The 55,974-nt window shown below is 67.9% G+C and carries 55 protein-coding genes and 1 tRNA gene (1 of these 56 only partly in view); 36 read left to right on the plus strand and 20 right to left on the minus strand.

Annotation, left to right across the window (positions count from 1 at the left end; translation table 11 throughout):
* The first annotated feature begins 361 nt into the window (after positions 1–361).
* Positions 362–1,840, plus strand: a complete 1,479-nt coding sequence (locus GGR46_RS21505) for a lipopolysaccharide biosynthesis protein (RefSeq protein WP_184000141.1) — start codon at positions 362–364, stop codon at positions 1,838–1,840.
* A 220-nt stretch (positions 1,841–2,060) separates the two neighbouring features.
* Complete coding sequence (locus GGR46_RS21510) at positions 2,061–3,764, plus strand: peroxidase family protein (protein WP_221262954.1); 1,704 nt, start codon at positions 2,061–2,063, stop codon at positions 3,762–3,764.
* Positions 3,765–3,820: 56 nt separating this feature from the next.
* Here the strand turns inward: GGR46_RS21510 and GGR46_RS21515 are convergent, their stop codons facing one another.
* Positions 3,821–4,249, minus strand: coding sequence for a CBS domain-containing protein (locus tag GGR46_RS21515; protein WP_184000143.1), 429 nt, complete (start codon positions 4,247–4,249; stop codon positions 3,821–3,823).
* Between the two features lie 65 nt (positions 4,250–4,314).
* Between GGR46_RS21515 and GGR46_RS21520 the strand changes: the two genes are divergently transcribed.
* A complete protein-coding gene (locus tag GGR46_RS21520) occupies positions 4,315–4,614 on the plus strand; it encodes a hypothetical protein (protein WP_184000144.1) in 300 nt (99 codons plus the stop codon).
* Between the two features lie 44 nt (positions 4,615–4,658).
* On the opposite strand, the gene GGR46_RS21525 is transcribed toward GGR46_RS21520, so the two are convergent.
* The 5 genes from GGR46_RS21525 to hisS form a co-directional block, all read right to left on the minus strand.
* A complete protein-coding gene (locus GGR46_RS21525) occupies positions 4,659–5,465 on the minus strand; it encodes a DUF4167 domain-containing protein (RefSeq protein ID WP_425506596.1) in 807 nt (268 codons plus the stop codon).
* 268 nt (positions 5,466–5,733) lie between these two features.
* Complete coding sequence (gene prmC, locus GGR46_RS21530) at positions 5,734–6,567, minus strand: peptide chain release factor N(5)-glutamine methyltransferase (protein WP_184000398.1); 834 nt, start codon at positions 6,565–6,567, stop codon at positions 5,734–5,736.
* A gap of 16 nt (positions 6,568–6,583) precedes the next feature.
* A complete protein-coding gene (locus tag GGR46_RS21535; protein WP_184000146.1) occupies positions 6,584–6,778 on the minus strand; it encodes a hypothetical protein in 195 nt (64 codons plus the stop codon).
* A gap of 34 nt (positions 6,779–6,812) precedes the next feature.
* Entirely contained in the window at positions 6,813–7,883 is a 1,071-nt protein-coding gene (prfA, locus tag GGR46_RS21540) for a peptide chain release factor 1 (RefSeq protein ID WP_184000147.1), read from the minus strand.
* The gene (hisS, locus tag GGR46_RS21545) at positions 7,880–9,121 is read right to left on the minus strand and encodes a histidine--tRNA ligase (protein ID WP_184000148.1); all 1,242 of its coding nucleotides are present in this window, start codon (positions 9,119–9,121) and stop codon (positions 7,880–7,882) included. The genes prfA and hisS overlap by 4 nt, the downstream gene beginning before the upstream one ends.
* Before the next feature lie 429 nt (positions 9,122–9,550).
* Between hisS and GGR46_RS21550 the strand changes: the two genes are divergently transcribed.
* The 10 genes from GGR46_RS21550 to hemW all read left to right on the plus strand — a co-directional run bounded on the left by GGR46_RS21550 (position 9,551) and on the right by hemW (position 21,506).
* Positions 9,551–10,753 carry an efflux RND transporter periplasmic adaptor subunit gene (locus GGR46_RS21550; RefSeq protein WP_425506601.1) on the plus strand — a complete coding sequence of 401 codons (1,203 nt, stop codon included), beginning with the start codon at positions 9,551–9,553 and terminating at the stop codon, positions 10,751–10,753.
* A 6-nt stretch (positions 10,754–10,759) separates the two neighbouring features.
* Positions 10,760–13,957: an efflux RND transporter permease subunit gene (locus GGR46_RS21555; protein ID WP_184000149.1), complete on the plus strand. Its 3,198-nt coding sequence runs from the start codon at positions 10,760–10,762 to the stop codon at positions 13,955–13,957.
* Positions 13,954–15,375 carry an efflux transporter outer membrane subunit gene (locus GGR46_RS21560; protein ID WP_184000150.1) on the plus strand — a complete coding sequence of 474 codons (1,422 nt, stop codon included), beginning with the start codon at positions 13,954–13,956 and terminating at the stop codon, positions 15,373–15,375. The genes GGR46_RS21555 and GGR46_RS21560 overlap by 4 nt, the downstream gene beginning before the upstream one ends.
* Positions 15,376–15,707: 332 nt before the next feature.
* Positions 15,708–16,490, plus strand: coding sequence for an enoyl-CoA hydratase-related protein (locus tag GGR46_RS21565; protein WP_184000151.1), 783 nt, complete (start codon positions 15,708–15,710; stop codon positions 16,488–16,490).
* 131 nt (positions 16,491–16,621) lie between these two features.
* Entirely contained in the window at positions 16,622–17,029 is a 408-nt protein-coding gene (locus tag GGR46_RS21570; protein ID WP_184000152.1) for a hypothetical protein, read from the plus strand.
* Positions 17,030–17,122: 93 nt separating this feature from the next.
* Entirely contained in the window at positions 17,123–19,318 is a 2,196-nt protein-coding gene (locus GGR46_RS21575; protein WP_184000153.1) for a TonB-dependent receptor, read from the plus strand.
* Positions 19,319–19,396: 78 nt separating this feature from the next.
* A complete protein-coding gene (locus GGR46_RS21580; RefSeq protein ID WP_246426299.1) occupies positions 19,397–19,804 on the plus strand; it encodes a MerC domain-containing protein in 408 nt (135 codons plus the stop codon).
* Positions 19,758–20,270, plus strand: coding sequence for a Fur family transcriptional regulator (locus tag GGR46_RS21585; RefSeq protein WP_184000154.1), 513 nt, complete (start codon positions 19,758–19,760; stop codon positions 20,268–20,270). The genes GGR46_RS21580 and GGR46_RS21585 overlap by 47 nt, the downstream gene beginning before the upstream one ends.
* A 17-nt stretch (positions 20,271–20,287) precedes the next feature.
* Positions 20,288–20,361, plus strand: a tRNA-Gly gene (locus tag GGR46_RS21590).
* A gap of 14 nt (positions 20,362–20,375) precedes the next feature.
* Positions 20,376–21,506 (plus strand): radical SAM family heme chaperone HemW, encoded by a 1,131-nt coding sequence (hemW, locus tag GGR46_RS21595; protein ID WP_184000155.1) that lies wholly within the window; start codon positions 20,376–20,378, stop codon positions 21,504–21,506.
* Between the two features lie 256 nt (positions 21,507–21,762).
* Here the strand turns inward: hemW and GGR46_RS21600 are convergent, their stop codons facing one another.
* Complete coding sequence (locus tag GGR46_RS21600) at positions 21,763–22,959, minus strand: penicillin-binding protein activator (protein ID WP_184000156.1); 1,197 nt, start codon at positions 22,957–22,959, stop codon at positions 21,763–21,765.
* A gap of 12 nt (positions 22,960–22,971) precedes the next feature.
* Here GGR46_RS21600 and rsmI point away from each other — a divergent pair, with 12 nt between their 5' ends.
* Positions 22,972–23,805 (plus strand): 16S rRNA (cytidine(1402)-2'-O)-methyltransferase, encoded by an 834-nt coding sequence (gene rsmI / locus GGR46_RS21605; protein WP_184000157.1) that lies wholly within the window; start codon positions 22,972–22,974, stop codon positions 23,803–23,805.
* Between the two features lie 113 nt (positions 23,806–23,918).
* On the opposite strand, the gene GGR46_RS21610 is transcribed toward rsmI, so the two are convergent.
* Positions 23,919–24,488, minus strand: coding sequence for an alpha/beta hydrolase family protein (locus GGR46_RS21610; RefSeq protein ID WP_184000158.1), 570 nt, complete (start codon positions 24,486–24,488; stop codon positions 23,919–23,921).
* On the opposite strand from GGR46_RS21610, the gene GGR46_RS21615 reads away from it, so the two are divergent.
* The 3 genes from GGR46_RS21615 to GGR46_RS21625 all read left to right on the plus strand — a co-directional run bounded on the left by GGR46_RS21615 (position 24,487) and on the right by GGR46_RS21625 (position 26,617).
* Positions 24,487–24,867, plus strand: coding sequence for a YraN family protein (locus tag GGR46_RS21615; RefSeq protein ID WP_184000159.1), 381 nt, complete (start codon positions 24,487–24,489; stop codon positions 24,865–24,867). The two genes, GGR46_RS21610 and GGR46_RS21615, sit on opposite strands and share 2 nt — an antisense overlap.
* A 45-nt stretch (positions 24,868–24,912) precedes the next feature.
* Complete coding sequence (gshB, locus tag GGR46_RS21620) at positions 24,913–25,869, plus strand: glutathione synthase (protein ID WP_184000160.1); 957 nt, start codon at positions 24,913–24,915, stop codon at positions 25,867–25,869.
* Positions 25,870–26,032: 163 nt separating this feature from the next.
* On the plus strand, positions 26,033–26,617 hold the full coding sequence (locus GGR46_RS21625) for a DedA family protein (protein WP_184000161.1): 585 nt from the start codon (positions 26,033–26,035) through the stop codon (positions 26,615–26,617).
* Here the strand turns inward: GGR46_RS21625 and GGR46_RS21630 are convergent.
* The 4 genes from GGR46_RS21630 to GGR46_RS21645 all read right to left on the minus strand — a co-directional run bounded on the left by GGR46_RS21630 (position 26,595) and on the right by GGR46_RS21645 (position 29,244).
* Positions 26,595–27,074, minus strand: a complete 480-nt coding sequence (locus GGR46_RS21630) for a GAF domain-containing protein (RefSeq protein ID WP_184000162.1) — start codon at positions 27,072–27,074, stop codon at positions 26,595–26,597. The genes GGR46_RS21625 and GGR46_RS21630 overlap by 23 nt on opposite strands.
* 44 nt (positions 27,075–27,118) lie before the next feature.
* Complete coding sequence (locus tag GGR46_RS21635; RefSeq protein ID WP_184000163.1) at positions 27,119–28,012, minus strand: tyrosine recombinase XerC; 894 nt, start codon at positions 28,010–28,012, stop codon at positions 27,119–27,121.
* Between the two features lie 167 nt (positions 28,013–28,179).
* Positions 28,180–28,836, minus strand: a complete 657-nt coding sequence (gene fsa / locus GGR46_RS21640) for a fructose-6-phosphate aldolase (RefSeq protein ID WP_184000164.1) — start codon at positions 28,834–28,836, stop codon at positions 28,180–28,182.
* Positions 28,837–28,848: 12 nt separating this feature from the next.
* Positions 28,849–29,244: a hypothetical protein gene (locus GGR46_RS21645; RefSeq protein WP_246426300.1), complete on the minus strand. Its 396-nt coding sequence runs from the start codon at positions 29,242–29,244 to the stop codon at positions 28,849–28,851.
* A gap of 95 nt (positions 29,245–29,339) precedes the next feature.
* On the opposite strand from GGR46_RS21645, the gene GGR46_RS21650 reads away from it, so the two are divergent.
* Positions 29,340–29,993, plus strand: a complete 654-nt coding sequence (locus GGR46_RS21650) for a DUF2490 domain-containing protein (RefSeq protein ID WP_184000165.1) — start codon at positions 29,340–29,342, stop codon at positions 29,991–29,993.
* A gap of 7 nt (positions 29,994–30,000) precedes the next feature.
* Here the strand turns inward: GGR46_RS21650 and GGR46_RS21655 are convergent, their stop codons facing one another.
* Positions 30,001–30,459: a hypothetical protein gene (locus tag GGR46_RS21655; RefSeq protein ID WP_184000166.1), complete on the minus strand. Its 459-nt coding sequence runs from the start codon at positions 30,457–30,459 to the stop codon at positions 30,001–30,003.
* 98 nt (positions 30,460–30,557) lie between these two features.
* Here GGR46_RS21655 and GGR46_RS21660 point away from each other — a divergent pair, with 98 nt between their 5' ends.
* From GGR46_RS21660 to GGR46_RS21670, 3 genes are all read left to right on the plus strand, one after another.
* Positions 30,558–32,726, plus strand: coding sequence for a primosomal protein N' (locus tag GGR46_RS21660; protein WP_184000167.1), 2,169 nt, complete (start codon positions 30,558–30,560; stop codon positions 32,724–32,726).
* A gap of 72 nt (positions 32,727–32,798) precedes the next feature.
* Positions 32,799–34,322: a hypothetical protein gene (locus GGR46_RS21665; RefSeq protein WP_184000168.1), complete on the plus strand. Its 1,524-nt coding sequence runs from the start codon at positions 32,799–32,801 to the stop codon at positions 34,320–34,322.
* 74 nt (positions 34,323–34,396) lie between these two features.
* Positions 34,397–35,929 carry a S1C family serine protease gene (locus GGR46_RS21670; RefSeq protein WP_184000169.1) on the plus strand — a complete coding sequence of 511 codons (1,533 nt, stop codon included), beginning with the start codon at positions 34,397–34,399 and terminating at the stop codon, positions 35,927–35,929.
* A 27-nt stretch (positions 35,930–35,956) separates the two neighbouring features.
* Here the strand turns inward: GGR46_RS21670 and GGR46_RS21675 are convergent, their stop codons facing one another.
* From GGR46_RS21675 to GGR46_RS21685, 3 genes are all read right to left on the minus strand, one after another.
* Positions 35,957–36,424, minus strand: coding sequence for a DUF1203 domain-containing protein (locus GGR46_RS21675; RefSeq protein ID WP_184000170.1), 468 nt, complete (start codon positions 36,422–36,424; stop codon positions 35,957–35,959).
* A complete protein-coding gene (ada, locus tag GGR46_RS21680; protein WP_184000171.1) occupies positions 36,421–37,458 on the minus strand; it encodes a bifunctional DNA-binding transcriptional regulator/O6-methylguanine-DNA methyltransferase Ada in 1,038 nt (345 codons plus the stop codon). The genes GGR46_RS21675 and ada overlap by 4 nt, the downstream gene beginning before the upstream one ends.
* A gap of 69 nt (positions 37,459–37,527) precedes the next feature.
* Positions 37,528–37,968, minus strand: coding sequence for a PilZ domain-containing protein (locus GGR46_RS21685; RefSeq protein ID WP_184000172.1), 441 nt, complete (start codon positions 37,966–37,968; stop codon positions 37,528–37,530).
* Positions 37,969–38,111: 143 nt separating this feature from the next.
* Between GGR46_RS21685 and GGR46_RS21690 the strand changes: the two genes are divergently transcribed.
* Both GGR46_RS21690 and GGR46_RS21695 read left to right on the plus strand, forming a co-directional pair.
* The gene (locus GGR46_RS21690) at positions 38,112–38,627 is read left to right on the plus strand and encodes a hypothetical protein (protein WP_184000173.1); all 516 of its coding nucleotides are present in this window, start codon (positions 38,112–38,114) and stop codon (positions 38,625–38,627) included.
* A 519-nt stretch (positions 38,628–39,146) separates the two neighbouring features.
* The gene (locus GGR46_RS21695) at positions 39,147–40,679 is read left to right on the plus strand and encodes a DEAD/DEAH box helicase (RefSeq protein ID WP_184000174.1); all 1,533 of its coding nucleotides are present in this window, start codon (positions 39,147–39,149) and stop codon (positions 40,677–40,679) included.
* 71 nt (positions 40,680–40,750) lie between these two features.
* Here GGR46_RS21695 and GGR46_RS21700 read toward each other — a convergent pair whose 3' ends face one another.
* On the minus strand, positions 40,751–41,665 hold the full coding sequence (locus GGR46_RS21700) for a tetratricopeptide repeat protein (protein ID WP_184000175.1): 915 nt from the start codon (positions 41,663–41,665) through the stop codon (positions 40,751–40,753).
* Between the two features lie 269 nt (positions 41,666–41,934).
* On the opposite strand from GGR46_RS21700, the gene GGR46_RS21705 reads away from it, so the two are divergent.
* The 7 genes from GGR46_RS21705 to GGR46_RS21735 are packed head-to-tail and all read left to right on the plus strand — an operon-like array spanning position 41,935 to position 48,041.
* A complete protein-coding gene (locus GGR46_RS21705; RefSeq protein WP_184000176.1) occupies positions 41,935–42,489 on the plus strand; it encodes a F0F1 ATP synthase subunit delta in 555 nt (184 codons plus the stop codon).
* Positions 42,490–42,500: 11 nt separating this feature from the next.
* Positions 42,501–44,030 (plus strand): F0F1 ATP synthase subunit alpha, encoded by a 1,530-nt coding sequence (gene atpA / locus GGR46_RS21710; protein WP_184000177.1) that lies wholly within the window; start codon positions 42,501–42,503, stop codon positions 44,028–44,030.
* A gap of 9 nt (positions 44,031–44,039) precedes the next feature.
* Positions 44,040–44,657 (plus strand): LysE family translocator, encoded by a 618-nt coding sequence (locus tag GGR46_RS21715; protein WP_343058290.1) that lies wholly within the window; start codon positions 44,040–44,042, stop codon positions 44,655–44,657.
* Complete coding sequence (locus GGR46_RS21720; RefSeq protein ID WP_184000178.1) at positions 44,658–45,539, plus strand: F0F1 ATP synthase subunit gamma; 882 nt, start codon at positions 44,658–44,660, stop codon at positions 45,537–45,539.
* A gap of 24 nt (positions 45,540–45,563) precedes the next feature.
* Positions 45,564–47,090, plus strand: coding sequence for a F0F1 ATP synthase subunit beta (atpD, locus tag GGR46_RS21725; RefSeq protein ID WP_246426301.1), 1,527 nt, complete (start codon positions 45,564–45,566; stop codon positions 47,088–47,090).
* Positions 47,090–47,776 (plus strand): hypothetical protein, encoded by a 687-nt coding sequence (locus GGR46_RS21730; protein WP_184000179.1) that lies wholly within the window; start codon positions 47,090–47,092, stop codon positions 47,774–47,776. Before atpD ends, GGR46_RS21730 begins: the two co-directional genes overlap by 1 nt.
* 10 nt (positions 47,777–47,786) lie before the next feature.
* Positions 47,787–48,041 carry an ATP synthase F1 subunit epsilon gene (locus GGR46_RS21735; RefSeq protein WP_116840035.1) on the plus strand — a complete coding sequence of 85 codons (255 nt, stop codon included), beginning with the start codon at positions 47,787–47,789 and terminating at the stop codon, positions 48,039–48,041.
* A gap of 121 nt (positions 48,042–48,162) precedes the next feature.
* Here GGR46_RS21735 and GGR46_RS21740 read toward each other — a convergent pair whose 3' ends face one another.
* On the minus strand, positions 48,163–48,591 hold the full coding sequence (locus GGR46_RS21740; protein WP_184000180.1) for a DUF6265 family protein: 429 nt from the start codon (positions 48,589–48,591) through the stop codon (positions 48,163–48,165).
* Positions 48,592–48,673: 82 nt separating this feature from the next.
* On the opposite strand from GGR46_RS21740, the gene GGR46_RS21745 reads away from it, so the two are divergent.
* The 3 genes from GGR46_RS21745 to GGR46_RS21755 all read left to right on the plus strand — a co-directional run bounded on the left by GGR46_RS21745 (position 48,674) and on the right by GGR46_RS21755 (position 52,248).
* A complete protein-coding gene (locus tag GGR46_RS21745; protein ID WP_184000181.1) occupies positions 48,674–49,381 on the plus strand; it encodes a helix-turn-helix domain-containing protein in 708 nt (235 codons plus the stop codon).
* 124 nt (positions 49,382–49,505) lie between these two features.
* Positions 49,506–51,068 (plus strand): TadA family conjugal transfer-associated ATPase, encoded by a 1,563-nt coding sequence (locus GGR46_RS21750; RefSeq protein WP_184000182.1) that lies wholly within the window; start codon positions 49,506–49,508, stop codon positions 51,066–51,068.
* A gap of 25 nt (positions 51,069–51,093) precedes the next feature.
* The gene (locus tag GGR46_RS21755; protein ID WP_343058292.1) at positions 51,094–52,248 is read left to right on the plus strand and encodes an aspartyl protease family protein; all 1,155 of its coding nucleotides are present in this window, start codon (positions 51,094–51,096) and stop codon (positions 52,246–52,248) included.
* A 65-nt stretch (positions 52,249–52,313) separates the two neighbouring features.
* Here GGR46_RS21755 and GGR46_RS21760 read toward each other — a convergent pair whose 3' ends face one another.
* A complete protein-coding gene (locus GGR46_RS21760) occupies positions 52,314–52,955 on the minus strand; it encodes an HD domain-containing protein (RefSeq protein ID WP_184000183.1) in 642 nt (213 codons plus the stop codon).
* A 57-nt stretch (positions 52,956–53,012) separates the two neighbouring features.
* Here GGR46_RS21760 and GGR46_RS21765 point away from each other — a divergent pair, with 57 nt between their 5' ends.
* Complete coding sequence (locus GGR46_RS21765; RefSeq protein ID WP_246426302.1) at positions 53,013–54,029, plus strand: GlxA family transcriptional regulator; 1,017 nt, start codon at positions 53,013–53,015, stop codon at positions 54,027–54,029.
* A gap of 54 nt (positions 54,030–54,083) precedes the next feature.
* Here the strand turns inward: GGR46_RS21765 and GGR46_RS21770 are convergent, their stop codons facing one another.
* Complete coding sequence (locus tag GGR46_RS21770) at positions 54,084–54,272, minus strand: hypothetical protein (RefSeq protein WP_184000184.1); 189 nt, start codon at positions 54,270–54,272, stop codon at positions 54,084–54,086.
* 51 nt (positions 54,273–54,323) lie between these two features.
* On the opposite strand from GGR46_RS21770, the gene GGR46_RS21775 reads away from it, so the two are divergent.
* Both GGR46_RS21775 and GGR46_RS25755 read left to right on the plus strand, forming a co-directional pair.
* Entirely contained in the window at positions 54,324–55,145 is an 822-nt protein-coding gene (locus GGR46_RS21775) for a class I SAM-dependent methyltransferase (RefSeq protein ID WP_184000185.1), read from the plus strand.
* Positions 55,146–55,239: 94 nt separating this feature from the next.
* Positions 55,240–55,974: the 5' portion of a methyl-accepting chemotaxis protein gene (locus tag GGR46_RS25755; protein WP_343058294.1), read on the plus strand. Its footprint extends 276 nt past the window's final position; 735 of the gene's 1,011 nt are visible here — the first part of the coding sequence; its start codon is at positions 55,240–55,242; its stop codon lies off the right edge, out of view.

Genomic DNA, 55,974 nt, shown 5'->3' on the forward strand with positions numbered 1-55,974 from the left:
TTCTAGGGGCGACCTGTGCGCCTTGCTTTTGGTGACCGTCGAAGCGTTCCGGTGAGGAGCACCGCGTCGGTGGAGTGGCTTCTATGCCCGACCCACCACCCCGTCAACAGCAATCCGTAACTTTCTGTCTTTTTTTCGAAACAGACCCAAAAACCCCAGGATTTCCGCGGCTTCTGGCTTTTCATGCAGGTAGCCAGAATGACGCTTCGGTGACCTTTCGGCCCCGAATCACCCCGAATCAGCCCCGAAAACCGATTCGAATCGCCGAATCCGGGACAGGATTTCCACCCGCGAAACTGCGCAGATCTGCGGCTACCGACGGTTTACGGCGCATAAAGACGAACGGGTGCATAGCGCGCACATGAGCGAACCCCTGCTGGCCCCTGCCGACACCGAAAGCACCACGCTGCGCCAGCAGGTGCGCAGCGCCGTGATCTGGCGTTCGGGCACGCAGATCTTCGGCCAGCTGCTGACCTGGGCTTCGACCTTCATCGTCATCCGCCTGCTCGGGCCGTCCGCCTATGGCCTGTTCGCGATGACCCAGGTGGTCCTGGTGCTGCTCAACATGCTCAACGGCTACGGGCTGGCCAGTGCCCTGATCCAGCGCGAGGATGCCGGCCGCCGCGCGCAGCGCCAACTGTTCGGCATGCTCATCCTGCTGAACCTGACCCTGGGCGCGATCCAGTTCGCGGCCGCCCCTGCCGCCGCCGCCTATTATCGCCAGCCCCAGGTCGCCGACCTGCTCCGCGTGCAGGCGCTCCTCTATATAGCGACGCCGTTCATCGCCCTGCCCCAGGCACTGCTCTCCCGCGAGATGGACTTCCGCAAGCAGGCACTGGTCAACTTCGTCTCCGCCCTGGCCGGCGCGATCACCGCGCTCGCCGGCGCACTGGGCGGCATGGGCGTATGGACGCTGGTCGTCGCCCCGATCGCCCTGTTCGCCACCCGTGCGATCGGCATGACCATCGCGGCACGCTCCCTTCTATGGCCGAGCTTCGACTTCCGCGGCGCTGGCGACATCGCACGCTATGGCGGCGTGATGGCAACCGGTCAGATCTTCTGGTTCGCGCAGAGCCAGGCCGACGTGTTCATCGCCGGCCGCCTGTTCGACCCGCACATGCTCGGCATCTACACGACCAGCCTGTTTCTCACCCAGATCTTCGTCTCCAAGTTCGTCCCGCCGCTCAACGAGGTCGCCTTTTCGGCCTATGCCCGGCTGAAGGACGACAAGGCGGCAGTGGGCGCGGCCTTCACCAAATCGGCCCGGCTGGTGATGCTGGTCGCCATGCCCTTCTATCTCGGCATGGCCGCGACGGCCGATCCGCTGGTCACCGTCGCGCTCGGCCCGAAATGGCTCGAGGCCGTGCCGGTCGTCCACTGGCTCGCGCTCGCCATGCCGATGATGACGCTGCAGGTGCTGTTCGCCCCGGCGAGCGATGCCTGTGGCCGCCCGGGAATCAGCGCGCAGAACTCGGCGACCGGCGCGCTATGCCTGCCGATCGCCTTCCTGATCGGAGTGCATTGGGGCGTGATGGGACTCGTCGCCGCCTGGTTCGCTGCCTACCCGGTCTATCTCGCGATCTCGACCTGGCGTACCCTCCCGGTGATCGGGGTGAAGCTGGGCACGCTGATCGAGGCGATCGCACCGCCGGTGCTCGCCGCCGCGGCAATGGCCCTGCTCGTCACCGGGCTCGACGCCCTGCTCCCGCCGCTCCCCGCGCTGCTTCGCCTGGCCCTGCTCGTCGGTGCCGGCGGCCTTGCCTATGGCGGCCTGTTGTTTCTGCTCGCACGGCAGATGCTGATCGAGTCGATCAACCTGGTTCGTAATCGAGGCGGCTGAAATCGTCCCGAGTCGCGAATAACTGGCATAGTAGTTACGCGATCTAAGTCGCAGTGCGATCAGTGATAATAAAGCGCGATTGACTCCAAGCACAGGACAAGGGCCTAATCTGCCCAGCACGGCATGACTTCGACCGGAAGGTACGAAGATCTCCGTGCGGGGCCGCATCTGCACTTACTCTCATGAACGCCATTCCCCCGGATGGCGAATGGAGACGCGCATGCCCGACGATATCCTCACACCCGCCCGTCCGAAAAGGCCCGTCGCCGACGCGGTACAGGACACCAAGATCGCCAAGCAGCAGCTCAAGACCTTCTCGCTCGCCGCGCGCGACACGGCGCTGAAGCTGATCGCGCGCAAGCCCGATCCCGACGCGGCGCCGCCGATCCCCGAGCGCAAGATCTCGATCGACGCGCTGCGCCCGCAGACCAAGCGCTTCCACGGCGCCAAGCTGACCCTGGCCTATTTCCCAGGATCGCTGTGGCGCCCGCCCTGCGCGGACAAGTTCGGCTATCTCACTTCCAAGACGATCCGCGACGCAACCAAGCTGCCCTTCGACCTGGCCACCCAGACGCTGCTCGGCAAGCTGGGCGACTTCATGGCCGATCCCGCGCGCGGCGCCGGCGCCGATTCGACGATCCCCGCCGGCTACACCTATTTCGGCCAGTTCGTGGATCACGACATCACGCTCGACATCGCCTCGACGCTCGACACCCCGGTCGATGCTACGACGATCCACAACATGCGCACGCCCTCGCTGGACCTCGATTCGGTCTATGCCCGCGGACCGGCGCTCGATTCCTTCCTCTATGCCTTCCCGACTTCGGGGCCGCCCACGGCGGTGAAGATGCAGCTCGGTTCGAACCTGATCGACAGTGACGGTGGGCCCGGTGGCGCCGGCGGGATCGGCGCGATCAAGAAGCAGCGCAATTTCGACGTGCCGCGCGTCGTCAATCCGCTCGATCCGTCGCTCACTACCAACACTGCGATCCTCGGCGATCCGCGCAACGACGAGAATCTGATCGTCTCGCAGTTCCACCACACCATGCTGAAGTTCCACAACCAGGTGGTGGACGGGCTGGTGGCGACCGGCTTCTCCGGCGACATCTTCGTCGAGGCGAAGAAGATCGTGACCCACCATTATCAATGGGCGGTGGTCCATGACTTCCTGGCGCGGATCTGCGGTGCGGCCGCGGTGAGCACCGCCCTTTCCACCGTATCGGCGGCGCCCAACAGCGCCTTCGCGATGCCGGTGGAGTTCGCGGTGGGCGCCTATCGCTTCGGCCACTCGATGATCCGCGACCAATATTGGGTGAACTTCGTCCAGATAAACGCATCGCTGGGCGACGTGTTCTCGTTCATCCGCAGCCCCAACCTGCCGGTGCGATCGAGCTGGGCGGTCGACTTCAACGCCTTCTTCACCACCGGATTCAGCGTGCCGGTGAACAACAAGGCCAAGAAGATCGACAGCGTGATGGCCCCCGGGCTCGATACGCTGCCCGGCTTCAGCGGCCTGATGGCGATGCTGGCGACGCGCAACCTGCGCCGCGGACTCGCGCTCGGGTTGCCGAGCGGCCAGGGCGTGGCGCAGCATTACGGCATCGCCCCGATGACCGCCGCCCAGATCAAGACCGGGTTGCCGGCGGGCGAAGCGGCGTTGCTCGACAGCAATGGCGGCATCCTGCTGAGCAAGACGCCGCTCTGGTATTATGTCCTGCGCGAGGCGGCAGTACTGAACGGCGGCAACCAGCTGGGCCCGGTGGGCGCGCGGGTGGTCGCCGAGACGTTCGTCCGGATGCTGAAGCGCAATCCGGACTCGTTCCTCAATGTAAGCGGCGGTTTCACGCCCGGCTTGCCCGCGGCGACGCCGGGCGACTTCACCGTCGCCGACCTGGTCAACTTTGCGGGTGTGACGGTTCCCTGATCACCCGCCTCCCAGGGGCCGCCGTCCGACTTCCCTCGGGCGGCGGCCTTCCTGTGTCAGACGGCCTGGATATAGGCGCGCATCGCATCGGCTTCCGATTCGATGCGCTCGATCCGGTACTTCACCAGATCGCCGATCGAGACGAGGCCGATACAAATGCCGCCCTCGACCACCGGCAGGTGGCGGATGCGGCGCCGGGTCATCAGCGCGAGCGCGCCGAGAACCGATTCATTGGGAGAAACGGTGATCGCCGGGGCGGTCATCACCTCGCTCACCTTGCGCTGGAGCGCGGCGACGCCGTCACGCTCGAGGCAATGGATCACGTCGCGTTCGGAGAAGATGCCGGCCACTGCGCTGCCGGACATCACGGGCACGGCGCCGATGCGCCGGGCCGAGAGCAATGCGACCGCATCGACGACCGTCACGTCGCCCTCGATCGAGATCACCTCCCGCCCTTTTCCCCCCAGGATTGCCGCGATGGTCATCGCTCGACTCCTCATTCGGGTTGAGGCGGTTGAGTCTTCCACACATCGACCCCAATTGCAAAAGAATGGACGCGCCACAGGGCCTCGACGATCCCGAATATGCCGCCTTTGCCTGGGGGCGCTATCGCCGCATCCTGGGCGGGATGGCGCTGGTCGCGCTGGGGGTCGCGATCCTGTCGGTGCTGATCCTCTGGCACTGGCTCGGCTGGCTCAATTTCACCATCGCCTTCGCCACGGGGCTGGGGGTGTTCTTCACCATCCTGCTGGGCGCCGCGCTGATGGGGCTGATGTTCCTGAGCTCGGGCACCGGGCACGACGCCCAGGTGGAGGACCGGATCAGCCCCGAAATAGACATCGGCGACTGAGCTTTCGCCCAGCCGCCGATCCCGTTGTCTTATATTCTATAGTCTCAGACGGTCGCTTCGGCGTCCTTGCGGGCGCGGGTGCGGCGCGGCTTCTTGACCGGCTCTTCCGCTTCCGCCGCCGGAGCCGCTTCGCTTACGCCGAGCGCGGGCGGGAGTACCGCTGCGTCGATCGCATGGCTTTCCTCGGCCTGGGCTTCCTCGCGGCGCGGACGGCGGGCGCGGGGCGCACGCTCTTCGCGCGGGGCACGCTCTTCACGGGGAGCGCGTGCTTCGCGCGGGGCACGAGCCTCGCGGGGCGCCTGCTCTTCGCTGGCCTCGGTCGCTTCGACCTCGCCCTCGGCGGCATGGCCGTTGGCATAGCCATTGGCGTGGCCGTTGCGCTCCTGCCGCTCGCGGCGGGGCTGACGCTCCTGGCGATCCTCGCGGTCGCCACGATCACGGCCCTGGCGCTCTTCGCGGTCGCGGCGCGGCTGCTGGACACGCTGTTCCGGCTGGTCGTCGCCATCCTCGACGCGGTTGCCATCGGCCTCGACGTCGAAATCCTCGTCGTCGCCGTCGAAATCGTCGCGCTGGCGGCGCTGCTGCTGGTTCTGCTCCTCGAAGCGCGAGCGGGTCTCACTCAGCACGCGGAAATAGTGATCCGCGAACTGGAGATAATATTCGGTGTTGACCCGGTCGCCCTGCATCTGGGCGTCGCGCGCCAGATTCTTGTACTTCTCGAGCAGCTGGGCGGCGTTGCCGCGGGCACGGTTGTCGATGCGATTCCCGTTACCCTGGCCGGCGTTGCCACCCTGGCGCTGCTGCTGCCCGCCACGACCACGACGGCGGCCGGCCTGACGATTGTTCATCAAGGTCTGTATGTCCTGTCTTGTTTACGCTGTCCGTCGGTCCAATTCCTGGGTCCCGGATGCAGTTTACAAATGCGCGTCAACGCCTCGGGAGGCGCAACTCGCCTGCCATGGCCACCGGACTGCAGCGGCTATCATGACCTGGATTGGGGCTGTGCGTTCTTCACGGCCCAAGTTTCAACTTCTTGGTTGAAAGTGCCCTACCCCGTCGCTGTCTTAGCCGGTGCAGCACCAATGTCCAAGAAGAAATATGTGTCGTTTTAGCGTCATTTCAAGAGAGCAGCAGCGCACGCGGCCGCTCTCCAAGGTCCTTATAGAGCATGATCGAGAAGCCGCACTTCCGGGCAATCGCGGATACCGATTCTGCCTGGGTCCAGCCGATCTCCAGCACCGCCGCGCCGCCGGGGGCGAGCAGGCGGCGCAGATCGGGGATGATCCGGCGATAATCGTCGAGCCCCTCCGGCCCCGCGAACAGTGCCGATCCGGGCTCATAGGCGCGGACCTGCTCGGGCAGCGGCTCGTCGGTGCCGATATAGGGCGGGTTGGCGAGGATCAGGTCGAAGCGGCCGTCGAGGCCTTCGGTCCAGTCGCCGGACTGGAAGGCCACACGCCGGGCCATGCCGAGGTCGGCGGCGTTGCGCCGGGCATAGCCGAGCGCGGCGTCCGACGCGTCCACGCCCAGTCCCTGCGCTTCGGGCCATTCGGCGAGCGCGGCGAGCAGCAGCGTCCCCGGACCGGTACCGAGATCGAGAATGCGGGCCGGCGCACGCGCGCCGAAATATTCGATCGCCGCCTCGAGCAGCGTCTCGCTGTCGGGCCGCGGGATCAGCACGCCGGGGCCGACCGCCAGCTCGATCGTCCAGAAGGCGCGGCTGCCGGTGATATAGGCGACCGGTTCATGGGCCAGGCGGCGCTGGATCAGAGCCTCGAGCGCTTCGGGCGCGGGATCACCGATATGGCGCAGGATCATCGATTCCCGCGACACCCCCAGCGCATGCGCCATCAGCAGCTCGGCATCGAGGCGGGGGGAGTCGGAGGCCGCCTCCAGACGGCGTGCGGTTTCGTTGAGAGCGATGCGTACGCTCCTGCCATTTGTCGGAGGCATCGCGCCGGGCTGGGGATCAGGAAAGGGCATCACATGCCTCCCGCTCAGAGCCGCCGGACGAAAAATGTTGAATCCCTTGATACTCCACGCGGGTGCGCGAGCAGCGCGGAGTCAGCGGATCGATCCGGATTTGCACGGCGCGAGTCATGCCGGAACCGAAGCAGAAGATTTCCAACATTGCCAGCCTGCTGGCGACATCGGCAACCGGCACTCCCCTCCCTTGCAGGGAGGGGAGTGGAAAGGTGTCACCCGTCCAGCTGCGCCAGGCGGTCGGCCTCGTCCTGGGCGATCAGCGCGCCGATCAGTTCGTCGAGCTCGCCTTCCATCACTTCGGGCAGGCGGTGGAGGGTCAGGTTGATGCGGTGATCGGTAACCCGGCCCTGGGGGAAATTGTAGGTGCGGATGCGCTCCGAGCGATCGCCAGAGCCGACCTGCGAGGCGCGCGCGCCGGAACGCTCCTGCGCCAGCCGGTCGCGCTCGCGCTCGTACAGACGGGTGCGCAGCACCTTCATCGCCTTGGCCTTGTTCTTGATCTGCGAGCGCTCGTCCTGCTGGATGACGATCGTGCCGGTGGGCAAATGGGTGATGCGCACCGCCGAATCGGTGGTGTTGACCCCCTGCCCGCCCGGGCCCGATGCCCGGAAGATGTCGATGCGCAGATCCTTGTCGTCGATCTTGATATCGGCGTCCTCGGCCTCGGGCAGCACCGCCACCGTTGCCGCCGAGGTGTGGATGCGCCCGCCCGCCTCGGTGGCCGGCACGCGCTGCACCCGGTGGACGCCGCTCTCGAACTTCAGCTTGGCGAACACGCCGGTGCCGGTGACGCTGAGCACGACTTCCTTGTAGCCGCCGAATTCGGAATCGGAGGCGGAGATCAGCTCGACCTTCCAGCCCATCCGATCGGCATAGCGCTGGTACATGCGCAGCAGGTCGCCGGCGAACAGCGCGGCTTCGTCGCCACCCACGCCGGCACGAATCTCGAACATCGCGGCGCGCGAATCGGCCGCATCCTTGGGCAGCAGCGAAAGCGCGAGCCCGCGCTCGGCAGCGGCCAGCGCGGACTCATTGGCGCGGAGCTCCTCCGCCGCCATCGCGCGCATTTCCTCGTCTGGCTCCTGCGCCATCAGCGCGAGCGATTCGGCCTCGGAACGCAGCCGGCGGACCTCGCCGGCGGCCAGCGCCACCGGCTCGATCTCGGCATATTCCTTGGACACCGCGACGAACTTGTCGCCGGAGAGATCCCCGGTCGCCATCTGCGCCTGCAGCTCGTCGCGCCGCGCCTCGATCGCGGCAATACGGTCGGCGGGAATCCTCATCGCGCGGCGCCGGACACCAGGGTAGCGACGGCATCGGCATCGACGGCATCGCCATCGATCACGCGCTGCGCGATCGAGACTTCGCCGTCACGCGACTGGAACGAGACCGTCATCGCCGGGTTGGCCTTCATCGCGCGGTCATAGCGCTTCTTCGGGCTGCCGCTGGCGAACAGCTCGGCGCTGATGCCGTTTTTGCGGAACGCCGCAAGCAGGCCGATCGCCGCTGCCTCGCTGCCGGCGGCCTCGACCACCACGGCGACCTGCATGCGTTCGGCCGCCGGCTCCGGAATCATCATCGCCAGCCGCTCGATGCCTGCCGCCCAACCCACGCCCGGGGTCTCGGCGCCGCCAAGGCTGCCGACCAGGCCGTCATAACGACCGCCCGCCAGCACGGTGCCCTGCGCACCGAGCTTGTCGGTGACGAACTCGAAAGCGGTATGGCGATAATAATCGAGCCCGCGCACGAGGCGTGAATTGCGCGTCCACTTGACCCCCGCGGCATCGAGCCCGTCGGTTACCGCCTTGAAGAAAGCAGCCGCGCCCTCGGTCAGATACGCATCGATATCCGGCGCGCTGTCGGCGATCGGACGATCCTGCGGATCCTTCGAATCGAGGATGCGCATCGGATTCTTCTCGAGCCGGACGAGGCTGTCCTCGCTCAGCTGGTCCTTGTGCGCCTCGAAATGCGTGACCAGCGCGGCACGCCAGGCTTCGCGCGTTTCCGCATCCCCCAGGGTGTTGAGCTGGAGGGTAACGCCTTCGATGCCGAGCTCGCGCAGCAGCTGGTCGGCCAGCACGAGCAACTCGACGTCTGCCGAGGGCTCGGCGACGCCCAGCACTTCGGCGTCGAGCTGGTGGAACTGGCGGTAGCGGCCCTTTTGCGGGCGCTCGCGACGAAACACCGCGCCGCTGGTCACCAGCTTCAGCGGCACGTGCTGCTGCCAGCCGTCCGTGATGAAGGCACGGCAGATGCCGGCGGTGAATTCGGGGCGCATCGTCATCGAGCCATCCTCGCCAGTGGCGAAGCTGTACATCTCCTTCGAGACGACATCGGACGTCTCGCCCATCGAGCGCGAGAATACCGGCGTCGATTCGAGCACCGGCATTTCGGCCCGCTGGAAGCAATAGAGACGGCGGATGCGGTCGAACGTATCGACGACATGCGCGAACCGGCGCTGATCGTCGCCGAAGATGTCCTGGAAGCCGCGGATGCGGTTGGGCGTTTCAATGCGTGCCATATTGGCGCGCGCCAATAGGCTGGTTGGGGGTTTGTAGCAACGGTGGGCCTTAGGTGGTCCAATCCCTCTACCGCTTGCGGGAGAGGGACGGCTCGCATCGCGAGCCAGGGTGAGGGTCAGTGAGAGCGGCAAGCGCCGTATTCGCGGCCAGCACTCACCCTCACCCTTTCCGCGGCCTCCGGCGGCTCCCTCCCTCTCCCGCAAGCGGGAGAGGGATTTGGAAGCCATAACCACAGGGAACGCCACGGCATCCGGAGGATTGTTGCGCCCGGTAACCATATGATGGAAACACTGCCCACCAACGGCACATAGTTTCACGTTTCTCGCATATTTCTTGTGTTGCGCCTGCACAGGCCGCTGCCCAAGAGCGTTGCTGCATAGAACCGCGCCCGAGTCGGCGCCTTGATCCGGGTTGAACACTTGCACCGAATCACTGCTGGCGGATCCCGCCTTCCTGCCTTTGCCCTGCTTTCCGCCACGCTGATTCTCGCTTCCTGCGGGAGCGGCAATCAGACCGCGCAGAAAAAAGGCGCCGGCGGCCCGCCCCAGGTAGGCTTCGTCGTGGTGCAGCCGGGTGAAGTGCCGGTGGTCGCCGAGCTGACCGGCCGGGTGAACCCCTATCAGGTCGCCGAGATCCGCCCGCAGGTGGCCGGCATCATCCGCAAGCGCTTCTTCGCGGAGGGGACGATCGTCCGCCAGGGGCAGACGCTCTACCAGATCGATCCGAGCCTCTATGCGGCGAGCGTCGCCGAGGCATCGGCCAGCCTGCAGAACGCCCGCGCCAATGCCGAGGCGGCGCGGATCAAGGCCGATCGCTACAAGCCGCTGGCCGAGGCCGAGGCGGTTTCGAAGCAGGATTATACCGACGCCGTCGCCGCTTCCCGCCAGGCGAACGCGCAGATCGCCCAGAGCGGCGCGCAGCTGCAGACCGCGAAGATCAACCTGAACTTCACCCGCGTGCCCGCGCCGATCACCGGCCGCATCGGCCGATCGTTGTTCACCGAAGGCGCGCTGGTGACCAACAACCAGGCCGATCCGCTGGCGGTGATCCAGCGGCTCGACCCGATCTTCGTCGACATCCAGCAATCGAGCACCGAGCTGCTCGCGCTGCGCCGGGCGCTGGCCCAGCAGGGCGTCGTCCCCGGCAGCGCCAATGTGCGCGTGAAGCTGGAGGACGGCAGCGAATATGGCCTGACCGGCACCGTCGAATTCTCCGAAGTGGTGGTCGACCCGAACACCGGCACGGTCACGCTGCGCGCCCGCTTCGCCAATCCCGACGGGCTGCTGCTGCCGGGCATGTTCGTCCGCGCGATCTTCACCCAGGCGATCGACACCCGCGCCTATCTGGTGCCGCAGCAGGCGGTGTCGCGCGACGGCAGGGGCGACGCCCAACTCTGGGTGGTCGGCGCCAACAACAAGGCCGAACGCCGCAACGTGACCGCCGATCGCACCCAGGGCGCCTTCTGGGTCATCACCAAGGGGCTCAACCCCGGCGACAAGGTGATCACCCAGGGCATCGCCAACCTGAAGCCAGATGCCGATGTGCGCCCGGTCCCGGCCGATACGCCGCAGAAGATCGAGGCGCCGCGCAAGGGCCAGGGCACCGGCGCATCCAAGTCGAAGGGCGGCTAAGCCACTATGTCCCGCGTATTCATCGATCGCCCGATCTTCGCCTGGGTGATCGCGATCATCACGATGCTGATGGGCCTGGGCGCGGTCTTCTCGCTGCCGATCGCCCAATATCCCGACATCGCGCCGCCCCAGGTCAACATCCGCGCCACCTATCCGGGGGCGTCGGCGGAGACGGTGCAGAATTCGGTGACGCAGATCATCGAGCAGAACCTGACCGGCATCGACGGCCTGCTCTATTTCAGCTCGTCCTCGACCTCGCGCGGGCAGGTGACGATCAGCGCGACCTTCGACAAGGGCACCGACCCCGACATCGCCCAGGTGCAGGTGCAGAACCAGGTGCAGCAAGCGCTGTCCCGCCTGCCCAACCAGGTGCAGCAGCAGGGCGTGCGCGTCACCAAGTCGAACCCGGACACGCTGCTGCTCGTCGGCGTCTATGACGAGACCGACAAGCGCACCAACCGCGACGTTTCCGACTGGCTCTCGTCCAACCTGCAGGACACGCTGTCGCGCCTGCCGGGCGTGGGCGACGTCAACGTGTTCGGCTCGCCCTATGCGATGCGCATCTGGCTCAACCCGGCGAGCCTGGCCAGCTACGGCCTGATGCCGAGCGACGTGGTGACCGCGATCACCAACCAGAATACCGAGATCGCGGCCGGCGAGATCGGCGGCCAGCCGATGCCGAATTCGCAGATGCTGAATGCGACGGTGACAGCGCAGTCGCGACTGCAGACGCCCGAGCAATTCGCCAAGATCATCCTGAAGACCCAGACCAACGGCGCGCACGTCCTGCTGAAGGACGTCGCCCGCATCGAGCTGGGCGCGGAGAACTACAACGCGGTCAGCCGCGTCAACGGCCACCCCGGCTCGGGCATCGCGATCAGCACTTCGCCCGGCGCCGACGCGCTGAAGACGGCGGACCTGGTCAAGGCGACCGTGGCGGAAGCGGCCAAGGAATTCCCCGAGGGCCTGAACTACGCCTACGCCAACGACACCACCGAGTTCATCAAGCTCTCGATCGAGGAAGTGGTGAAGACGCTGGTCGAGGCGATCATCCTCGTCGTCATCGTGATGTTCGTGTTCCTGCAGAGCTGGCGCGCGACGCTGGTGCCGATGATCGCGGTGCCGGTGGTGCTGCTCGGCACCTTCGCGGTGTTCTATGCGCTCGGCTATTCGATCAACACGCTGACCCTGTTCGGCCTGGTGCTGGTGATCGGCCTGCTCGTCGACGATGCGATCGTCGTGGTCGAGAATGTCGAGCGCCTGATGGAGGAGGACCCCGAGCTCTCCCCGCGCGATGCGACGATCAAGTCGATGGACCAGATCCAGATCGCGCTCGTCGCGATCGCGCTCGTGCTGTCGGCGGTGTTCCTGCCGATGGCGTTCTTCGGCGGATCGACCGGCGTGATCTACCGCCAGTTCTCGGTGACGATCGTCTCGGCGATGATCCTGTCGGTGCTGGTCGCGCTGATCCTCAGCCCCGCGCTCACCGCCACCGTGCTCAAGCGCAAGAAGGACATGGCCGAGCCGGGCAGCGGCTGGCTGGCGCGGCGGGTGCCGTTCATCGGCAACGCGTTCCGCACGGGTACCGAGAAGTTCAACCAGGGCTTCGAGTGGACGATCGAGCGCTACACGCGGACGATCTCCTATGTCGTCGATCGCAAGTGGATCTTCCTGCTGATCTACCTGCTGGTCTGCGCGGTGCTGGTGCTGATGTTCTACCGCCTGCCCACCGGCTTCCTGCCGACCGAGGACCAGGGCGCGGCCAGCGTCCAGTTCCGCCTGCCCGCGGGCGCGACCCAGGCCCGCACCCAGGAAGTGCAGTTCGCCATCGAGAAATATCTGCGCGAGCAGGAGGGCAAGAACGTCCGCACGCTCTTCACCGTCACCGGTGGCGGCGGCGGCGGCGGTGCCAGCGGCCAGAATACCGGCCAGGGCTTCGTGAACTTCGTCTCCTGGGACGATCGCCCGGGCAAGCAGAACAGCGCGGACGCGATCGTCCAGCGCGCCGCCGGCGCCTTCCGCAACTTCCGCGACGCCCAGGTCTTCGCACTGGTGCCCCCGGCGATCCGCGGCCTCGGCCAGTCCAACGGCTTCACGCTCGAGCTGCAGAATTCGAGCGGCATGTCGCGCGACGACTTCGTCGCCGCCCGCGACAAGCTGCTCGCCGCGGCCAATGCCGACCCGGACCTGCAGGCGGTGCGCCTGTCGGACCTGCCCGACGTCTCGACGCTCAACATCCAGATCGACCAGGAAAAGCTGGCGGCGCTCGGCCTGACCCAGGCCGACGTCAACAACACGCTGTCGACCGCCTGGGGCGGCCGCTACGTCAACGACTTCATCGACCGCGGCCGTGTGAAGCGCGTCTATGTCCAGGGCGATGCGCCCTACCGCGCCGAGCCGCAGAACCTGAGCGACTGGTTCGTGCGCGGCAGCGACGGCAAGATGACGCCCTTCTCCTCCTTCGCGACGATCGGCTGGTCGACTGCGCCGACCACGGTCTCGCGCTTCCAGGGCATCTCGTCCTTCGAGTTCCAGGGCCAGCCGGCCCCCGGCAAGAGCTCGGGCGACGCGATGAAGCGGATGGAAGAGCTCGCCGCGCAGGTCCCCGGCACCAGTGTCGCCTGGGCCGGCCTCTCCTATCAGGAGCGGCTGGCGGGCGGGCAGGCGCCGCTGCTGTACGGCGTGTCGCTGCTCATCGTGTTCCTGTGCCTGGCCGCCCTTTATGAAAGCTGGTCGATCCCGGTCGCCGCGATGCTGGTGGTGCCGCTCGGCCTGATCGGCGCGGTGTTCGCGGTGAGCCTGCGCGGCCTGCAGAACGACGTCTACCTCCAGATCGGCCTGCTCACGACCATGGGCCTGGCGGTGAAGAACGCGATCCTGATGATCGAGTTCGCCGAGCGTGCCGAGAAGGAAGGCAAGCGCGTGATCGACGCCGCACTCGAGGCCGCCCGCATCCGCTTCCGCCCGATCGTGATGACCAGCCTCGCCTTCATCTTCGGCGTGCTGCCGCTGGCGATCTCGACCGGTGCCGGCGCCAACAGCCGCATCGCGATCGGCACCGCCGTGATCGGCGGCATGCTGACCGCGCTGATCCTCGCCATCTTCTACATCCCGCTGTTCTTCGTGCTCGTCCGCCGCGGCGTGCGCGATTCGCTCAAGGCCGTCCGCGAGCACTGGGGCCGCAAGCCGGAGGCGCAGGCATGAAGCGCATCGTCCTCACCCTGATGCTGGGCAGCGCGCTGGCCGGCTGCTCGATGGATCCCAAGCTCGAGATGCCGGCGGCGCCGGTATCGCCGAGCTGGCCGGTGGGCGACGCCTATCTCAAGGCGAACGAGGCAGCGCTGCCGACGGTCACGTACCAGGAGATTTTCCGCGATCCCCGGCTGCAGAAGCTGATCGAGACCGCGCTCGCCAACAATCGCGACCTGCGTATCGCCGCCGCCAACATCGCGGCGGCGCGGGCGCAGTACCGCATCCAGCGCGCCGACCGTATCCCCGGCCTCGATGCCGGCGCCGGCGCGACGGTCTCCAAGGCCGATGGCGGCGACCGCCAGACAAGCTTCACCGGCAGCGTGAGCATCCCGGCGTTCGAGCTCGACCTGTTCGGCCGCGTCGCCTCGCTCACCCGTGCCGAGCAGGACCGCTGGTTCGCGACCGAGGCGGCGGCGCGCGCGACCCGGCTCACGCTGATCGGCGACATCGCCTCGGCCTGGCTGAACCACGCCGCCGATGCGAGCCTGCTCAAGGTCGCGCAGGACACTGCGGCCAATGCCGAGCGATCGGTGAAGCTCACCGACATGCGGCTGAAAGGCGGCATCGCCCCGCGCACCGATCTGGCCCAGGCCCAACAGACGCTGGCCAGCGCCCAGTCCGACGTTGCGTCGCAGACCACCGCGCTGGCGCAGGACGTCAACGCGCTGCGCCTGCTCGTCGGCGCCGAGATCAACCCTGCCCTGCTCTCTTCGGCGATCGAGGAAGCCGCCCCCACGGTGGCCGAGCTGCCTGCCGGTGTCGATTCGGGCGTGCTGCTCCGCCGGCCCGACGTGGTCCAGGCCGAGTACACGCTGCGCGCCGCCAATGCCGAGATCGGTGCGGCGCGCGCCGCGCTGTTCCCGCGCATCTCGCTGACCGGCCTCCTCGGTTTCGCCAGCGATGCGCTGACCGGGCTCTTCTCGGGCAATGGCTTCCACTGGTCGGGCGGGGCCACCGGCAGCTATCCGATCTTCAACGCCGGCGCCGGGCGCGCGGGCGTGCAGGCGAGCGAGGCGCAGCGTGACGCCGCGCTCGCCACCTATGAGAAGTCGATCCAGACCGCCTTCCGCGAAGTCGCCGATGCGCTGGCACGGCGCGGCACGATCGACGACCAGCTCAAGGCGGACACCGCCAATCTGACGGCGGCGCAGGACAGCTATCGCCTGTCCGAGGCGCGCTATCGCGGCGGGATCGACAATTTCCTGGCGAACCTTGTCGCGCAGCGCTCCTACTACACCGCGCAGCGCGGGCTGGTGAACACGCGGCTGGTCGAGGCGACCAACCTGGTGACGCTCTACCGCACGCTGGGCGGCGATTCTCTGCTGACGGCGACGGCGAGCGGCCCGCAGGCGGTGACGCCCGCGCCTTAGGACTGAGCTACGCCGTTCCCAATCCTCCCCCGGAGGGGGAGGGGGACCAGCGTAGCTGGTGGAGGGGTATTCTCCACCAGCGATGCAGCCTGAGGCACGCTACCCCTCCACCACCAGCTTCGCTGGCGGTCCCCCTCCCCCTCCGGGGGAGGATTGATTGTGCGCCCGAAATCACAGGCGATTCGGCGGAAAAGCCCTGGGGCCCGGTTTTCGCCGGGAAACAGCCTGCCGGAGCAACCTCGGCAGGCGCGCATGCCCTAGGGTAATTCCGCCCACCCTTTTCCCCCTCCCCGCACCCCGCTATCAGTTGCGAAGCGAAACGGGAGTGGAAGATGGCCTACGAGACGATCCTGACCGAGCGGGCCGGCGACGTGCTGGTGATCACGCTCAATCGGCCCGATCGCCTCAATGCCGCGCCGCCGGCGATGTTCGACGAGATCCGCGACGCGCTCGCAAACCTGGACGGCGCCCGCGCGGTGCTGTTCCAGGGAGCGGGCCGGGCCTTCTGCTCGGGTGCCGACGTGGCGAGCGGCGCGCTTGCCTCGGCCGATCCGGGCAACGCCACGCATGCCGCGCTGACCGATCACTACAACCCGACGATCCTCGCGGTGACCCGGCTCGGCGTGCCCGTAGTGAGTGCGGTGCGCGGTGCCGCGGCCGGCATCGGCTGCAGCCTGGCGCTGGCCGCCGATTTCTGCGTGGCGAGCGACACCGGTTATTTCCTCCAGGCCTTCGTCAATATCGGCCTGGTCCCCGATGGCGGCGCGACCTGGCTGCTGCCCCGCCTGGTCGGCCGCGCCCGCGCCGCGGAGATGATGATGCTCGGCGAGAAGCTGACCGCGGTGAAGGCGCGCGACTGGGGGCTGGTCCACAGCGTCGTCTCGGACGAGCAGCTCGAGCACGAGGCGCTGGCGCTCGCCACCCGCCTTGCCGCCGGCCCCACCCAGGCGCTGGGCATGATCCGCCGCGGCATCGGCCAGGCACTCGAGCTGTCGCTGGAGGAGACGCTGGCGATGGAGGCCAACCACCAGCGCAGCGCGCGCGGCACCGCCGATTCGATGGAAGGCGGCCTGGCCTTCCTCCAGAAGCGCAAGCCGAGCTTCACCGGCAAATAAGACCTGCGCCGCCGCAATTCCCGGTCATCCGCGCTTGATTGACGTTACAATGTAACATATCAGTGCCCCGGCGAACGAAAGGGTGTTTCCTGGTGTTGGGTAACGGACAGCGCGAAAGCGGAGGGTGGCGATTGTGCCGCCGGCCGGCGCGCGCGGTTGCCCCGGCCGTAGCGGAGCCCCGGCTCGCCGCGCGTTGGCACGCCCTGCTGCTCGCGCTGCTGCTTTCCTTCTGCTGGCAGAGCCTGGTCGTCCAGACCCACCAGCATCTCGATCCCGTCCGCCTCGCCGGGCTGACGGCGGCCGCAGCCGAGAACCTCAAGACGCCGGGCAAGCAGGACCCCGGCGACATTCCGGCCAACTGCCCGATCTGCCGCGAGATCGCGAGCGCCGGAGCCTATCTGCTGCCGACGCCGGTTGCACTCATCGCGCCGGTCGCGACCAGCTTCCACTTCACCCCGGCATCGCTCGACGCGCTGACCCTGCTGCCACCCGCCCGCGGTTGGCAGAGCCGCGCACCCCCGCTCCGCTTCCAGGCCTGAGGACTCCGCTCGCGAAGAGAGGCGCGTATTCGCGCGCCCATGCGCCGTGGAGTCCCTGATCCCCAAAGACCAAGGTTCCTGGAGCAAGTTTTCATGCGTCATCTGTTTCTGCTGAGCGCCGCCACGATCGCGCTCGCCCTCCCCGCCGCCGCCCGTGCCGCCGGCCCCGACACCGCCACCCCGGCCGACACCGCCAAGGCCGCCCCTGCCGATGCGCCAGCCGACGCGCCCGGCGACGGGCAGAGCACCACCGGCAATCACGGCGACGAGATCGTCGTCACCGGCCTGCTCAACCAAAGCGAGAAGGACGTGCTGTCCGGCACCTCGATCGTCTCCGGCGAGGAGCTGACCCGCGACCTGCGCCCGAGCATCGGCGAGACGCTGGCGCGCCAGCCGGGCGTCTCCGCCACTTCCTTCGGCCCCACCGCCTCGCGCCCGATCCTGCGCGGCTTCCAGGGCGAGCGCGTCCGCGTGCTGACCGACGGCATCGGCTCGATCGACGTGTCGAACACCTCGGTCGACCATGCCGTGGTGATCAACCCGCTGCTCGCCGAGCGCGTCGAGGTGCTGCGCGGCCCGGCCTCGCTGCTCTACGGCTCCTCGGCGATCGGCGGCGTGGTCAATGTGATCGACACGCGCATCCCGCGAACCGTGCCCGAGAATGGCTATAGGTTCGATGCGATCGGCAGCTATGGCTCGGCGGCGAAGGAGCGTTCGGTCGGCGGTGCCGGCGATGTCGCGGTCACCGACAAGCTCGTGCTCCATGCCGATGGCTCGTACCTCAAGAGCGACGACCTGCATGTCGGCGGCTATGTGCTGACCCCCGGGGCCCGTGCACAGGCGCTGGCCGCGGCCGCGGGCCCGACCACACCCGACGATCCCGACTTCGCTGCGACCGCCGCACTGAAGAACACCCTGCCCAACAGCTTCGCCAAGACCTGGACGGCAGGCGTCGGCGCATCGATCATCACCGACACCGGCAGCCTGGGCATCTCGTACAGCCACTATGACAGCTTCTACGGCGTGCCGATCCGCTATGCCCTCGCCTCGGGCGAGGAGCAGGAGGCGCCGCGGCTGAGCCTGGTCCAGAACCGCTTCGACCTGCGCGGCGAAGTCGATACCGGCGGCGGCTTCCTCAAGCAGATCCGCCTGCGCGCCGGCTATGCCAATTACCGCCACTTCGAGCTGGAGGAAGACGGTTCGGTCGGCACCGCCTTCTACAACAAGGGCATCGAGGGCCGGCTCGAGCTGGTCCAGGCCAATCGCGGCGGCTGGAGCGGCGCATCGGGCGTGCAGTTCTTCAACCGCGACTTCAACGTGGTCGGCGACGAGGCCTTCCTGCCCAAGAATTCGACCCAGCAGATCGGCTTCTTCACGCTGCAGCAGTTCGATTTCGGCGCGCTGCGCGCCGAGGGCGGGCTGCGCTACGAGATGACCGACCAGCAGGCCAACCCGATCGACGGCGACCTGCGCTTCTTCGCGGGCAAGCGCGATTTCAATGCGCTGTCGGGCTCGGCGGGCCTTTCCTATGCGCTGGGCGAGGGCGTGCGGATCGGCGTGAACCTGTCGCGCACCGAACGCGCCCCATCGGCCGAGGAGCTGTTCGCGCGCGGCGGCCATGCCGGCACGCAGAGCTGGGAGCTGGGCAGCCCCGACTTCCGGCTGGAGAAGTCCTGGGGCCTGGAAGGCTCGCTGCACGTCCATCACGACGGCTTCAGCCTCGACGCCTCGGCCTATTACAACTGGTTCTCCAACTACATCTCCGAGAACCAGGTCGATCCGGCGATCTGCCAGGCCGCCGCGGCACCGAGCGGGCGCGATGTCGACCTGCCCTGCTTCCAGTTCCAGCAGGCGGCGGCGCGCTATTACGGGTTCGAGGCCGATGCCTCGGTCCGTGTCGCCAAGATCGGCGGCACCTCGATCAACGTCGATGCGCTGGGCGACTATGTCCATGCCAACATCGTCGACGAGGGCCCAGTGCCCCGCATCCCGCCGATGCGCGTGCTGGGCGGGATCGAGGCGCAGTCGGACCAGGTGACCGGCCGCATCGAGGCCGAGCACGTGTTCGAGCAGGACCGGATCGCCGCGTTCGAGACGCCGACCAGCGACTATACCCTGGTCAATGCCTCGATCGCCTTCCGGCCGATCCCGGGCAACCAGAAGATCTCGCTGCTGCTCAGTGCCAACAACATCTTCGATGTCGATGCACGGCGCCATTCGAGCTTCCTGAAGGACTTCGCCCCGCTGGCGGGCCGCGACCTGCGCGCGACGGTGCGCGTCGGCTTCTAAGCCGGGGAAGCGGGAGCGGCGGCGCCGGGGAACCGCGCCGCCGCGTCCCCGCGATTGCGAGACTATTGGAGTAAAGACATGCGCTGCGGACAACCGGCGGCCGAGCCTTCCGCGATCGACTGGGTCGAGCGGATGGCGGTCGGCGCCTCGGTCCTGTGCCTCATCCATTGCGCCGGCCTGCCGCTGCTGCTGGCGGCGCTGCCCGCCTTGTCGCGGCTGGTCGCGCTGCCCGAGACGCTGCACCTGTGGATCCTGGTGCTGGCGGTGCCCAGTTCGGGACTGGCGCTACTGGTCGGGACCTGGCGGCATCGGCTGTGGCAGCCGCTCCTTGCCGGCGCCATCGGCCTTGCCCTGCTGGCGGCGGGGGCGCTGGCCTTTGCCGAGACGCCGCAGGAAGTGCCGCTGACCATCGCCGGCAGCCTGTTCCTGGTATTCGGCCATGTCCGCAACTGGCGGCTGCGGCACCGCCACCACCGCCATGGCTGAGACGCGGCGCCCCGCCGGGCAGCTGAACGAGGCGATCCTTCGCCTGTTGCAGGATGCCGGGCGGCCGCTCAGGGTGGTCGAGATCCGCGCGCGGCTCGAACGGGCCGGCGAGGCGGCGGCGCCGAGCCTGATCTTCCGGGCCATCCGCCAGCTCGCCGAACGCGGAGCGATCCACAAGATCGAGATCGCCCGCGGCTATGTCGCCGGCGATGCCGCGCGGCGGATCGCGCTGCTCTGCCGCGCCTGTGGCGAAGTGACGCTGATCGAGTGCCCCGAGGCGTTCGATGCGCTCGACGCGCTGGCCGAGCGGCATGGCCTCGCGACGCCGAAGCACATGGCGGAAGCGACGGGCATCTGCGCGCGATGCCGGGAGCAGGTTGACCATCGCCCCAAGGTCGTGGCAGTGGGCGATCGCATCGTTGCTCCACGGCTTGCCGAGCAGGCCGGCAGCGACGCAGGAAACTGACGAACAATCAGGCTCTTGCGGGTATAGCACAATGGTAGTGCAGCAGCCTTCCAAGCTGAATACACGGGTTCGATTCCCGTTACCCGCTCCACCTGCTCCAGGCATATGACCACCGAAACCGCCCCTCTCGCACTCTATGTGCACTGGCCGTTCTGCGTGTCGAAATGCCCCTATTGCGACTTCAACAGCCATGTCCGCGAGAGCGTCGACCAGGCCGCCTGGCGCACCGCGATGCTCGCCGACCTGGCGCATGAGGCGGCCGAGCTGCCGGGGCGCAGGCTCGGCTCGATCTTCTTCGGCGGCGGCACGCCCTCGCTGATGCCGCCCGAGACGGTCGCCGCAGTGATCGAGGCGGCGGAGAAGCATTGGGGCTTCGAGCCGGGCGTGGAGATCACGCTGGAGGCCAACCCCTCCTCGGTGGAAGCGGCGCGCTTCGCCGATATCGCCTCGGCCGGGGTGAACCGGGTGTCGCTGGGGCTGCAGGCACTGGACGACGACGCGCTGCGCTTCCTCGGCCGGGCGCACGGGGTGGACGAAGGGCTGGCAGCGCTGGACACCGCGCAAAGGGCGTTCGATCGTGTCAGCTTCGACCTGATCTATGCCCGGCCCGACCAGACCCTTCCCGACTGGGAGGCGGAGCTCACCCGCGCGCTTTCCTTCGGCACCGAGCATCTCTCGCTCTACCAGCTGACCATCGAGCCGGGCACGCGCTTCGCCACTTTGTTCGAGAAGGGCGAGCTCAAGGCCTATGATCCCGATCAGGCCGCCGACCTGTTCGAGACGACGCGGGCGATGACCGCCGCTGCCGGGCTGCCGGCCTATGAAGTCTCCAACCATGCCCGGCCAGGCGCCGAGAGCCGGCACAACCTGACCTATTGGCGCTACAGCGACTATGCCGGCATCGGTCCCGGTGCGCATGGCCGGCGCGGCGGCATGGCGACGGTGCGTCACAAGAAACCCGAGAACTGGCTGGGCGCGCTGGGGCGCAACGGCCATGGCATGGAGCGCGAGGACCCGCTCCACCCGCATGACCGCGGCGTCGAGGCGCTGGTGATGGGGCTGCGGCTGGCCGAAGGCGTCGACCTGGCCCGCATCCCCGACGCGCCGCTCGACCACAAGGCGCTGGCGGTGATGGAAAGGCAAGGCCTGGTGGTCCGGGCCGGCACCCGGCTGGTCGTCACCGATGCCGGCATGCCGGTGCTCGAGGCGATCCTGCGCGAGGTGGTGCTGGCCTAGCCCCGGTCGCCCCCGATTCGGGGCCGGCGCGGGCGCGGAAGTTTACGAAGCATACGCTACGCTGCCCCGGTTTCCCCCTTCCCGGCATGGGCCGCCGGCAGGCGCGATCGGTGCGGGAAGGGAAGCTGGCTTGCATCCACCAGCATGGAGCAGGCGAAATCCTACATTGCAACTCTAGTCGTCATCCCGGCTTTCGCCGGGATGACGGTTATCGGCCAGGGCGACGGATTGGAGGCGCCGGGATGACGCTTCCGTCCTAGTTCCCGAAGCCCGTGGGCGCCGGGGAGATCGTCACCGTCGTGCCCGCCTTGACCTCCTGCACTTCCAGCGCGCGTTCGGCGATGCCGTCGCGGCCGAAGCGGAAGGCACCGTCGAGGCCGCCAAAGCCGTCCGGAGCCGTCAGGCGGCGTTCGGGGAAGATGTCGCCCGGGCGCCATTCGCGGGCGATGCGCACGGTGAGCAGCACCGCGTCATAGCCGAGCGTCGAGAGGCGGTACGGCGCCGCGCCGAAGCGGGTGCGGTACTTGGTGGCATAGGTGCGATAGTAATTGTCGGGCACGCTGGCGAACCAGGCCCCGCTCAGCACCGCATTGGCGCCGATCGCCGAATCGGTGTTCCACAGCTCGGTGCCGAGGATGCGCGAGGTCTTGCCGCCGACCGACTTGCGGATGATCGGCGCCGCGGCGACGCCGCTCGCGCCCGAGCCGGCGATGAGGATCGCCTGATAGGGCGTGCGCGAAAGCTTGGTGATCGCGCTGGTCATCGAGCCGGGGCGACCGTCATAGCTTTCCATCGCCAGCACCTTGCCGCCCTGCCCTTCGACGGCGCGCAGGAAGCTGGTCGAGGCGCGCTCGCCATAGACGCCCGAGGTCATCAGGCCGACGAAGTTGGTGACGCCCTGGGCACGGGCATAATCGACCACGCGCTCGATCGACTGGGCCGGCGAATAGCCGAGCAGATAGGTGCCGTTGCCGGCGACCGCGGTGTCGTTCGAGAAGCTGAGCACCGGCACGCGCGCGGCGCGGGCGATCGGCGCGACCTCGCGCGCTTCCTCGGCGAGAAGCGGGCCGAGGATCAGCTTGTTGCCGTCGGCGATCGCCTGGCGCGCCGCGTTGGCGGCACCGCCGGCGGTGTCATAGGTGGTGATGCGCAGCACGTCCGACCGGGTATCGAGGATCGCGAGCTGCGTCGCATTGGCCAGCGACTTGCCGACGCCGGCGTTCGTGCCGGTCATCGGCACGAGCAGGGCCACGCGGTGCCGCTCGACATCCTGGGGCAGGCCCGGGGTGATCGGGCGCGTCGAGGGACGCTCGCGCGGCACCTCCACCGTCGGCGCGGGGCGCGATTCGGGCACCACGCGCGGCCCGCTGGCGCAGGCGGCTAGGAGCGCGGCGAGCCCTAAAGCGGCCCAGCGGAGGATGCCCCGTTGCGGATTCACGGTCGCGTCTGCCATTTACTCTCCCCGATGGACTCTGCTCTTACGCCCGGCCTCTATATCGTCGCCACCCCGATCGGCAATCTCGGTGACCTGTCACCGCGCGCCAGCCAGATACTCCTGAACGCCGATCTGGTTGCGGTTGAGGACAGCCGTGTGACAGCCGGGCTGTTTCGCCACCTCGGCCAGAAGGGGAAGATGCTCCCCTATCACGACCATAATGCCGATGCGGTGCGCCCCGGCCTGGTCGCGCGGATGGCGACCGAGGCGATCGCCCTGGTCTCCGATGCGGGCACGCCCTTGATCTCCGATCCCGGCTTCAAGCTGGTGCGCGACGCGCGCGAGGCGGGCCATACGGTGACGACGATCCCTGGCCCCTGCGCGGCGATCGCGGCGCTGACGCTGGCCGGCCTGCCGACCGACCGCTTCCTGTTCCTGGGCTTCCTGCCGAGCAAGCAACAGGCTAGGGCCGAATCGATCGCCGAGATCGCCAGCGTGCGCGCCACCCTGGTGCTGTACGAATCGGGGCCGCGGCTCTCGGCCTGCCTGGCCGCGCTGGCCGAGGGGCTGGGCGACCGCGAGGCGGCGGTGGCGCGCGAGATCAGCAAGAAGTTCGAGGAATGCGTGACCGGTTCGCTCACCCAGCTCGCCGAACGCTATGCCGAGGCGCCGCCCAAGGGCGAGATCGTCGTGGTGGTGGCCCCGCCGGGCGCCCCTGCCCCGGCCAGTGCCGACGATGCCGATGCCGCGCTCGCCGAGGCACTGACCCGGCTGCCGGCGAGCAAGGCGGCGGGCGAAGTGGCGAAGAAACTGGGGCTCGATCGCAAGGCGCTCTATGCGCGGGCGATGGAGATGAAGGGGTGATTGCCCCGACGCGCCCTTAACCCGTCATCCCGGCCAAAGCCGGGATCTCGTGCGGCTCTTTTCCCCGCGCCTTCGCCTGAGATCCCGGCTTTCGCCGGGATGACGAGCCTGGCCTAGGCGTATTCCTGCTCGAGCAGGCGCATCTCGTCTGCACCGGTCAATTCGGCCAGGCGCTTGAGATAGGTTTCCGCGAGCTGGCGGCGACGGAGCGCGGCGGCTTCCGTCATGGCGCGCCTGGCAGCTGCAAGTTCCTGAGCGGCGCGACGCCGATAATAGCGTTCGTTCGATTCCATTGGATGCAGACCCCCCGGAAGCGCCGATGAACCCGGTTCGGTGCGACTCGGTCTGGAGATGGTAACCAAAGTTATCCACAGGTGCGAGTCGTGAGAGCAAGACGACCAACGGATCGCCGCGCTGCGGCAACGCATGGCCGCGAAGACGGCCACAGGACGGTATGATGACCCTGCCGCAAGCACCGGAAAACCTGCGATTCGCGGCTTTCCGCCCGAGGCGGGAAAGCTGGCCGGATGATGCACCGCGACAGCCGGATTCCGGCATCCGGAGCGGGAACCCCAGCGAGCCTCGACGGACAGGATGGAACGGGGTCGTAATGAAAGAAACGGCGACCGGAATTGCCCGCGACGTTCTTGCAATGCGCCCGCGCCGGCGCGGTCGAACAGCATGAACCGGCCCCGCCCCCGCAAGACGCTCGAGCAGCGGCGCAAGGCCGAGATCGAGGGCAGGCGCGGGGAGCGAATCGCCGGCTGGTGGCTGCGGCTGAAGGGATGGAGCATCCTTGACCGGCGCGTCCGCACCCCTGCGGGCGAAGTCGATCTGGTCGCGCGCAAGGGCAATCTGGTGGCGTTCGTCGAGGTCAAGACCCGCGCCACCGCCGCCGCGCTCGACTTCGCGATCGACGAGCGCCGCCTGTCCCGCGTCGCGGCGGCGGCCGAGTATCTGATGCAGCGCTATGCCGGACCGAACGACGATATCCGGGTCGACGTAATCCTCATTGCCCCCCGCACCCTGCCTCGCCATATCGAGAACGCCTGGATGGGGTGACTTATTCGAATAAGTCACCTACAGCGTTTTCTCGAAGGAGGCCGAATGTCGCTCATTGTCGCCGTGCAGATGGACCCGCTCGATGCGATCAACATCGCCGGAGACTCGACCTTCGCGCTGATGCTGTCGGCGCAGGCGCGCGGGCACAAGCTGTTCCACTATGCCGCCGAGGACCTGAACTATTCGGCCGGCCGGGTATGGGCCAAGGCGCATCCGGTGACGGTGCAGCGCGTCGCCGGGGATCACTTCCAGTTCGGCGAGCCGGTGCAGCTCGATCTCGGCGAGGAAGCCGATGTCGTGCTGATGCGCCAGGATCCGCCCTTCGACCTGGGCTACATCACCGCGACGCACCTGCTCGAGCGGATCGCCGACCGCACCCTGGTGGTCAATGATCCGGCCAGCGTGCGCAACGCGCCCGAGAAGATCTTCGTCCTCGACTATCCGCAGTTCATGCCGCCGACGCTGGTCACGCGCAGTCTGGACGAGGCGCGCGCCTTCCTGGCGGTGCACGGCGAGATCGTCGTCAAGCCGCTGCACGGCAATGGCGGCAAGGCGATCTTCAAGGTGGGCAGCGACGGCGCCAACCTCTCCGCGCTGATCGAAGTGTTCAACATGACCTGGCGCGAGCCGCACATGGTGCAGGCCTTCCTCCCCTCGGTGGCGGCGGGCGACAAGCGCATCGTGCTGGTCGACGGCGACGTGGCCGGCGCGATCAACCGCATCCCGGGCGAGGGCGAGATCCGATCGAACCTGGCGGTGGGCGGAAGTGCCGCCAAGACCGAGCTGACGCCGCGCGAGCAGGAAATCTGCGACGTGCTCGGGCCCGAGCTGAAGAAGCGCGGGCTGCTGTTCGTCGGCATCGACGTGATCGGCGGCGAGTGGCTGACCGAGATCAACGTCACTTCCCCCACCGGCATCGTCGCGATCGACCGGTTCAACGGCACCGATACCGGCGCGGTGATCTGGCAGGCGATCGAGCGCCGCGTCGCCGAGCGGGGCTAGGGTGAAATCTCGCCCGTGCGTGTTCCCCGGCGAAGGCCGGGTCCGGCATCGGCGAACCAGGTGAGGCGCAGGTGCCTCTCCAACGACATTGCAACCGGGCCCCGGCCTTCGCCGGGGAACCGACAGGGGAAAGCCGCGTAAGCAAATGATCGGTGCAGCGTAGATGTGGGACGCGGTTTCCTGGGGCTATTGGGGCATTTTCTGGCTGATGGTGCTGGAGAATGTGATCCCGCCGATCCCTTCCGAAGCGATCATGAGCGTGGGCGGCATCGCCGTCGCGCGCGGGCAGATGGACTTCACCCTTCTGGTGCTGGTCGGCACCGCGGGCACGGTGGTGGGCAATCTCTTCTGGTGGGAGATCGGCCGGCGGCTCGGCTATCAGCGCCTCAAGCCGATGATCGACCGCTGGGGCCGCTGGCTGACGCTCGACTGGCACGAGATCGAGAAGCTCAAGGCCTATTTCGATCGCTGGGGCGGGCCGACCGTGCTGATCTTCCGCTTCATGCCGGTGGGACGCACGATCATCTCGATCCCGGCCGGGCTGATGCACATGCCCTTCTGGCGCTTCGTCGGCTATACCGCCGTGGGCAGCCTGATCTGGAACATCATCCTGGTCGGCGTGGGCTATGCGCTGGGCGCCACGATCGAGGACATCGAGCATTGGGTGGCGCCGATGGTGTTCGCGATCATCGGATCGGTGGTCGTGATCTACCTGTGGCGGGTGCTCACCTGGAAGCCTCGAGGCTGAGCCGGTCGAGCTCGTCGGCGATGATCTGCGCATAGGCCTCCATCTGCGGCACCAGCGCCGCCAGGCCGGTACGCGACACCGGATCGATCGCGCAGAGCGTGCCGAAGAAGCTGCCGTCGCCGCGGATGATCGGCCAGGAGATATAGCTTTTGAGGCCGTAGAGCACCGGCGTGTGGTGCGTGCGCCAGGCGGGGTCCGCATCGACGTCGTTGATGAAGACACCGCGCCCGCTGTCGCGGATCTCGTCGCAGATCGTCGTCTTGATAGCCAGCTCCTCGCCGGCGTCGAGCCCGAACTCGATCCTGTCGAGCACCTGGCAGGCGATCCAGCGATCCGCGGTGACGCGCGCCACCGCGGCAAAGCCCATGCCGGTCAGTTCGCACAGCTCGGCGAGGATCGACTCGACTTCCGGGATGCGCTGGACGGCGGCGACATCGGCGAGATAGGGATCGTTCATTACGCCAGCCTAACAGATGACGAAGGCGCTGTACCTGATGGAGATCAGGCGCGGGGGTGGGCGTTGCGGTACACGTCGAGCAGATGCGCGGCATCGACTGCGGTATAGACCTGGGTCGAGCTGAGGCTGGCATGGCCGAGCAGCTCCTGCAGCGCGCGCAGATCGGCACCGCGGCCGAGCAGGTGGGTGGCGAAGCTGTGGCGCAGCGCGTGCGGGGTGGTCCGATCGGACAGGCCGAGCGCGGTGCGCGCGGCGCGGACCGACTTGCGGATCACGCCGGGGGGCATCGGCCCGCCCTTGGCACCGCGGAACAGGGGCGCGTCGCGCGAGACGCCGTACGGGCATTGCTTCGCATAGGCCTCGATCGCCTCGCGCACCTGGGGGAGCAGGGGCACGATCCGCGTCTTGTCACGCTTGCCGGTGACGCGCATCGCCTCGCCGAGCGGGAGGACGGCGCCGGTGAGCGCGACCGCCTCGCCGATGCGCAGGCCGGCGCCGTAGAGGAGGAGCAGCACCGCCCAGTCGCGCGCGCCGATCCAGGGCTCCCGGGCGTCCTCGGATACGGTCTCGGCGAGCGCCACCGCTTCGTGCGGGGCGATCGGGCGGGGTATGCCCTTCTTGACCCGCGGGCCCTTGAGGCGCGGTAGCTCGGCCTCGTCGCCGGCGGTGAATTTGAGGAAGCCGCGGACCGCGGAAAGCTCGCGCGCGGCGGAGGCGTTGGTCAGGCCCTGGCCGCGGCGATGGGCGAGATAGGCGCGCAGGTCGGTCGCGGTGGTTTTCGCGAGTCCCTCACGGGTGACCGCGCCGCCCCAATGATTCTGCAGGAACGCGACCAGCCGCTCGGCGGTGGCGCCATATGCCCGCACCGTGTGCGCCGAGCGCCGCCGGTCGCGGGCGAGGTGCTGTGCGTAGAGTAGCGGGAGGGCGGGGTCGGGCATGGGGGGATTGTAGCACAATTCCTCCCCCAGCTTGCTGGGGGAGGGGGACCGCCGAAGGCGGTGGAGGGGCGGCGGACGCAGTCCGCCGGGTTCCCCGGCGGCCCCTCCACCATTCGCTACGCGAATGGTCCCCCTCCCCGAGACAAGCTCGGGGAGGAATTAAGGGTTCAGCCGATCTTCTGCCCGGTCTTGGCCCAGTCGGCCATGAACGAGGCGATGCCGGCGTCGGTCAGCGGGTGCTTGACCAGCTGGCGGATCACCGCCGGCGGAGCGGTCATCACGTCGGCGCCGATCTTGGCGGCCTCAAGCACGTGGATCGGGTTGCGCACCGAGGCGACCAGGATCTCGGTCTCGAAGGCGTAGTTGTCGTAGATCGTGCGGATGTCGGCGATCAGGTCCATGCCCGGATAGCCGATATCGTCGTGACGGCCGACGAAGGGCGAGATGAAGGTCGCGCCGGCCTTGGCAGCCAGCAGCGCCTGGTTCGCCGAGAAGCACAGGGTCACGTTGACCATCGTGCCGTCGCTGGTCAGCGCCTTGCACGCCTTGAGGCCCTCGATGGTCAGCGGCACCTTGACCGCGACATTGTCGGCGACCTTACGGACGATCTCCGCCTCGCGCATCATGCCCTCGAAATCGAGCGCGACGACTTCGGCCGAGACCGGCAGGCCCGGCACGATCTCGCAGATCTCCTTGACGACTTCGAGGAAGTCGCGGCCGGCCTTGTGGATCAGCGAGGGATTGGTGGTGACGCCATCGAGCAGGCCGGTATCGGCCAGGTCGCGGATGTCGGCGGTGTCGGCGGTGTCGGCGAAGAACTTCATCTCAAATCCTTGTCAGTCGTGCGTGAGCATGAGCTTTGCGCGACCGCCCTTAAGCCGATTCACCGTGACGCGATAGGTGCCGGGACGCATCCGGTAATAGAGGATCTTGCGGATCGTCGAGCAGCGCGGGCCGCGGCTTTCCGACGCCATGCGCAGCGCGCGCTTGCCGCTGCCCGCAAAGGCATCGATCCAGCCGTCCTGGTCGATCGCGATGCCCACCCTGCCCGGCTTGCGGATGGTGACCCGCGTCTCGACGGTACCGCCCCGCGCCGGCAGCGTCACCGCATGGCCGGTATCGAGCCCGCGCCCGTCCCGCGTCCAGCCGGCGAGCGGCCTGGGAAGCCGGGTATCCAGCGCGGTGCAGCGGCCCTGCGCCGCCATGCCGATCGCCAAAGCCGTGAGAATCATCGCCGCTCCCCTTCCGAACACATCAATGTTCCATCAATGTTCTCATTCCGACAAGTAAAGCTTGCACCGAAATGAAGACGATGCGTTTAGGCCGGATGCGCGCGTTTCTCGCTTTGCCCCTGTTGTGCCTCGCCGCGCCGGCGCTCGCCCAGCAGACCGACGACCAGCTCTGGCTCCAGGCGAGCAGCGTGATGCGCCTCGGCGCGCATGAAGAGGCGACGGTGGAGAGCATCGCCCGATTCGGCGACCGTGCGAAGGGCCTGGCCCATACCGAGATCGGCGGGCTGTTCGCCCGGAAGATCGGCAAGGTCGAAGTCGCCATCGGCTATCGGCACGTCGAGGACTTCGTCGGCGACCGCACGCTGCCCAATGAGGAGCGTATCCGCCAGCACGTGATCGTGCCGCTGGGCGCGGGCTTCGCCACCCGGGTGCGGCTGGAGCAGCGCTTCAACAGCTCGGGGCCGGAGATCGGCCACCGGGTCCGCGGGCAGCTGCGCTTCAACACGGACCTGATCCCGGGAAAGCTCGGCCTGTTCGCGACGCACGAGACCTTCCTCAACCTCAACACCACCGGCTGGGGCCAGCGCGGCGGGATCGAGCGGGTGCGCGCCAATATCGGGCTGGGCGTGCCGATCGGGCGCCAGCTGCGCGGCGAGATCGGCTATCTCAACCAGTATCGCTTCGGCCGAGGCGGCGCACGCGACCAGATGGATCACGCAATGACGATCGGGCTGACGCTGCGGCCCTGACGCAGGCCTATTCGCCCGCGACGAGCATCGCCTTCACCTTCGCGCCCGGCAGGCCCGAGACGTAAAGCCGATAGAGGCCGGGCGTGAGCTGGAAGCGGACGATCTTGCGGATCGTCGAGCATTCCGGGCCATGGCCGTGCTTGACCGAAGTGAGCGCCGCACCGCCCTCCGCACCGGGCAGCACGTCGATCCAGCCGCCCTGATCGAGCGCGATGCCGTAGACGCCCGCGGTCTCGATCCGGAAGCCGATCGTCGCCGCCCTGCCCGGCTTGCTGCCGGCAGGCAGGCCCTTGAGCGCGGCGGCGTTGATCGTGTCGAGTTCCACCGCCTTGCCGGGCGTGAAAGCATCACCGGGCTTCACCCAACCGAGCAGGCCGGTCGGCAGGCTGGCATCGGTTGCCTTGCAGGCCGTAGTCTGCGCGGCGGGCGCGGTCTGGACGAGCAGCAGGGCGGCGGCGAACAGCATGAGATTCTCCCGACAATCTTTTGGCGAAGGAGCAGAATGGATTGCGGGACGATACGGGGATTCCGTTTCGCGCGCAAAACCCCATATGAGGACGTCCCATGTCCCGCGCCCGCATTCTCGTCCTGCATCCCGCGCTCGGCCCCCTCGACTATCGCGTGCCCGCCGGCATGCAGGTCGCGCCGGGGTCGATCGTCGTCGTGCCGATCGGGCCGCGCCAATATGCCGGGGTGGTCTGGGAGCCCGAGCGGCTGCCGACCGAGGAGATCGGCGACAACCGGCTGCGCAACATCCTGGCAGTGGCCGACGCGCCGCCGATCCCGGCATCGGTGCGCCGGCTCGTCGAATGGACGGCGGACTATTATCTGAGCCCGCCCTCGGCGGTGCTGGCGATGGCGCTGCGCACCTCCGCCGCGTTCGAGAGCGCACCGACGATCACCGAATATCGCGCGACCGGCCAGGTGCCCGACCGGCTGACCCCGCAGCGCGCGCAGGCGCTGGAACGGATCGGCGAGCGCCAGGGGCTGGTGAAGGAGCTGGCGCTGGTCGCCGACGTCTCCGACGCGGTGATCCGCGGGCTGGTGAAGGTCGGCGCGATCGAGCCGGTGGTGGTCGACACCGACTCGCCCTATCCGCTGCCCGACCCCAATTTCGCCCCGCCGCACCTGAACCCCGAACAGGCCGATGCCGCATCGATCCTGCGCCAGGCAGTGGGCGCCGAAGCCTTCCAGCCCTTCCTGCTCGACGGCGTGACCGGATCGGGCAAGACCGAAGTCTATTTCGAAGCGGTCGCCGCGTCCATCGCCGCTGGCAAGCAGACGCTCGTCCTGTTGCCCGAGATCGCCCTGACCGAGCCGTTCCTCACGCGCTTCGAGAAGCGCTTCGGCTGCGATCCGGTCGCCTGGCATTCGGGCCTGCGCACCTCGCAGCGGCGCCGCGCCTGGCGGGCGATCGCCAGCGGCGAGGCGCTGGTGACGGTGGGCGCGCGCTCGGCGCTGTTCCTGCCCTATCCGAAGCTGGGGCTGATCGTCGTCGACGAAGCGCACGAGACCAGCTTCAAGCAGGAAGACGGCGTCCATTACCACGCCCGCGACGTGGCGGTGATGCGCGGGCGGTTCGAGGAATGCCCGGTGCTGCTCGCCTCGGCCACGCCGGCGATCGAGACGCGCCACCAGGTCGAGCTCGGCCGCTATGAGGAGCTCAAGCTGCCCGGCCGCTACGGCGCGGCGGAGATGCCCGAGATCATTCCGGTCGACATGCTCCAGGCGCCGCCCGAGCGTGGCCGCTGGCTGGCGCCGCCGCTGGTCAAGGCGATCGACGAGACGCTGGCGCGGGGAGAACAGTCACTGCTGTTCCTCAACCGGCGCGGCTATGCGCCGCTGACGCTCTGCCGGCATTGCGGCCACCGCTTCCAATGCCCGAACTGCACCGCGTGGATGGTCGAGCACCGGCTGCTCAAGCGCCTGTCCTGCCATCATTGCGGGCACACCATCCCGGCGCCGAGCCTGTGCCCCGAGTGCAAGAGCGAGGACACGCTGGTCGCCTGCGGGCCGGGCGTGGAGCGGATCGCCGACGAAGTGGCGGCGCTGTGGCCCGAGGCGCGCACCGCGATCGTCACCTCCGACACGCTATGGTCGCCGGCCAAGGCGGCCGAGTTCGTCAGCCGCATGGAGCATGGCGCGATCGACATCGTCGTCGGCACCCAGCTGGTGACCAAGGGCTATCACTTCCCCAACCTCACCCTGGTCGGCGTGGTCGATGCCGATCTCGGGCTGGACGGCGGCGACCTGCGCGCGTCCGAACGCACCTTCCAGCAGATCATGCAGGTGTCGGGCCGTGCCGGGCGCGGCGAGAAGCCGGGGACCGTCTATATTCAGACCCATGCCCCCGACGCGCCGGTGATGCAGGCGCTGGTATCGGGCGATGCCGAGAGCTTCTACGCCGCCGAGACCGAGGCGCGCCGCGATGCCGATGCCCCGCCCTTCGGCCGCTATGCCGCGATCATCGTCTCGAGCGAGGACCGCGCCGCCGCCGAGGAGACCGCACGGATGATCGGCCGCACCGCGCCCGAGATCGGCGAGGACATGCACGTCTATGGCCCCGCCCCAGCCCCGCTGGCGATGCTGCGCGGGCGGCACCGGTATCGCCTCCTCGTCCATGCGCGCAGGAGCTTCGACGTGCAGCAGGTGCTGCGCGACTGGCTGGGCGGGCTCAGCTGGAGCCAGAAGGTGCGCGTGGCAGTGGACGTGGACCCGTACAGCTTCGTCTGATCCGGTCCAAATTGCCGCTTGTGCAGAGAATGCGCTGCGATAGCATCGCACTGGGAAACAGGGGGATTCCAGATGTTGCGCAAGCTGCTTGCCGCCGCGCTGCTCACCTTGCCGGCGGCCGCGCATGCCGACTGGTACGAAGCCAGCACCGGCCATTTCACCGTCTACTCCGAGCAGAAGCCCGAGAGGCTGAAGGAATTCGCCACCAAGCTCGAACGGTTCGACAAGATGGTTCGCGCGCTGCGCGGCGCCAAGGACGAGCCGATCGACCGCGCCAACCGGCTCAACGTCTACATGGTCGACAACAAGAGCGTCGTCGCGAAGCTGGCCGGGGAGAAATGGGCCGCAGGTTTCTACCGCCCGCGCGCCGGCGGCTCGCTGGCCATCGTGCCGAGCAGTTCGGACGACGGGGACGCGAGCGACCTCAATGCGCAGCAGATCCTGCTCCACGAATATGCACACTATATGATGTGGAGCCTGAGTCCGAGCGCGGTCTATCCGTCCTGGTACATCGAGGGCTTCGCCGAGACCTATGCGACCACGCGCTACGACAAGGACGGCTCGATGGTGCTGGGCGAGCCGCCGCAATATCGCGGATACAGCCTGCTCAGCGGCAACTGGCTGCCCGCCGACAAGCTGCTGACCGCCGACACGCTCAAGCTCAGCGACGAGCAACGGGAGGGGCTGTACGGGCGCGGCTGGCTGCTCAACCACTATCTCCAGTTCAGCGGCCAGCGCAAAGGCCAGCTCGTCGCCTATCTGAGCGCGATCAACAACGGCAAGTCGCTCGCCGAGGCCGCCAAGGTGTTCGGCGACCTGAAGGCGCTGGACCGTGAGCTGGAGCGCTACAAGACCGGCCGCTTCAGCGGATTGCGGGTGAAGGCCGAGGCCACGGTGGCGGGCGAAGTCACCATCCGCAAGCTCACGCCCGGCGAAGCGGCGACGATGGACGTCCGCATCCGATCGAAGAACGGCGTGAACGAGAAGACCGCCCCCGCCGTCTATGCCGAAGCGAAAAAGGCCGCAGCACCCTATCCCAACGATGTCGGCGCCCAGCTCGTGCTGGCCGAGGCCGCCTATGACGCCAAGGATTATGCGGTGGCCGAAGCCGCCGCCGACCGCGCCGTCGCGGCGGATGCCAAGGCGGTGGACGGCTATGTCTACAAGGCGATGTGCCGCATGGCCCTGGCCCACAAGGCGAAGGACTACGGCAAGGAGAGCTGGACCGCGATCCGCAAGATCATCGCCGCCGGCAACCGCATCGCCCCGCAGGACCCTGAACCGCTGATCCTCTATTATCGCAGCTTCACCGAACAAGGCGTGCCTGCGCCGGCCATCGCCAAGGACGGGCTGTTCGACGCCTTCTACTACGCGCCGCAGGACAACGGCCTGCGCCTCAACACCGCGGCGATGCTGCTGCTCGACCGGGACGCGGTGCGGGCGCGGGCGCTGCTCGCCCCGCTCGCCTATCAGCCGCACAATGGCGGCATGGCCAAGTTCGCGGCGATGCTGATCGCCAAGATCGACGCCAACGACATCGACGGCGCGGCGGCTGCGCTGGGCGAGCGGGACAAGGGCTCCGACGACAGCGACTGACGCGCTCGCCACCGCTTGAACCGCGGGGGCTTTTGCCCGAAAGCTGCCGGCCAAATGGAGGTTCGGGGTCGATGATGCGTCGGTTGCTCATGGTCGTGGCGCTGCTCTTTGCCTGGGCGGCTCCCGCGCATGCCGACGACATATCCGCGTCCGCGCGCGGTGTGGTGCGCATCGTCACCATCGCGGTGGTCGATGACGAGGTGGTCGGCTTCGGCCACGGCAGCGGCTTCGCGGTGGCACCCAACCGGGTGGTCACCAACGCGCATGTCGTCGAGCTGGCCTCGCGCTATCCCGACAATGTCGTGATCGGCGTCGTCCCGTCGGAAGGCGACAAGTCGTACCAGGGCAAGGTGATCAAGATCGACCAGGCGCGCGATCTGGCGCTGATCGAGTTCACCGGCGTGCGCCTGCCGCCGCTCACCCTGTTCGGCGGCAAGATCTCCGACGGCGATGCGCTGGTCGCGCTCGGCTATCCCGGCAATGTCGACGTGGCCACCGCGCGCTCGGCGGCGGACTTCATCAAGCCGCAATCGCCGGTGCGCTCGCAGGGCGGGTTCGCCGGACTGCGCCAGCTGAGCGGCGTGAGCGTGCTGCTCCACACCGCCAGCATCGCGCGCGGCAATTCGGGCGGACCGCTGCTCGATCGCTGCGGCCGGGTGCTCGGCGTCAACTCGGCGATCACCCATAATGACGAGGGCGATTCGACCTTCGCCTTCGCCATTGCCGACAGCGAGCTGACGGCGTTCCTCGCCGAGGCGAAGCAGCCGGTCTCGACCATCGACCTGCCCTGCACCTCGGTCGAGGAGCAGATGGCGCAGGAGCGCAGTGCCGACGAAAAGGCGCGGCTGGCGGCCGACGAGGTCTCGCGCGCCGATGCCGCCAAGGCCGCGGCCGAGCGCGACGACGCCATCGCCCAGGCGCGCAACCGCGCCGAGACCACGCGCGAGAACTACATGGCGGGCGCCGCGGTGCTGCTGGTGCTCGGCGCGCTGGCGGTGGGCGGTGCCGGGCTGCTGCTTTCCCGCGAGCGCAAGCGCGAGGCGATCTGGGTCGCGGCGGGCGGCGGCGTGCTGATGCTGGGCGCGGTGGCGCTGTTCCTCAGCCGGCCGGGCTTCAACGAGAATGCGGTGCTGCCGGTGCCCAAGGCGGCGGCGAGCGGCGCGGCGCAGGCGACCGCACAGGGCAAGCTGGTCTGCACGCTGGTGCCCGAGCGCAGCCGGGTGATCGTCTCCGCGACGGACAAGGTCGATCTCGATATCGGCGCGGACGGCTGCATCAACAGCCGCACCCAATATGCCGAATCGGGCACCCACTGGCAGCGGATCCTGGTCCCCGACCAGGAAGCCAATGTCTCGGTGCTCGACTTCGATCCCGCCACCGGCACCTATACCAACACCCGCTACCTGCTCTCGTCCGAGCAGATGAAGCAGGCGCGGGCGCTGCGGAAGGGCGTGCCGCTCAAGGAATGCTCGTCCGACCAGGCCAAGCGCGCCGAGCTGGCGACCCAGCAGCAGAACATCCGCACGGCGCTGCCGGCGGTGTACAACGAGAAGCTGGTGTACAAATGTGCGGGGGCCGGGCCCGACGAGACGCCTGCGGCGAAGTGAATTCCCTCTCCCGCAAGCGGTAGAGGGTTAGAAGCGATCGACCCGGGCCGCGAAGCACCCGCGCTTCGCATTGTGCACATGGAGATAGGCCACCGCCGGATCCGCGAACATCCGCACGATCAGCGGCGCGAGGTCGCGGCCTTCGATGACCTCCGCATCGGTCATCATGCCCGCTTCGTCGAACGCGCGGACCGAGAGCAGGCGGATCGCCAGCGGCGCGGGCACGGCATTCTCGAAGCGCGCCGGCACTTCGGCGCCTTCGCGCACGAAGATCGCATGGGCGCTGCGATAGGGCGTGGCGACGGGCAGGTGCTCGTGATTGACCAGCAGCACGGTCTCGCCCGGCTCGACATCGACCAGCTCGACCCGGCACGGCGCATCGGGCTTCTTCTCGACGGTGAAGCGCACCACCTGCTCGGCGGCGAGCGCCGCGTCCGACAGGCCATAGAGATGCCGGAACGGCGCGGGGTCGATGCCCTGGATGACATAGCTCATCGCTCGCCACCCTCGCGCTTGAGCAGCGCCTGCTTGCGATCGACGCCGTACGCATAGCCGCCCATGCTGCCGTCCGAGCGGAGCACGCGGTGGCAGGGGATGATCACCGGCACATGATTGGCACCGCAGGCGGTGCCCGTTGCGCGCACCGCGCCGGGGCTGCCCACCGCAGCGGCGAGTTGGGCATAGCTGCGCGTCTCGCCCGGCGGGATCGCCCGCAGCGCCTGCCACACCGCTTCCTGGAAGGCGGTGCCCTGCACGTCGAGCGGCAGGTCGGTGTCGCGTCCGGGGCTCTCGACCTCGGCGACGACGCGCGCGGCCAGCGCCGATAGCGCCGCACCGCCCTGGACGATCTCCGCCGCCGGGAAGCGCTGGGCCAGGCCGAGCGCGTTCTCGTCGAACGCGACGCGGCAAAGCCCCTTGTCGGTCGCCGCGATCAGCAGCGGGCCAAGGCTGGTCTCGGCGATCGTCCAGCGGATCGTCACCCCGGCCCCGCCGCGCTTCCACACGCTGGGGCTCATCCCGAGCCGGGCATTGGCGGTCTCGTAGAAGCGGCTCGGCGCCGAATAGCCGGCCTCGTAGATCGCCTCGGTGACGCTGCCCTCGCCCAGCGCCTCCGCCGCGCGCTTCGCCTTGAGGCTGCGGGCATAGGCGGCCGGCGTCACCCCGGTGGCGCGCTTGAACAGCCGGTGGAAATGATGCGGGGCATAGCCGACGGCAGCGGCGACTTCGTCGAGCGAGATCGATTCCTCGGCCGCCTCGATCAGCGCCACCGCCCTGGCCACCGCGATCCGATCGCGGCCGACCTCGTCGGGCTTGCAGCGCAGGCAGGCGCGATATCCGGCGGCGCGGGCACCCTCGGCATCGTCGAAGAACTCGACATGCTCGCGCTTCGGCCGCCGCGCCGGGCAGGTCGGCTTGCAATAGATGCGGGTGGTGGTCACCGCGACGATCAACCGCCCGTCAAAGGCGCGGTCGCGCGCTTCGAAGGCGGCCCAGGCCGCGTCTTCGGGAAGGGAAAGCTGCTGGGTCATGCCCCGGATATAGGCGCCTGCGCGGCACCCCACATCCCGGCGATTGCGCTCAAAGCGAACGCGGGGACCTCAGTCCTCGCGCGTCGGGCGACGCATCAGCCGGCGGAGCGGTGGCATGGTCGGCTTCCCGCCCGGCTTGGCCGTGCCGAAACGCGCGGCGAGCGCGGCCGAGAGATCGGCGAGGATGTGCTCCTGCCCGCGAAAGGCATGGGCGATCTCTTCCTCGGTCAGCGCCTTCATGAAGGCACAGCCATAGGTCGAGCCCGAGCGGCGCACCACCTTGGCGGCGCGGGAGCCCGCGCCCGACAGGCCGAGCGAGACCAGCGTGCCGACCGGCAGGTCGATCTCCGAGGAGAAGCGGAAGCCGGTACGCGAGAAGTCCTCGACCCGCACGTCGAGCGGCGCGCCGTCGGGCACGCGCAGGGTCGACGGCGAATCCGCATCGAAACGGATCGCGCCGCGGCGGTCGATATCTCCGAGGATCTCAAGCTTGGCGACGATCAATTTCAAGGCTCCGTTACAGGCGCGGAAACCTTAGCCGCGGATGCGTTAACGAGTGATTTGCGAATGACCGACAACCGGCACTAATTTCGTATGCGCAACGGGGTGGGGTGGTTTAGCCTTTGCGCATGAGACGAAGTGCGCTGATCGCCGTGCTGCTGCCGATCGCCGTTGCGGCGATTGCCGGTCCAATGGCCGCGGTTCTGAGCGTCGATAGAAATGCCGCGCGCATTCCCGGCCTCCAGTCGCTCGCGAACGCCTCCTGCGCCTGTGCACGCCGCGCATCGGATGCGAAGGGCGAGAATGCATGCTGGCGCCATTTCGAGCGGCTGACCCATGCCGATCACAGAAAGCCGACCGGTGGCTCCGCCTGCTATCCGCTTTCCGAGACGATCATCTGGGTGGATGACGACGACGATCACTCCATCACCCTCAAATATGGCGTGGTGGGAGGCAGGGGCCTCTACCTCTGCTCCAAGGAAGAAGCCGTTGCCGGCGAAGCGATCTGGTATCGCGAGGATACGCAGGGAAGCACGCAAGCAGAATTGAACCAGTCCCTGCGCCGGGCCGATGCCGCCCTGATCCGCTTCGCCGAAGCGCTAAAGCGCGGCGAACCTCTCGAAAAACTCAAGCCCGCCATGGGCTGCGTGACGGGATATCCGCGATGATTCGGGTCACGCTGATCCTGATCGCCATCGAGCGGAAACTGTGCCGGGCTGGCCGAGCATCGGCGCTGCTACCGATCCGGCGCCTGCGTCACGCTCGAATATCGGGCCCTGTCGGGCAAGAGCTCCTTCTGCGGCGCGCATGAGGCGGTCATGGCCCGAGCGCTTTTCGCCGAAAAGGGCGCCGGGATACTCGCACCGCTCGCCGACCATTTCAGCGCGGGAAATGCGGGAGGCGGGGCCAGCCCCGAAATGGCGGCGGGATCCGCCGCACCCGGCTGCCCGGTGCAGCCACGCCGATGAGGCACGCAGCACCCCTTTCTTGACGGAAACCGATTTCATCGCCATATGGCCCAGCATCGAGGCGTAATGCAGCGTGATCGGACATGCGGGTTCATCCCAAGGGTCCAGGCTCCGCCTCTTTGTTTTCCCGGCTTCCCTAGTCACGCGGGTCGTCATTTTTGACCCCGCCTTGCGCCTGGATTCCGTCCGGTGCGCCCGGCCGTATGTACAGGACACATAATGCAATTCAACGAACTCGGTCTCTCGGAGACCGTTCTCGCCGCGCTTGCCGCCAAGGGCTATAGCGAGGCGACGCCGATCCAGGCCAAGTCGATCCCGTCGCTGCTCGAAGGGCGCGACCTGCTCGGCATCGCCCAGACCGGCACCGGCAAGACCGCCGCTTTCATGCTCCCCTCGATCGATCGCCTGGTCGCCAGCGGCAAGCGCGCCCAGCCGCGCGGCTGCCGCATGCTGATCCTCGCCCCGACCCGCGAGCTCGCCAGCCAGATCGCCGACCAGGCCCGCCACTATTCGAAGGGCACGCGCCTTTCGGTCGCCACCGTGTTCGGCGGCACCTCGATCCACAAGAACAAGACCGACCTCGCCAAGGGCGTCGACATCGTCGTCGCCACGCCGGGCCGCCTCGTCGACCTGATCGACCAGTGCTACGCGATCCTGCTCGGGATCGAGATCCTCGTCCTCGACGAGGCCGACCAGATGATGGACCTGGGCTTCATCCACGCCCTGAAGCGCATCGTCCGCGAGCTGCCGTCGAAGCGCCAGACGCTGTTCTTCTCGGCGACCATGCCGAAGACGATCCGCGAGCTGGCTGGCCAGTTCATCAAGGATCCGGTCGAAGTGAAGGTCACCCCCGAGGCGACCACCGCCGAGCGTGTCGACCAGAGCGTCACCTTCGTCCGCCAGGACGAGAAGCAGGCGCTGCTGACGATGCTGCTGCGCGAGACCGAGATCGATCGCGCGCTGGTGTTCACCCGCACCAAGCACGGCGCCGACCGCGTCGTCCGCCTGCTCGCGGGCAACGGCATCGCCGCCAACGCGATCCACGGCAACAAGAGCCAGCCGCAGCGTGAGCGCGCGCTCGGCGAGTTCCGCGCCGGCAAGGTGAAGATCCTGGTCGCGACCGACATCGCCGCGCGCGGCATCGACGTGTCTGGCGTCAGCCACGTCTTCAACTTCGAGCTGCCGAACGTGGCGGACCAGTATGTCCACCGCATCGGCCGCACCGCGCGCGCCGGCAAGGATGGCGAGGCGATCAGCCTGTGCGCCGATGACGAGCGGCCCTATCTGCGCGACATCGAGCGGTTGATCCGCCAGAAGCTCACCGTGGTGCCGCTGCCCGAGGGCTTCGTCGCCGCTGCCGAGAAGATCAGGTCGACCCGCGTCAACGTGGCGCCGACCCGTGACGAGCAGAATGGCCGCAACGGCCGCGCGATGCAGCGTGACGGTCGCCGCCCGGGCGGCGGCCAGCCGCAGCGCGGTCGCCCCGGCGGCCAGCGCGAAGACCGCGCACGCGGCGACCAGCCGCGCCGCGACGGCCATGCCCCGCGTCCGGAAGCAGCCGGTGCGGCCGCAGGCGAGCCGCGTCCGCGCCGCTTCGATGCGCAGCCGCAGGGCGAACAGCCCCGCAACTATGCCCGCCCGAAGCGCAAGTGGCAGCCGCGCCCGACCGGCAGCGGCGGTGGCCAGCGCCAGGGTGGCCAGGGCGGCGGCGGCGGTCGTCAGGGTGGTCAGGGCGGCAATCGCGGGCGCTGAGACCCACGCTTCCCAAAGCTGAAACGAAAAGGCCGGGCATGATGCCTGGCCTTTTCTTTAGGTCCCCACGCTCAGCGACGCCGGGCGCGGATCGCGGCATCCTCGCGACCGGCGATCAGCCGGATCGCGCGATCGGCGCCTTCGCCGCCCTCCTGGGCGCCGGCGCGCTGCGCGGCACGGTAGAGCTGCTCGGCCTTCTCGTAGTTGCCGGCCTGCTCGGCGCAGAGCCCGAGGTCGAAGGTGATCGAGGCGTTGTTCGGCACTTCCCCAGCCAGCGCGGCCCAGCCGGTACAGGCACCGCGCACATCGCGCTTGGTGAGCTTGACCAGGTCCTTGAACCGCTTCGCCTGGTCCTTGCCCATCCCCTTGTCGCTCTCGCGCACCCGGATGCGATAGGTGGATAGGGTCGGCGCGATGTCGGCGCGCACCGAATTGCCGAGGTCGCGCACCAGATTGGCAATCACGTCCTCCACCGGCTCGGGATCGGTCTTGTCGCCTTCGCACCAGCTGAAGTCGTTGGTCACCGGGCGGGTGACCGAATAGACGATCCGCCCGTCGCGGTTGCGCACCAGGCGGAGATCGGCCTTCACCGACACGAGCCGGCGACGGCAGCGCAGCTCGACCTCGGCATGGCGGATGCACTTCTTCTGGTCGGCGCTGTCCTTCTCGATGCAGCGCTTCTCCTTCCGCTTGAAGTTGGATTCGTCGACGCCGGTGGTGACGCCGCCGGTCAGCGAACCCTCGGCATTGTCACGGCCGGTATACCCACCCATCAGGTCGAAATGCGTACCCGACAGGGCCTGCTCGATCGCCCGCGCCAGCGCCGACCCGTCCTGTCCGGCAATCCGGTCGACCGAGATCGAGCGCAGCAGGCTCGCCTCGCGGTTCGGCGCGGCGAACTCGCCGGTGATCTCCAACACTTCCGCGCGCGCGACGCCCGCCATCAGCGCCACGATTCCGATGCCGGCAAGAATCCGCTTGTCCATTTCCCCGTCCCTTCCCCCAAAAGGATATCGCGGCGGCCGTTTACCATACGAAACGATTCGGTACACACCGTGTCGCGGTCACTTTGGGAGAGTCCTCGAGGAGAGCGACTCGGACTCGGGTTGCATCCCTGTGACACCGATGCTAACCGCGCCGCGACCCATAGGGGGCCGTATGGGGTGTCCATCAAACTAATACTTTGATGGAGCCGGAAATCGGCCCCCAATTCATATGGGGCTGAAACCCGAACCTCCGAGAGGAACCCGATCGCGTGGAGAATTCCGCCGGTATCCAGGCAAGCCTAAGCGGACGCTACGCTACCGCCCTGTTCGAGCTCGCACGTGATTCGAAGGCGCTGGGCCAGGTCGAGGACAGCCTCGGCACCGTTGCCAAGGCGCTTGCCGAATCGACCGACTTCAAGGCGCTGACCGCCAGCCCGCTGGTGTCGCGTGGCGATGCCGCCAAGGCCGTCGCCGCCGTCGCCAAGAGCCTGAAGCTCGACGCCACCACCGCGAACTTCCTCGGCGTGCTCGCCGAGAATCGCCGGCTGGGCCAGCTTCCCGCGGTGATCCGCGCCTTCCGCCAGCTCGCCGCATCGCATCGCGGCGAGACGACGGCGGAAGTGGTCTCCGCTCACCCGCTCACCGCGGACCAGGTCAGCGCGCTCAAGCAGCAGCTGCGCACCCGGATCGGCCGTGAAGTGGCCATCGACCTTTCGGTCGATCCCTCGCTCCTTGGCGGGCTGGTCGTGAAGATCGGCAGCCAGATGATCGACAGCTCGATCAAGACCCGTTTGAACTCCCTCGCGCACGCGATGAAAGGCTGAAGGCTAGAATCATGGATATCCGCGCCGCAGAAATCTCGAAGGTCATCAAGGACCAGATCGCCAATTTCGGCACCGAGGCCCAGGTCTCGGAAACCGGCCAGGTGCTCAGCGTCGGTGACGGCATCGCGCGCATCCACGGTCTGGACAACGTCCAGGCCGGCGAGATGGTCGAGTTCGCCAATGGCGTGCAGGGCATGGCGCTCAACCTCGAAGCCGACAATGTCGGCGTCGTGATCTTCGGCTCGGACGCCGAGATCCGCGAGGGCGACACCGTCAAGCGCACCGGCACCATCGTGGACGTTCCCGTCGGCAAGGGCCTGCTCGGCCGCGTCGTGGACGGCCTCGGCAACCCGATCGACGGCAAGGGCCCGATCGTCGCCGAGAAGCGCAGCCGCGTCGAAGTGAAGGCGCCGGGCATCATCCCGCGCAAGTCGGTCCACGAGCCGGTGCAGACCGGCCTCAAGGCGATCGACGCGCTCGTTCCCGTCGGCCGTGGCCAGCGCGAGCTGATCATCGGCGACCGCCAGACCGGCAAGTCGGCCGTCGCGATCGACACCTTCATCAACCAGAAGACGGTCAACGCCGGCACCGACGAGAGCAAGAAGCTCTACTGCGTGTACGTCGCCGTCGGCCAGAAGCGCTCGACCGTCGCCCAGCTGGTGCGCACGCTCGAGGAGAATGGCGCGATGGAATATTCCATCGTCGTCGCCGCGACCGCTTCGGACCCCGCGCCGCTGCAGTTCCTCGCGCCCTACACCGGCACCGCGATGGGCGAGTATTTCCGTGACAACGGCATGCACGCGCTGATCGTGTTCGACGATCTGTCGAAGCAGGCCGTCGCCTATCGCCAGATGTCGCTGCTGCTGCGCCGCCCGCCGGGCCGCGAAGCCTATCCGGGCGACGTGTTCTATCTCCACAGCCGCCTGCTCGAGCGCGCTGCCAAGCTCAATGACGCCAATGGCAACGGCTCGCTCACCGCGCTGCCGATCATCGAGACCCAGGCGGGCGACGTGTCGGCCTACATCCCGACCAACGTGATCTCGATCACCGACGGCCAGATCTTCCTCGAGACCGACCTGTTCAACGCCGGCATCCGCCCGGCGATCAACGTCGGCCTCTCGGTGTCGCGCGTGGGCTCCTCGGCCCAGACCAAGGCGATGAAGAAGGTCTCGGGCTCGATCAAGCTCGACCTCGCCCAGTATCGCGAGATGGCCGCCTTCGCGCAGTTCGGCTCGGACCTCGACGCCTCGACCCAGCGCCTGCTGAACCGCGGTGCGCGCCTGACCGAGCTGCTCAAGCAGCCGCAGTTCAACCCGCTGCCCTTCGAGGAGCAGACGGCGTCGATCTTCGCCGGCACCCAGGGCTTCCTGGACGCCGTTTCGGTGCAGGACGTGGTGCGCTACGAGGCGGCGATGCTCGCCGATCTCCGCGCGAACCACGCCGACATCCTCGGCGCGATCCGCGACTCGAAGGACCTGTCGGACGACGTGAAGGCGAAGCTCAAGGCCGCCCTCGAGGCGTTCGCCAAGACCTTCGCCTGATAGCAGCCGGTGGCCGACCACTCCCTCCTCGCGTGGACGCTGCTCAGCGTCGGCCTCGTGCTGACGCCCGGGCCGGACACGATGCTCGTCGCGGGTCACGCGGCGCGCGGAGGCGTGCGGGCCGGCCTGGCGGCAGTCTCGGGCGTGGTGCTCGGGGGATTGTGGTACATGGCGCTGTGCGGCTTCGGCTTCCTCAGCGTCCTGTCGGTCTTCCCGGCGCTGTTCACGGTGGTGAAGACCGCCGGCGCGATCTACCTCGCATGGCTCGGCTTCAAGCTGATCCGCGGCGCGGTTCGCCCGGCTCCCGCCACTGCCGAGGCGCCCGCTCTGGGCAAGCCCTTCTGGCAGGGGCTGCTCACCACCGCGCTCAATCCCAAGGTCGCATTGTTCTTCCTCGCCATCCTGCCGCAGTTCGTCGGCACCGGCGCTGATGCCCCGCTCAAGGGCGCGCTGCTGATCGCAGTGCCCTATGTGCTCGGCGGCTTCTGGCTCACCGGTATCGTCTTCGTCGCCGCCCGTGCGGGCCGCGCCGCGAAGCAGAGCAGCGCGATGCGCTGGATCGAGGGCGTTCTCGGCGTCGCATTTGTTGGTCTCGCGGGCCGTCTGGCCCTTGCTCGGAATTCGTAAATGGCAAGTTTGAAGGCCCTCAAGATCCGCATCGGCTCGGTGAAGTCGACGCAGAAGATCACCAAGGCGATGAAGATGGTCGCCGCCGCCAAGCTGCGCCGTGCGCAGGAAGCGGCAGAGGCCGGGCGCCCCTATGCCCAGCGCCTCGAAGCCGTCGTCGCCAGCCTGGCCAGCAAGATTTCGGTGAGCGAGAGCTCGCCCAAGCTGCTCGCCGGCACCGGCAAGGATCAGGTCCACCTTCTGGTCATCGCGACCAGCGACAAGGGCCTGGCCGGCGCGTTCAACACCAACATCGCCCGCCTGGCCCGCCGCCATGCGCAGGAGCTGCTGGCGCAGGGCAAGACGGTGAAGATCTACACGATCGGCCGCAAGGGCCGCGCCGTGCTGAACCGCCAGTTCCCCAAGAACATCATCCACTCGATCGAGCCGGGCGACCTGGGCAAGCTGAGCTTCGCCGATGCGCGCGGCTATGCCGACGACCTGATCGCACGCTTCGAGGCGGGCGAGTTCGACGTGGCGACCCTGTTCTACTCGACCTTCAAGTCGGTGCTGGCCCAGGAGCCGACCGCGCAGCAGATCATCCCGGTCGCGATCCCGCAGGCCGAGACCGCCGCGGTATCGAGCGGCGCCGCCGTCACCTATGAGCCCGACGAGGAATCGATCCTCGCCGACCTGCTGCCGCGCAACGTCGCGATCCAGCTGTTCCGCGCGATGCGCGAGAACGCCGCGTCGGAGCAGGGCTCGAAGATGACCGCCATGGACAACGCCACGCGCAACGCCGGCGACCTGATCAAGCGGCTCAACACGATCTACAACCGCCAGCGCCAGGCCGCGATCACGACCGAGCTGGTGGAAATCATTTCGGGCGCCGAAGCGCTCTAAGACCGTTCGAACGAGGAAACAGCAATGGCAACCGAAGCTCCCATCGCAGAGAAGCCCGCCCGCAAGCCGCGCGCGACCAAGCCGAAGGCGGATGCCGCCGGCACTCTGCCGACCACGACCAACAATGGCGGCCGCATCAGCCAGGTGATCGGCGCCGTCGTCGACGTCGCCTTCGAAGGACCGCTGCCGGCGATCCTTTCGGCGCTCGAGACCGACAACAACGGCAACAAGCTCGTCCTCGAGGTCGCCCAGCACCTCGGCGAGAACACCGTCCGCACGATCGCGATGGACTCGACCGAGGGTCTGACCCGCGGCCAGGTCGTCAGCGACACCGGCGCGCAGATCTCCGTCCCGGTCGGCCCGGCGACGCTCGGCCGCATCCTCAACGTCATCGGCGAGCCGATCGACGAGCGCGGCCCGGTCGGCACCGACCTGCGCGCGCCGATCCACGCCGAGGCCCCGCTGTTCGTCGACCAGTCGACCGAGAACGCGATCCTGGTCACCGGCATCAAGGTCATCGACCTGCTCGCGCCCTACGCCAAGGGCGGCAAGATCGGCCTGTTCGGCGGCGCCGGCGTGGGCAAGACCGTGCTCATCCAGGAGCTGATCAACAACATCGCCAAGGGCCATGGCGGCACCTCGGTGTTCGCCGGCGTCGGCGAGCGTACCCGTGAGGGCAACGACCTCTATCACGAGTTCCTCGACGCGGGCGTCATCGCCAAGGACGCCGACGGCAATGCCATCAGCGAAGGTTCGAAGGTCGCCCTGGTCTATGGCCAGATGAACGAGCCGCCGGGCGCCCGTGCCCGCGTCGCGCTGTCGGGCCTGACGATCGCCGAATATTTCCGCGACGTCGAAGGCCAGGACGTGCTGTTCTTCGTCGACAACATCTTCCGCTTCACCCAGGCGGGCGCGGAAGTGTCGGCACTGCTCGGCCGTATTCCTTCGGCCGTGGGCTACCAGCCGACCCTGTCGACCGACATGGGCGCGCTGCAGGAGCGCATCACCTCGACCAACAAGGGCTCGATCACCTCGGTGCAAGCCGTGTACGTCCCCGCGGACGATCTTACCGATCCGGCGCCGGCAACCTCGTTCGCCCACCTCGACGCGACGACCGTGCTCAACCGCGCGATCTCCGAGCTCGGCATCTATCCGGCGGTGGATCCGCTGGACTCGACCAGCCGCGTTCTCGAGCCGCGCGTCGTCGGCCAGGAGCATTACGACACGGCCCGTGCGGTCCAGTCGATCCTGCAGAAGTACAAGTCGCTGCAGGACATCATCGCCATCCTCGGCATGGACGAGCTGAGCGAAGAAGATAAGCTGACCGTCTCGCGCGCGCGCAAGATCCAGCGCTTCCTCTCGCAGCCCTTCCACGTCGCCGAAGTGTTCACCGGCATCCCGGGTGCGTTCGTGCAGATCGAGGACACCATCAAGTCGTTCAAGGCGGTGGTGAACGGCGAGTACGACCACCTGCCGGAAGCCGCCTTCTACATGGTCGGCGGCATCGACGACGCCATCGCCAAGGGCAAGAAGCTGGCTGAAGACGCGTAATGCTCACGGTGGCGGCGATAATCGGCGGGCTGGCGGTGCAAACCGCCCCCGCCTCGCCGCCACTGGCGGAGGTTTTGCCGCGTGCCGCCGCGCTGTGCGCCAAGGCCGCGGAGACCAACAGCTGGTCGCTCGAAAAGGGCACCGACTTCTACGAGCCCGAGGAATCGCGGATCAAGCTCCCGGCGGGCGAGCCGTCTGGATCCCGGGCGGCGAAGATGATTGCGCAGATGAACGCCGGCATGAAGACGCTGGCCGACACGCCGCCGCTGATCCAGCGCGTGATCGGCCACAGCCAGTCGCGGATGATGTTCAAGATCTCGATGGCGGCGCGCTTTCCCGCCGCTTCGGGTGAGGTCTGGGTGATCTTCTACAACGGCAATGCCTGCGATCTCTACGTCACCGGATCGTCCGAGCCCGTCGCGCCGCTGGCCGCCTCGTTGGCGAACACGCTCGGCGCGCAGGGCTGGCAGACGGCCGCCGCAGTCGATGCGGGCGAGAAGATGCCGCTGTCGCAGCGCTTGTTGCTGCGCGCTGCGCCGAAGCCGGATATGCCCGGCTATGGCGTCCGCGCGAAGATGCAGTGGCTGAGCCCGGCCGCGGCGGATTCTGAAGGCGTCCAGCTCGATATCAGTTATCTCGCGGGAAATGTCGGCGCAGCGCAGCCCGACGCCGCTCAAAAGCCCTAGGAAACAAGTCATGTCGCTTCACTTCGAACTCGTAACCCCCGAAAAGCTCCTCCGCTCGGAGGAAGTGCACATGGTCGTCGTCCCCGGCACCGAGGGCGATTTCGGCGTGCTCGAAGGCCATGCCCCGCTGATGTCGACCATCCGCGACGGCAATCTCGAGATCTACAAGGCCGGCGCGACCACGCCGGAGACGATCCGCATCGAAGGCGGGTTCGCCGAAGTGAACGAGAAGGGCCTGACGGTTCTCGCCGAAAAGGCCGGCTGATACGACGAAACGCCGACGGGTTTGCCCCGTCGGCTCCGTCTCCCCGGCGAAAGCCGGGATCCTCCCTGGGAAGCTCTCGTCCCGCTCTCGCGGCCCGAATCCCGGCTTTCACCCCAATGGGTTACTGGCCCGCGCGGCGATAGCGCCAGCGCATCGGCTTGCTGCCATCGGCCAGCGAAATCTCCGCCATCAGCAGCTCCCCCTCGCGCCAGTAACGGATGCGCTGCGGATAATCGTGCGCGGCGTTGACGAACTCGATGCTCTGCGCTGCGGCATGCCTTGCCGCGAAATCGGTGGGCGCCTGGCCCTGCGGCTCGGCATGGAACACCAGCTTGCCCGCATCCCCGGTGATCCGCATCGGCTCGCGCCGTTCCCCCTTCGCCGAAGTCGTGACCGTTTCCCCGCGCATGACGCGATCGGCGCCCATCGGCTGCCAGGTCTCGCAGGTCGTCCGGCCCTTGGCCGGCTCGGTGCACCATTTGCCGACCAGCCAGTCGAGCGGCTCGGGCGACAACCCCAGCCCGGCAAGCAGCATGATGTTCGCGATCATCCTTCCGTCCTCCCTGCTCACGCCGTCATAGGCCCCGCACGCCCCGCTGGCTTGAACCGACGCGACATGCGAGGCTCCGCCCATGGACTATGCCGAGCTGCCCCTGCCTCCATCGCTCGACGGCCTTGTCGCCGCGGTGTGGACGCTCGAGGCAAGCGAGCCGGGCTGGGTGGAACATGAGGCAACGCCGGACGGCTGCGTCGAGCTGATCCATCGCCCGGCGGGGCGTTCCGAATGGCGGCGGGACCAGCCGGAATTCTTCGCCACCGGCCTCTCCGCCCACCCGATCCGCTTCGGCTTCAGCGGCGATGCCCGCTTCACCGCGATCAAGCTGTGGCCCTGGGCCTGGCATGCGCTGGGCGGGCCACCCTGTCCGGGCTTCGCCGATGACTGGATCGCAGTTGCGCCCGATTCGCCGCTCGCCGATCTGCTGCGGGACGACCCCGTCGCCAACCTGACGGCAGCGCTTGCCGGCATCGAGCCCCCGCCCCTCGCCCGCGCCATCCTCGCTTCGACCAGCGTCGCGGAGATCGCAGCGGCCACCGGCCTGCCCCATCGCCGCCTGCAGCGCATCTTCGCGCGCGAACTGGGGCTGGCGCCGCGTACCTATCTGCGCCTGCTGCGCTTCCGCGCCGCGCTGCAGGACGTCCAGCACGGCGACGACACCCTTGCCGACACCGCCGCCGCGCGCGGCTATGCCGACCAGGCACACATGGCCCGCGATTTCCGCGCACTCGCCGGGCTGGCCCCCAGCGGCGCGCGCGTCCGGGCAAGGGGACCGTTCCTCTAGGCCGGCGCGTTTACCCGCTTTGCACCTTTGCTGGTCCATCTCCGTAACAAGCGGGGTTACCGGGTTAGGTAAATATCAAGCCTTGGCCGGTAACACTCCGCCGTCGAGGGGACATTGGGTTCTGATGAGCGCTTTCGGACGACGCAGCGGATTGGGTGGTGGACCGGCAGGCCGGCCGGCGTTCGGTGTTGCGCGCCCGATGCAGGGCGGCGGACCGCTGCCCCGCCCGGTTGATCCCGCCCCGCTGGGCGGCGAGCAGTTCCCCCCGATCAATTCCGTGCCGCTTCCGGGCCAGGGCGCCATGCCCGACCCGATGGCCGAGCGCGATCCCAACGGCCCCAGCGTCGCCAGTGCCGAAGCGCTGCAGCGCCTCGCCGATCGCCAGGCCGCCGCCGGCGAGCAGGGCAATTCGCGCGTCGAGGGCTTTGAGGCTTCGATCCACCGCATCAAGGAACAGGTGCTGCCGCGCCTGCTCGAGCGCGTCGATCCCGAAGCCGCAGCCACGCTCAGCAAGGACGAGCTGGCCGAGGAATTCCGCCCGATCATCGGCGAGGTCCTCGCCGAGCTGAAGCTGACCCTGAACCGCCGCGAGCAGTTCGCGCTCGAGAAGGTGCTGGTCGACGAGCTGCTCGGCCTCGGGCCGCTCGAGGAACTGCTCAGCGATCCGGCCATCTCGGACATCATGGTCAACGGCCCCGAGCAGACCTTCATCGAGCGCAAGGGCAAGCTCGAGCTCGCCAACATCCAGTTCCGCGACGAGGAGCATCTGTTCCAGATCGCGCAGCGCATCTGCAACTCGGTCGGCCGCCGCGTCGACCAGACCACGCCGCTCGCCGACGCCCGCCTCAAGGACGGCAGCCGCGTCAACGTGATCGTGCCGCCGCTCTCCTTGCGCGGCACCGCGATCTCGATTCGTAAATTCTCGGCCAAGCCGATCACGCTCGACATGATGGCCCAGGGCGGATCGATGTCGCAGAAGATGGCGACCGCACTCAAGATCGCCGGCGCCAGCCGCTTCAACATCGTCATCTCGGGCGGTACCGGCTCGGGCAAGACGACGATGCTCAACGCCCTGTCGAAGATGATCGACCCGGGCGAGCGCGTGCTGACGATCGAGGACGCGGCCGAACTCCGCCTGCAGCAGCCACACTGGCTGCCGCTCGAAACCCGCCCGCCCAACCTCGAAGGCCAGGGCGAGATCACCATCCGCGACCTGGTGAAGAACGCGCTGCGTATGCGCCCGGACCGGATCATCCTCGGCGAAATCCGTGGCAGCGAGTGTTTCGACATGCTCGCCGCCATGAACACCGGTCACGACGGCTCGATGTGTACGCTCCACTCCAACTCTCCGCGCGAGGCACTCGCCCGTATGGAGAACATGGTGATGATGTCGGACATCAAGGTGCCGAAGGAAGCGATCAGCCGCCAGATCGCGGACTCGGTCGACCTGATCATCCAGGTGAAGCGCCTGCGCGACGGTTCGCGCCGCGTGACCAATGTCACCGAAGTGATCGGCATGGAAGGCCCGGTGATCGTCACCCAGGAGCTGTTCAAGTTCGAGTATCTGGACGAGAGCGCCGACGGCAAGATCATCGGCGAATATCGCTCGATGGGCCTGCGCCCCTATACGCTCGACAAGGCCAAGCAGTACGGCTTCGACCAGGCACTGCTCGAGGCGTGCCTCTGATCGCCTGACCGGCTAGGCTGTGCCGGTGCTGTCTCTTCTCCTGCCTTTGGCGCTCGCCGCCTCGCCCGTTTCCGCGCCCGGCGAGGAGGCGAAGGACGGCATCACCCTCGCGCCCGACAGCGAGGCGCGCTGGATCGCCTTCGACCTGACGCCGTCCAACCAGATCCGCTTCGAGGCGGTGCTGAACGGGCGACCGGTGCGCGCCGTGCTCGATACCGGGCTCACCAACACCCTCGCCACCCAGGATTTCGCCACCCGCGCCCGGCTCGCCATCGGCCGCCGCCAGCGCGCATTGGCGATCGGCGGCGGTGTCGAGGTCGCCTGGGCACCGGGTGGCACGCTGGTGATGGGCGGGCTCACCCGGCGCGGCGGGCGCATCGTCATTCCGGACGCGCCGGGCCAGGACCGGTTCGGCGCCGACCTGCTGATCGGCAGCGACGTACTGAGCTGCTGCGCGCTCGACATCGACTATGCCGTGAGGCGTTTTCGAATCCTCCCAAGCGGCCGCATGCCCTTCACCGGCCAGACCGCCCCGCTCGCGCTCCAGCACGGCTCGGGCGTGCCGGTCACCGAGATCCGCCTTGGCAACGCGCGGCTGCGCCCGATGATCGTCGATACCGGCGACGGCGCTGCCGTGACGCTGAGCAAAGCGGCCTGGGCCAGCGCGAACTATCGCGGCGCAACTCTCACCACCACGCTCGGCTGGGGAATCGGCGGCGCGCTGGTCAGCGAGGCTGCGGTCATCCCCGGCTTTGCCCTGGGCGGCAGCGCCCTTTCCGAGACGGAAGTCCGCATCGAAGGCGAAGGCGGCTATTCCACCGCGGCCGGCGCCGCCGGGCGGATCGGCACCGGGCTGCTGCTGCGCTACCGCGTGCTGCTCGATCCGCGTGCCGGACGCATGGTGCTGCAGCCCGCCGCCTCGGCCGCCACGCCGGTGCTGCGCTCGACCAGCGGCCTGCTGCTCGGCGCCGAGGGCAATCATCTGCGCGTGCTCCACGTCATGCGCGGCTCCCCCGCCGCGGAGGGCGGCTGGCGCGAAGGCGAGACGATCTGCAGCGCCGACGGCGTGGCGGTGGCCGGCCGGCCGGTCGACTGGAGCGCGGGGGTGCCGGGGCGGATGGTGACGCTCAGCCTGTGCGACGGCAGCGAGCGCCGGCTGACGCTGCGGAAATTCTACTAGCCCCCGAAGACCTGGGCGCCTCCACAACCGTCGTCCGGAGTCGCCAGTCCTCCCTGACGATGGCCTCAGCCCGCCCAGCGCGAACCGCGGATCACCGAACAGAAATTGCCACGATGGAAATGGGGCTGCTTGTCCGCGATCACGTCGGCCTTGACGTTTCCGAAGGTCGTTTCGGGCTTGTGCCTGATGCCCTCGTAAAAGGCCTGGATGATGTCTTCCTTGAAAGTCGGAGTGCGAGGGAAACCGGCAACCACCGCCCCGCGCTCCGCATCGGAATATTCGCCATAGGTCAGGCCGAGAACATCCATCTCTACGCCCGCCGTGACGAGCGCGACCACGGGATGCATATGGGCGGGTACGCCGGGCGTAGTGTGCAGCGCGATCGCCGTCCAAACCGTATAGGCGTCCTCCTCGGCCACGCCATGGCTGCGCAGGAAGTCGCGCGCGGCGTGGGCACCGTCCACCTCGAAGCGTTCATGGGCGCTTGCGTGGCTCGGCATCAGGCCGATGTCGTGAAACATCGCGCCGGCATAGAGCAGCTCCCGATCGAAGCTCAGGCCCCGGTGTTGGCCGGCGAGCGCGCCGAACTGGTAGACGCGGCTAGAGTGATTGAAGAGCAGCTCGCTCTCCGTGTCGCGGATGAACTCGGTGATCGCCCTGGCGAGCTTGCTGTCGGGAATGGCCGCAGCCGGATCGATGCTGGACATGGCGGGTCTCCTTCGGTGTCGGGAGAGACATAGGCGCCTAGGGGATGGCGCGATTCGATGTATTCCTGCTATTTCTGCCAAATCACCTTAAGAACGGACACGAGCGGCATGCGGCCAAGGCAGATCGGAATCCTCGCGGTCGAGGGTGTTCAGCTACTGGATGTATCCGGTCCGGCCGACGTGTTTGCCGAGGCCAATGTCCAATCCGGCAGCATCGAATATGAAATTCGAGTCCTTGGAGTCTCCCCGGGAACGCTGAGAGCATCGTCGGGCCTGCGGCTCACGATCGATGGGGTGCTGGGCGACGGCAATCTGGATACGCTGCTCGTGGCAGGGGCGCCGCACCTCCATCGTCGCGCCCGCGATGTCGAGCTTCTCGGAAAGCTGCGCGAGGCGGCGCTTGCGGCCCGGCGCTATGGGTCCATCTGCACGGGCGCCTTCCTGCTGGCCGAGGCCGGCCTCCTTGATGGCCGCCGCGCGACCACGCACTGGGCACTGGCCGACATCTTCGCCAGATCCTTTCCAGAGGTTCTATTGGAAGTGGATGCCATCCACCTGCGCGACGGCAAGGTGAGGACCGGAGCCGGCGTGACCGCCGGCCTGGATCTCGCGCTCCAGCTGGTCGAGGAGGATTTGGGCGCGGAGCTCGCACGACGGGTGGCGAGCCAGCTCGTCATGTATTTCCGCCGTCCGGGCGGACAACTTCAATATAGTCGCGCGCGGCAGGGAAGCCTTGCCGGTCGGTCGGCACTTCAGGATGTGCAGCGGTGGGTGGAAGCCAATCCCGCAGACGACCACAGCGTAAAGAGCCTGGCCCAGCGAACCGGAATAAGCGCGCGCCACTTCGCTCGCCTGTTCAAGGAAGAGATCGGCCTGACGCCATCGGCCTGGGTTGAGGGCGTACGTGTCGAGGCCGCGCGGCAATTCCTCGAAGCCGGTCATCCTCCCAAGGTTGCCGGAGCGAAAAGCGGCTTCGGCGACGTGGAGACATTCCGGCGCGCATTTCAGCGCCGTCTCGGCGTATCTCCCGCGACGTATCGCGGGCAACATTATCTGGCAGGCTCTGGATACTGAACTTGCAAGGGTGCGCGACCGGAGCGTTTCCACCCATTTTCCGCTGTCCGGCCCTCAGCGCAAGTTCAGTGCCACGCTCGCCAGGATCACCGCGCCCAGCATCGCCATCACCTGGAGGAACTGCCAGGGCACGAAACCGACATCGTCGATCCGCTTGCGCTCGCGGCGGCGATGCTCGCCCAGGCCGCTGACCACCGCGATCACCGCAGCGCCCGCCGCCCCGATCCACAATTGTAGTTGCATCGTCACAAAAACCCCCCAAATGCGCGGACGACATCTAGGGAGGGAATTCGCGTGCGCCAGACCCTGACCATCTTTGCCGTGCTCACCACCGCCGCCGCTGTCGCCAGCGTGGCCGTCGGGGCACCGAGCACGCAACGCTCCGCCATTGCCGACGCCGTCGCCTCGCCCAGCCGCACGCCGGCGAACGTCGCCCGCGACCAGTATCGCCATCCGGTGGACACGCTGACCTTCTTCGGAGTGAAGCCCGGCAACACCGTGGTCGAGATCTGGCCGGGCGGCGGCTGGTACACCGAGATCCTCGCTCCGCTCACCCGGGCGAAGGGCAGCTATTACGCGGCGGTCGGCCCCGACTTCCCGAATGGCGGCAAGGCGGTCGAGACCTTCAAGGCCAAGGACGCCGCGCTGTACGGCCATGCCAAGCTCGTCGCCTTCCCGGCCCAGGCCGGCCAGCCCAAGGTGCCCGATGGCACGGCGGACGTCGTTCTCACCTTCCGCAACGTCCATAACTGGCGGATGGGCTACAAGCGCGGCGACGTCGATTACTCGCCCGAGGCATTCCAGCAGATGTTCGCGATGCTCAAGAAGGGCGGCACGCTCGGCATCGAGGATCACCGCCTGCCCGAGAGCGCCAGCGCCGAGCGCGAGAAGAGCAGCGGCTATATCAAGGTCTCGACCGTGCGCCGCCTGGCCGAGCAGGCCGGGTTCAAGTTCGTCGGCGCGTCGGAGGTCAACGCCAATCCGCGCGACACCGCCGACTGGCCCCAGGGCGTGTGGACGCTGCCGCCGAGCTACACGCTCAAGGATGTCGACCGGGCCAAGTACGCGGCGATCGGCGAGAGCGACCGGATGACGCTAAAGTTCAGGAAGCCCTGATCTTTTCGTCCTAAACGCAGCTTTAACCCGCATGTCTTATGCCTGACATGTGCCGCGCCGAATTCGAACCCTTCTGTCGGTCCTCCGCGAGGAAGTGGACAGCTATGCCGCGACCAGCGAGGAAATCGCTGCGCGCACCAACCTGCTCGCGCTGAACGCCGCGATCGAGGCCGCCCGATCGGGCGAGGCCGGGCGCGGCTTCTCGGTGGTGGCGCAGGAAGTGAAGGCGCTCGCCCAGCAGGCACGCGGTGCCTCGATCGAGTTCCGCTCCGAAGTGCGCGAGCGCCTCGCCATGGGCGCGGGCATCGCCGACGAGATGGTCAGCGAGATCGAGGGCACCCGCCTGGTCGAGCTGGCCCAGGCGCTGATCCAGAATGTCAGCCGCCATCTCTATGGCCGCAGCATCGATCTGCGGTTGATGGCATCCGATTCCGAAGTGATCGCCGCGCTGGAAGATCCCTCACCCGAGACGATCGCCGCCGCCGATGCCCGGCTGGCGATGCTGACCGGCATCTCGCCCTATTACGTCAACGCCTTCCTCGCCAATGCCGAGGGCAAGGTGATCGCCGCGTCCGATCCGCATGCGCGGGTGCGCGGCGTCGACCTGTCGAGCGCGCCGCAATATCTGAGCGCGATGCGCAGCCACCGCCGCGACGAATGGTTCACCGACGAGGTGTGGCTGAACCCCTATTCGGACCACCGCGCGGTACTCGTCTTCGTCACCGGCGTGCGCCCGCGCGGCCGCGATGGCCGGCCGCTCGGCGCCTTCTACCTCGAGTTCGACTGGGAAGGGCATATCCCGGGCATCATCTCCGACCGTTCGCTGTTC

This window comes from Sphingomonas kyeonggiensis (assembly GCF_014196745.1).
GTDB lineage: Bacteria > Pseudomonadota > Alphaproteobacteria > Sphingomonadales > Sphingomonadaceae > Sphingomonas > Sphingomonas kyeonggiensis.

Coding starts and splice junctions, on each gene's coding strand:
- GGR46_RS21505 (WP_184000141.1), top strand. CDS start 362: ATGAGCGAACCCCTGCTGGCCCCTGCCGACACCGAAAGCACCACGCTG.
- GGR46_RS21510 (WP_221262954.1), top strand. CDS start 2,061: ATGCCCGACGATATCCTCACACCCGCCCGTCCGAAAAGGCCCGTCGCC.
- GGR46_RS21515 (WP_184000143.1), bottom strand. CDS start 4,249: ATGACCATCGCGGCAATCCTGGGGGGAAAAGGGCGGGAGGTGATCTCG.
- GGR46_RS21520 (WP_184000144.1), top strand. CDS start 4,315: ATGGACGCGCCACAGGGCCTCGACGATCCCGAATATGCCGCCTTTGCC.
- prmC (WP_184000398.1), bottom strand. CDS start 6,567: ATGCCTCCGACAAATGGCAGGAGCGTACGCATCGCTCTCAACGAAACC.
- prfA (WP_184000147.1), bottom strand. CDS start 7,883: ATGAGGATTCCCGCCGACCGTATTGCCGCGATCGAGGCGCGGCGCGAC.
- hisS (WP_184000148.1), bottom strand. CDS start 9,121: ATGGCACGCATTGAAACGCCCAACCGCATCCGCGGCTTCCAGGACATC.
- GGR46_RS21555 (WP_184000149.1), top strand. CDS start 10,760: ATGTCCCGCGTATTCATCGATCGCCCGATCTTCGCCTGGGTGATCGCG.
- GGR46_RS21560 (WP_184000150.1), top strand. CDS start 13,954: ATGAAGCGCATCGTCCTCACCCTGATGCTGGGCAGCGCGCTGGCCGGC.
- GGR46_RS21565 (WP_184000151.1), top strand. CDS start 15,708: ATGGCCTACGAGACGATCCTGACCGAGCGGGCCGGCGACGTGCTGGTG.
- GGR46_RS21575 (WP_184000153.1), top strand. CDS start 17,123: ATGCGTCATCTGTTTCTGCTGAGCGCCGCCACGATCGCGCTCGCCCTC.
- GGR46_RS21580 (WP_246426299.1), top strand. CDS start 19,397: ATGCGCTGCGGACAACCGGCGGCCGAGCCTTCCGCGATCGACTGGGTC.
- GGR46_RS21585 (WP_184000154.1), top strand. CDS start 19,758: ATGTCCGCAACTGGCGGCTGCGGCACCGCCACCACCGCCATGGCTGAG.
- hemW (WP_184000155.1), top strand. CDS start 20,376: ATGACCACCGAAACCGCCCCTCTCGCACTCTATGTGCACTGGCCGTTC.
- GGR46_RS21600 (WP_184000156.1), bottom strand. CDS start 22,959: ATGGCAGACGCGACCGTGAATCCGCAACGGGGCATCCTCCGCTGGGCC.
- rsmI (WP_184000157.1), top strand. CDS start 22,972: ATGGACTCTGCTCTTACGCCCGGCCTCTATATCGTCGCCACCCCGATC.
- GGR46_RS21615 (WP_184000159.1), top strand. CDS start 24,487: ATGAACCGGCCCCGCCCCCGCAAGACGCTCGAGCAGCGGCGCAAGGCC.
- GGR46_RS21610 (WP_184000158.1), bottom strand. CDS start 24,488: ATGCTGTTCGACCGCGCCGGCGCGGGCGCATTGCAAGAACGTCGCGGG.
- gshB (WP_184000160.1), top strand. CDS start 24,913: ATGTCGCTCATTGTCGCCGTGCAGATGGACCCGCTCGATGCGATCAAC.
- GGR46_RS21625 (WP_184000161.1), top strand. CDS start 26,033: ATGTGGGACGCGGTTTCCTGGGGCTATTGGGGCATTTTCTGGCTGATG.
- GGR46_RS21630 (WP_184000162.1), bottom strand. CDS start 27,074: ATGAACGATCCCTATCTCGCCGATGTCGCCGCCGTCCAGCGCATCCCG.
- GGR46_RS21635 (WP_184000163.1), bottom strand. CDS start 28,012: ATGCCCGACCCCGCCCTCCCGCTACTCTACGCACAGCACCTCGCCCGC.
- fsa (WP_184000164.1), bottom strand. CDS start 28,836: ATGAAGTTCTTCGCCGACACCGCCGACACCGCCGACATCCGCGACCTG.
- GGR46_RS21645 (WP_246426300.1), bottom strand. CDS start 29,244: ATGATTCTCACGGCTTTGGCGATCGGCATGGCGGCGCAGGGCCGCTGC.
- GGR46_RS21650 (WP_184000165.1), top strand. CDS start 29,340: ATGCGCGCGTTTCTCGCTTTGCCCCTGTTGTGCCTCGCCGCGCCGGCG.
- GGR46_RS21655 (WP_184000166.1), bottom strand. CDS start 30,459: ATGCTGTTCGCCGCCGCCCTGCTGCTCGTCCAGACCGCGCCCGCCGCG.
- GGR46_RS21660 (WP_184000167.1), top strand. CDS start 30,558: ATGTCCCGCGCCCGCATTCTCGTCCTGCATCCCGCGCTCGGCCCCCTC.
- GGR46_RS21665 (WP_184000168.1), top strand. CDS start 32,799: ATGTTGCGCAAGCTGCTTGCCGCCGCGCTGCTCACCTTGCCGGCGGCC.
- GGR46_RS21670 (WP_184000169.1), top strand. CDS start 34,397: ATGCGTCGGTTGCTCATGGTCGTGGCGCTGCTCTTTGCCTGGGCGGCT.
- GGR46_RS21675 (WP_184000170.1), bottom strand. CDS start 36,424: ATGAGCTATGTCATCCAGGGCATCGACCCCGCGCCGTTCCGGCATCTC.
- ada (WP_184000171.1), bottom strand. CDS start 37,458: ATGACCCAGCAGCTTTCCCTTCCCGAAGACGCGGCCTGGGCCGCCTTC.
- GGR46_RS21695 (WP_184000174.1), top strand. CDS start 39,147: ATGCAATTCAACGAACTCGGTCTCTCGGAGACCGTTCTCGCCGCGCTT.
- GGR46_RS21700 (WP_184000175.1), bottom strand. CDS start 41,665: ATGGACAAGCGGATTCTTGCCGGCATCGGAATCGTGGCGCTGATGGCG.
- atpA (WP_184000177.1), top strand. CDS start 42,501: ATGGATATCCGCGCCGCAGAAATCTCGAAGGTCATCAAGGACCAGATC.
- GGR46_RS21720 (WP_184000178.1), top strand. CDS start 44,658: ATGGCAAGTTTGAAGGCCCTCAAGATCCGCATCGGCTCGGTGAAGTCG.
- atpD (WP_246426301.1), top strand. CDS start 45,564: ATGGCAACCGAAGCTCCCATCGCAGAGAAGCCCGCCCGCAAGCCGCGC.
- GGR46_RS21730 (WP_184000179.1), top strand. CDS start 47,090: ATGCTCACGGTGGCGGCGATAATCGGCGGGCTGGCGGTGCAAACCGCC.
- GGR46_RS21735 (WP_116840035.1), top strand. CDS start 47,787: ATGTCGCTTCACTTCGAACTCGTAACCCCCGAAAAGCTCCTCCGCTCG.
- GGR46_RS21740 (WP_184000180.1), bottom strand. CDS start 48,591: ATGATCGCGAACATCATGCTGCTTGCCGGGCTGGGGTTGTCGCCCGAG.
- GGR46_RS21745 (WP_184000181.1), top strand. CDS start 48,674: ATGGACTATGCCGAGCTGCCCCTGCCTCCATCGCTCGACGGCCTTGTC.
- GGR46_RS21750 (WP_184000182.1), top strand. CDS start 49,506: ATGAGCGCTTTCGGACGACGCAGCGGATTGGGTGGTGGACCGGCAGGC.
- GGR46_RS21760 (WP_184000183.1), bottom strand. CDS start 52,955: ATGTCCAGCATCGATCCGGCTGCGGCCATTCCCGACAGCAAGCTCGCC.
- GGR46_RS21765 (WP_246426302.1), top strand. CDS start 53,013: ATGTATTCCTGCTATTTCTGCCAAATCACCTTAAGAACGGACACGAGC.
- GGR46_RS21770 (WP_184000184.1), bottom strand. CDS start 54,272: ATGCAACTACAATTGTGGATCGGGGCGGCGGGCGCTGCGGTGATCGCG.